Here is a 56,605-nt window from a genome sequence, read left to right as displayed (position 1 = left end):
GGCGATGGTGTCGTCCGGGCGCAGCACGCCGCGGATGCGCGCCAGCGCCTGTTGCAGCAGGGCGTCGCCGATCGCGCGGCCATAGCGGGCGTTGATCTCGCCGAAGCCGTCCAGATCCAGCAGCAGCAGGCCGTGGTGTTTGAGCCCCAGGCTGCCCGGCGCCGACCAGGTTTCCAGCAGCAGGCGCAGCGCGGAGGCGTTGAGGGTGCCGGTGAGCGGATCGCGATCGCCGGACTGGCGCGCGAGCAGGGACAGGCGGTGGCGGTTGGCCGCGTGCTGGCTCAGGGCCAGCGCCAGCACGCCCGATTCCAGCACCGCCGCCAGCGCCAGCCCGCGGTCGGCCCATTCGGCGCGGCCGACGCCGAAGGGATAGGCCGCGAGCACGCCGACGAACAGCAGCAGCGGCGTCCAGCCCAGCAGGTAGTAGCCCGCGTAGGGCGCGCCGCGCCGCCAGGCCATGATCGCGGCGGAGAACATCAGCGGTATGCCGACCAGCAACAGGGCGTTGCCGCCGATGTACCAGAAATCGTGCACGCGCTCGCGCAGCGCCAGCAGCACCGCCAGCCACAGGATGTTGGCCCACTGCACCGCGCGCACCAGCAGCGCCAGGCGCGGCAGCAGGCGCGGCAACTCCAGGAAGCGCAGGCTGAAACCGAGCTGGAAGATCGTCGCCAGCGTGGCCAGGGTCCAGGTCACGGTCAGGCGGCCGCTGGCCAGGCCGGCCAGGCCCCACATTTCGGCCGCATCGCCGGACACCAGCAGCAAGTAGATCGCCGCGCAGGCCAGGTAGGCGCCATAGGCCATGTAGACCAGGTCGCGGAAGGCGTACCAGATCGCGATCATCGCCACCGCCATCAGCATCATCGCGGTGAAGGCGGCGACCATGAAACGCGAGTCGCCGCGCTCCTGGCGGGCCAGCTCGGGCACGGTCGCCAGGCGCAGGCTCAAGGCCTCGGCGGTGTTGCCGCCCACGCGCAGATAGGCGACGTCGCCGCGGGTCCAGCCGTTGGGCAAGGGCAGCACCCAGCCGCGCCGCAGCAGCACCGGGCCGCCGTTCTCGGCGTCGTTGACGATGCGCGGCGGCGCCCCTGGCGGGTAATAGGTGACCGGCCCGCGCGCGCGCGCGCCGCGCAGCACCAGCAGCTGGCTTTCGCTGGCGGCGATGTCCTGGTCGGTGGTCAGGCGAATCCAGTAACCGGCCTCGCGGCGCGGCATGGTCAGGTAGACCAGTTCGCCGGGCTTCTCGGCGATGGCGCGCGCGGTCACCGGCGCCGAGGCCGGCGGCCCGTCGAGTTCGCCCTCGGTCAGCAGCAGTTCGGCCTTCAAGGCCTGCGCCGCCAGCGGCGCGCTGAAGGTGCAGGCGAGCGCGAACGTCAGCGCCAGCCACGCGCTGCCCCAGACCCGGCGCACCCCTCGATTCCCCCACGACATGGGAGGAGTCTAACGTCTGCGGGCGGCCGCGGCCGCTTGGTGCCGGCGCGAAAACCTCAGCCGCGATCCCCCGGCCGCCGCGGCGCCATCCGCCGCCGCCGGTCGGCGGCGAGCTGGGTCAGGGCGATCATCAACACGCCGGCTTCCAGCACCACCGCCAGCAGCAATCCGCGCTCGGTCAGATAGGAATCGCCGAAGCCGAAGGTCTTGGCGGCGAGAAGACCGGCGAACAGCAGCAGCGGCGTCCAACCGATCAGGTAGTAGCCCGCGTACTGGGCGCCGCGCCGCCAGGCCGCGATCGCGGCGTAGACGATGATGGGAATCGCCAGCAACAGCAGGCCGTTGCCCACCATGAACCAGTACTGGTAGACGTAGTCGAAGGCCAGCACCAGCACCACCAGCGCGATCGCGTTGGCCCACACGATCGCGCGCAGCGCGGTCGCCGCGCGCGGCAACAGGCGCGGCAGTTCGAGGAAACGCACGGTGAAGCACAGCTGGAACATCGTGGTCAGGGTGGCGACGAACCAGGGCGCGCCGTCGCGCTGCGCCGCCGACCCCAGCCACTCCACGGGCAGCTTGATCCAGGCCGTCATCATCAACAGGTAGACGGACAGGCAGATCATGTAGCCGCAGTAGTACAGGTACACCGGATCGCGCGAGACCGCCCAGTAGCCGGCCACCACCAGGGTCATCGCCAGCATCAGGGCATAGACGACGATGGCGAAGCGGCGGTCGCTCTCCAGCTCGCGCATCAGTTCGTCGCGATCCGCCAGGCCGACGTTCAGCGTCGTACCGTGGCGCTCGTTGAAGTGTCCGTAGGCCGGTACGCCGGCCTTCCAGTCCGCCTCCAGCGGCAGCGCCCAGCCGCGTCGCAGCAGCTGGGGCCCGTCGTCGCGCACATAGCCGATCAGCGATATCCGCGCCGAGCCGGGCGGGTAATAGCCGACGGCGCCGTAGGCGCGCGCGCTGCGCAGCACGATGACGCGCCGGCTGGCTTCGGCGACGTCGCGATCGACGCGGAAACGCAGCCAATGCCCGTGCGGGTCGCGCGGCAGATCCACGCGCACCGATGCCTCGGGATTGACGGCGGTCCAGCGCCGGATCACGTTCGCCGTGTCCGGCCGCGCCCAGCCGTCGGCGTCCAGACGTTCGACCGTCAACGTCTGCGCGGGGGCCGCGAGCGCGAACAGACCGGCCAGCACGATCAGAATCGCGATCCGTGCAGCGTTCACGTTCCTTCGCATAGCCGATCCCAGCACCCGTGTACGCAGAGTCTAACGACTCACGCTCGCGCTGCCCTCGCCGACAGCGCGCGCCGGTGGCGCGCGGCCGCGCGCTGGGTCAGCGCCATCATCAGCACGCCCGATTCCAGCACCACCGCCAGCACCAGACCGTGTTCGTCCCAGCCGAAGCTGCCGATGCCGAAGGTCTTGGCGGCGATCAGGCCGGCGAAGATCATCAGTGGCGTCCAGCCCAGCAGGTAGTAGCCGGCGTATTCGGCGCCGCGCCGCCAGGCCGCGATCGCGGCGTAGACGAGGATCGGGATGGCCAGCAACAGCAAGCCGTTGCCGCCCAGGTACCAGTAGTGCTTGGTGGCCCGATAGGCGAACGCCAGCACCGCCAGCCACGCCAGATTCGCCCACACGATCGCGTGCAGCGCGCGCGCGGCGCGCGGCAACAGCCGCGGCAAATCGAGGAAGCGCACGGTGAAGGCGAGCTGGAACACGGTGGTCATGGTCGCCATGAACCAGGGGATGGCTTCGCGGCGCGCGCCCTGGCTGGCCCAATGCTCGGGTATCTCCAGCCAGTTCGACATCATCAGCATGTACGCCGAAATGCAGACCAGATAGCCGATGTAGTACAGGTACACCGCCTCGCGCGACATCACCCACAGGCCGGCCACGACCAAGGTCATCAGCAGCAGGGCGGCGTAGGCGGCGATGGCGAAGCGGCGCGCGCCCTCGCGTTGGCGCGCGAACTCGGCGCGGGTCGACAGGTTCACGCTCAGCGCGACCGGAATTTCGCCTTGTATGCGGATGTAGGCCGTTTCGCCGCGTTTCCATCCAGCGGGCAGAGGCAGGGCCCAGCCGGGGCGCAGCAGCAGGGACTCGTTCCCTCGCACCAGGCTGGGTAGGGTCAGGCGGTCGGATCCGGGCAGGTAGTAGCCGATCAATCCATAGACGCGCGCGCCCTGTACGCCTATGACGCGCTGTTCGCTGCGGGCGATATCGGCGTCGATGCGCAGGCGCAGCCAATGGCCGCCGCGGTGCCGCGGCAACTCCAGGCGCGCCGGCGCTTCGGGGTTCGCACTGGTCCATCGCGCCTGCACCGGCGCCGCGTCGGGCATCGACTTCTGCGCGCCCTCGACCCGCAGCCATTCCACCGTGAGCGTCTGCGCGGCGGCGGGGGCGGCGAATACCCAGGCCAGCGCGAACCACAGCGCGAACCCCGCCCATTTCCCCGTCCTGCGCATGCTTCCGAATCCCTCGTGCGACCGCGACGGGGAGTCTAGCGCCTGTGCGGCGCGGGACGAAAAGAAACCGACGGGGCGACAGCGGCGCATGCGAGGGGGAGGGACCTGCGCCGCTCGCCGACCCGCCGGCGAGAAAGAGACGCGGCGCGCCGTGGACGGCGCCGCATCGTTCGAAACCGGCGCCGTGCGCGGATCGGAATCCGCGCCGCGGCGCATCCTGCTCACGCAGCTCCGGCCGCAGCCGTCACCCGCGCATGGCACACAAAATCGGCCCGCCACCAGGAGGCGGGCCGTGCGGCGGCCGGGCCGGCCGCCGCAAAACCTCGACTCAGCGCGCGGCCACGTCCTCGCGCACGGGGACGCGCGAGGACCAGCCGCCGGCCAGCGCCTTGTACAGCGCGACCGCACCGGTGACGCTGCGGGTGCGGCCGTCGGCGAAGGCGTCCTGGGCCTGCAGCTGGGTGCGCTCGGCGTCCAGCACTTCGAACAGATCGGCCGCGCCGGCCTCGTAGCGCACGCGCGCCAGCTGCGCGGCCTTGGCGCTGTCGATCGCGGCGCGTTCCAGATGGCCGTCCTCGACGCGCGCGCGGCCGTAACGCACCAGCGCGTTCTCGGTGTCCTCCAGCGCCAGCAGCACGGTCTGCTGATAGCGCGCGAGTTCGCCGGCGGCGTCGGCATCGCTGGCGGCGATGCGCGCACGCACGCGGCCGATGTCCAGGAACGACCAGTCGATGCCGAGCGCGACCAGGCGGGTTTCGCTGGCGCGTTCGAACAACGCGCTGCTGTCGATCGCCTGGCTGCCGATCAGCCCGCCCAGGGTGAAGCGCGGGAACAAGTCGGCGGTGGCCACGCCGATGCGCGCGGTGGACGCGTGCAGGCGGTGCTCGGCGGCGGCGACGTCGGGACGGCGGCGCAGCAGGTCGCCCGGGGTGCCCGCGTCCAGCAGCGCCGGCAGCGAGGGCAGCGCCTGCTGCGGCTCGAGCTGGGCGATCAGGGCGTCGGGCGTGCGGCCGGTCAGCACCGCCAGGCGATGCATGGCGACCGCGACCTGGGCTTCCAGCGCCGGCACCCGCGACAGGGTGGCTTCGAGCTGGGCGCGAGCGCGCGAGGTGTCGAACTCGGTGCCGCGGCCGGCGCTGAAGCGGGCGTCGACCAGGCGCAGGGTCTCGCGCTGGTTGTCGGCGTTGACCCGCGCCACGCGCAGGCGCTCCTGCAGGCCGCGCAGTTCGACGTAGCCGCTGGCGACCTCGCCCACGATGGTGACCTGCAGGGCCTGCAGGTCGGCCGCGGTGGCCCAGGTATCGGCGCGCTGGGCCTCGATGTTGCGGCGCACGCGGCCCCACAGGTCGAGTTCCCAACTGGCGTTGACGCCGGCGCTGTAGCTTTCGTTGTCGCGGCCGGAGGCGGCCGTGCCGGGCATCTGGTCGCTGCTGGAACGCGCGTCCTGGGCGTTGGCGCTGGCGGTCAGGGTCGGGAAGCGGTCGAACTTGGCGCCGCGCAACAGGGCATTGGCGCGGTCGTAGCGCGACAGGGCGATGCGCAGGTCGTGGTTGGCGGCCAGCGCATCGTCGACCAGCTGGGTCAGCATCGGATCGTTGAAGCCGCGCCAGAACTCGACGTCGGCCTCCGGGCTGGCGGTTTCGGCCGGGGCCTGCGCCATCACGATGGCGGCGGTTTCGCCGGCGCGGGCGAAGTTCTCCGGCGTGGCCAGGGTCGGGCGCACGTAGTCGGGGCCGACCGCGCACGCGCTCAGCAGCGCCGCGGCGACGCCGAGCGCCAGGGTACGGATCACCATGGCAGGGATTCCTCAAGGTGGAAGTAGCCGCCGTTGGGGCCGGCTTCGTCGATCAGGGCCAGACGCACGCTGGTGCGCGCGCCATCGGGAATGCTCATGTCGCCGTTGGCGTTCATGTCGGTCTTCACCGAGCCGGGGTGCAGGGTGTTGACCTTGTGCGGGGTGTCGCGCAGTTCGTAGGCCAGATGCGCGGTCCAGGCGTTCACCGCGGTCTTGGAGACGTTGTAGGCCGGCACCTTGTAGTGATAGATCGGCGAAGCCGGATCCTGGTGCAGCGCGATCGAGCCCAGGATGCTGGACACGTTGACGATGCGCGCGGCCGGGGCCTTGTGCAGCAGCGGCAGGAAAGCCTGGGTGGTCGCGACCAGACCGAACAGGTTGGTGTTGAAGGTCTCCAGCCAGATGTCCAGGCTCTGCTGGGAAGGCTTGAGCTGGCCGTCGTCGCGGAACACGCCGGCGTTGTTGACCAGGATGTCGAGACGGCCGTGCTTGGCCGCGACTTCCTCGGCGGCCGCGGCGATGCTGCTGTCGCTGGTCACGTCCAGCGAGATCGCCTCGACCGGCAGACCTTCGGCCTGCAGTTGCAGCGCGGCCTCGACCGCCTTGCCGCGATCGCGGCCGGCCAGCAGCACGTGCACGCCTTCGCCGGCGAGCTGGCGCACGGTCTCGAAGCCGATGCCGCGGGTGGCGCCGGTGACCAGCGCGATCTTGGAAGCGTGTGGATTAGCCATGGGGGAATTCCTTGATTCGTGGGGGGCGGACCGGATCCGGTCCGACGGCCCGGCGGTGGAGGAAGCCACCGCCAGACCTTGCATCGTGGGCGTGCGCCGATCAGGCATGCGCGGAGGCGGCGTGGTCGGCCGAATGGTCGATCAGCGGCTTGCTGCCGGCCAGCTTGCGCAGGGCGACGTAGAACACCGGGGTCAGGAACAGACCGAACAGGGTCACGCCCAGCATGCCGGCGAACACGGTGATGCCGGTGACCGAGCGGATTTCCGCACCGGCGCCATGCGACAGCACCAGCGGCACGGTGCCGGCGATGAACGCGATCGAGGTCATCACGATCGGGCGCAGACGCAGGCGGCAGGCTTCCAGCGCGGCTTCGACGATGCCCTTGCCCTGCAGTTCCAGTTCGCGGGCGAACTCGACGATCAGGATCGCGTTCTTGCACGCCAGGCCCATCAGCACGACCAGGCCGACCTGCACGAACACGTTGTTGTCGCCACCGGTCAACCACACGCCGAGCAGCGCGGACAGCATGCACATCGGCACGATCAGGATCACCGCCAGCGGCAGGGTCCAGCTTTCGTACAGCGCGGCCAGCACCAGGAACGCCAGCAGGATGGCCAGCGGGAACACGATCAGCGCGGCATTGCCCTGGCTGGCCTGCTGGTAGCTCAGGTCGGTCCATTCGATTTCCATGCCGTGCGGCAGCACCTTGGCGGCCACGTCCTTGACCACGTCCATGGCCTGGGCCGAGGACATCACGCGCGGATCGACGTCGCCGGCGATGTCGGCGGCCGGGTAGCCGTTGTAGCGCAGCACCGGGTCGGGACCGTAGGTCTGCTTGACGCTGACCATCGAGCCGATCGGCACCATCTCGCCGCGGTCGTTGCGGGTACGCAGGTTGGCGATGTCCTCGACGCTGTCGCGGAACGAACCGTCGGCCTGGGCGATCACCTGCCAGGTGCGGCCGAACTGGTTGAAGTCGTTGACGTAGGCCGAACCCAGGTAGGTCTGCAGGGTGTCGAACAGCTCGGTCAGCGGCACGCCCTGCGCCTTGGCCTTGACGCGGTCGACTTCGGCGTCGAGCTGCGGCACGTTGGCCTGGTAGGTGCTGTTGGCGTAGCCCATGCCCGGGGTCTGCATGACCGTGCCCTGGAACGCGCTGACCGCGTTCTGCAGCGCGCCGTAACCCAGGTTGCTGCGGTCCTCGATGAACATCTGGTAGCCCGCACCATTGCCCAGGCCGAGGATCGGCGGCGGCATCAGGGCGAAGGTGAAGCCCTCCTGGAAGCCGCCGATCTTCTGGTTGAGCTCGGCGGTGATCTCCACCGCGCTACGACTGCGCTCGCTGAAGGGCTTGAGCGGCAGGAACGCCACGCCGGTGTTGGGCGTGTTGGTGAACTGCACCGCGTTCAAGCCCGGGAAGGCCATGGTGTTCTGCACGCCGTCGATCTTGCCGGCGATGTCGGTGACCTTCTTCAGCAGGGCGTCGGTGCGCGCGATCGAGGAGCCTTCCGGCAACTTCACCGCCGCGATCAGGTACAGCTTGTCCTGCAGCGGGATGAAGCCGGCCGGCACGATCTTGAACATGAAGCCGGTCGCGAGCAGCAGCACCGCGTACACCACGAACACCGCGCCGCGCTTGCCCAGCGCACGCGAGACGGCGCCCTGGTACTTCTGCGAGCTCGACGCGAAGAAGCGGTTGAACGGGCGGAAGATCCAGCCGAACAGACGGTCGATCAAGCGCGTGGGCGCATCCTTCTCGGCGCCGTGCGGGCGCAGCAGGCGCGCGGCCAGGGCCGGCGACAGGGTCAGCGAGTTGATCGCCGAGATCACCGTGGAGATGGCGATGGTCACCGCGAACTGCTTGTAGAACTGACCGGTCACGCCCGACAGGAACGCCATCGGCACGAACACCGCGCACAGCACCAGCGCGATCGCGACGATCGGGCCGGACACTTCCTTCATCGCCTGGTGCGCCGCGGCCAGCGGGGTCAGGCCTTCCTCGATGTTGCGCTCGACGTTTTCCACCACCACGATCGCGTCGTCGACCACGATGCCGATGGCCAGCACCAGACCGAACAGGGTCAGGGTGTTGATCGAGAAGCCGAGCAGGTACAGGGCGGCGAAGGTGCCGACCACCGAGACCGGAACGGCCAGCAGCGGGATGATCGATGCGCGCCAGGTCTGCAGGAACAGGATCACCACCAGCACCACCAGCGCGATCGCTTCCAGCAGGGTCGTGACCACCGCCTTGATCGAGTCGCGCACGAAGATGGTGGTGTCGTAGACCGCCTCGTACTTGATGCCTTCAGGGAAGCTCTTGGACAGGCGATCCATGTTGGCGATCACCTGCTCCTGGATCTCCAGGGCGTTGGCGCCCGGCGACTGGAAGATACCGATGCCGACCGCGTTCTTGCCGTCCAGCTGCGAACGCAGGCTGTAGTCGCCGGCGCCCAGCTCCAGGCGGGCGACGTCGGACAGGCGCACGATCTCGCCGTCGCTGCCGCTCTTGACCACGATGTTGCCGAACTCTTCCTCGCTTTGTAGGCGGCCCTTGGCGTTGATCAGGGTCAGGAAGTCGCTGTTGGGCATGGGCTCGGCGCCGAGCTGGCCGGCCGAGACCTGCACGTTCTGCTCGCGCATGGCGCGCAGCACGTCGCTGGCGGTCAGGCCGCGCGAGGCGATCTTGTCCGGGTCCAGCCACACGCGCATGGCGTAGTCGCCGCCGCCGAAGATCTGCGCGTCGCCGACGCCGGACAGGCGCGCCAGCGAATCCTTGACGTGCAGACGGGCGTAGTTGCGCAGGTACAGGGTGTCGTACTTGCCGTTGGGCGAGGTCAGGTGCACCACCATCAGGAACACCGGCGCCTGCTTCTGGGTCGTCACGCCTTGCCGGCGCACGTCCTCGGGCAAACGCGCCAGCGCCTGGCTGACCCGGTTCTGCACGCGCACGGCGGCGTCGTCGGGATCGGTGCCGGGACGGAAGGTCACGGTGATCGCCAGCACGCCGTCGGAACCGGCGACCGACTTGATGTACATCATGTCCTCGACGCCGTTGATCGCCTCTTCCAGGGGCGTGGCGACGGTTTCGGCGATGACCTTCGGGTTGGCGCCCGGGTACACCGTGCGCACCATCACCGACGGCGGTACCACTTCGGGATATTCGCTGATCGGCAGGATCGGTATCGCGATCAGGCCGGCGGCGAAGATCACGATCGACAGCACGGCAGCGAAGATCGGCCGATCGATGAAAAACTTGGAAAAGTCCATAACGGATTCCTTGGTGCGGCGTGTAGCCGCATGAGTCCCCAGCCGACGCCGTGGCGGCGGCCTTGATTGCGGAAACCTGGCCGGAACGCGGCCGACGCCCGCGCGGGCGGGACGTCGGCGTCGTTCCTATGGTTCGGGTGGTCGGCTAGCGGTCCGCATTCGGGCGATGCGACTTCACTTGGAACCGGCGGCGCTGGCGACGGCCTGACCCGGCACCGGCGCGGGCGCGCCCATGACGATGGTCTTCGGGGCCACCGGCGCGCCGGGGAAGAAGATCTTCTGCACGCCGTGCACGATGACCTTGTCGGTCGGCGCCAGGCCCGACTGGACCACGCGCAGACCGTCGATCATGCGACCGAGCACCACGTCCTTGCGGACCGCTTCGCTCTTGGCGCCGAGCACGTAGACGTACTTGCGGTCCTGGTCGGTGAGCACGGCCTTGTCGTCGATCAGCATGGCCTTGAAGTCGCCGCTGCCTTCCAGTTGCACGCGCGCGAACATGCCGGGCGTGAACATCCGGTCCGGATTGGCCACCACCGCGCGGGCGCGGATGGTGCCGGTGGTCGGATCGACCTGGTTGTCGGTGAAGTCGACCGCGCCTTCGTGCGGATAGCCGGCTTCGCCGGACAGGCCGACGCGGACCGGGTTCTTGTTCTCGGCGCGCTCGCCCTTGCGGGCCAGGTCGCTGTAGCGCTGGTAGGTCTGCTCGTCGCTTTCGAAGTAGATGTACATCGGATCCTGCGAGACCAGGGTGGTCAGCAGGGTCTGATCGGCCTGGGCCAGGTTGCCGACGGTGATCAGCGCGCGGCCGGCGCGGCCGCTGATCGGCGCACGCACTTCGGTGAAGGTCAGGTCGAGCTGGGCCGAGGCCACCGCGGCTTCGGCGGCGCGCACGCCGGCGTTGCCCTGGGTGGTCGCGGCGCGGCGGGTCTCGAACTCTTCGCGCGAGATCGCCTTGGCCTCGACCAGGGTCTGGGCGCGCTGGTCCTGGGTCTGGGCCAGGCGCGCTTCGGCGCGCGCGCGTTCCAGCTGGGCCTGGGCGCGGTTGAGCTCGGCGCGATAGCGGCGCTGGTCGATCACGAACAGCAGGTCGCCTTTCTTGACCTCCTGCCCTTCCTTATAGGCGACGCGTTCGACGTAACCGCTGACGCGCGGACGCAGATCGACCGATTCCACCGCCGCCACGCGGCCGGTGAATTCGTCCCACTGGCGGACCTGCTTGCTCAGCACCTGGGCGACGCTGACTTCGGCCGGAGGCGGCATGCCGCCGCCTTCGCCTTCGGCGGCCTGACTGCCGCAGCCGGCCATCGCCAGCGCGATGACGACGCTCGCGGCCAGCGCGAGTACGGGGAGCCCGGGGCCGGCGCGGCCGGAGCGGGCGAGAACTTTGCGAGGGCTCATTGCGGGGAGGGTTCCTGGTTGGTTTTCGAAGTGGTGATCGCTTTCAGCAGCGCTCGTGCATCCTGCAGACAGCGTTGCGCCTTGGAGTCGGCGCAGCTATCCGGATCTTGCATGGCGGTCGCTGGCGTCGCGGGAGGAGCGGCGGCTGGCTGGAAGCGCGCGGTCTGGGCCGCGGGCGGTGCGGGTTCGCGGTCGACGTCGTCCGACAGGTCGACCGCATAGGGCGGCAGCGTGCCCGGCCCGGGCGCGCGTGCGTAGGTGACGATAGCGCGCGGCGGTTCGCTGCGCTGTTCGGCCTGTTCGATCAGGGCCAGCGCGCGCTGGCCGATCGACAGGGCGCTGGGCCATTCCGGACAAGCATGGCCGTCGTTGAGTTCGGTGCGCACCGGCATGTCGACCGCGAGCAGCTGCACGCGCACCGACATCTGGCGGGCTTCGTCGTGCAGCACGCGCGCCAGCATGCGCAGGGCGGCGGCGCCGATCGAACGATGGCCGTAGCCGGCCCAGGGGTGTTCGCTGCCGGGGCCGCCGATCAGCACGTAGCTGCCGCCGCGGTCGCCTTCGGCCAGCAGCGGCAGCAGGTGGCGGGCGGCGGCCAGGTGCGGCAGCAGGTCCTCGTCGAGCTTGCGGCGCAGGAACGCGGCCGGGTGATCGAGCAGGCGGCCGCGCTCGTTGCTGCCGCAGACCGCGGCGACCACGCCGGCCAGCGGGCGCCCGAGCTTGCGCAGGGCGCGCGCGAGCTTGGCGCCGTCGGCGTCGCTGGCGACCGAGCCGCTGAGCACGGTCAGGTCGGCCTCGGGGTAGGCCGCCTGCAACAGCTTGAGCTCGCGGCCGCCGCGGGCGACCGCGATCACCGGCCAGCCGGCCTTGACCGCGGCCCGGACCACGCCGCGGCCGACGCCGCCGGTGGCGCCCAGGATCACCAGAGGCGATTTCATTGTCCCGCCCTCGGGATTTTTTCTCCCATCAGCGGGATGGTTTCGCGGCGGGTGTGGTGGGACAGCAGGGCGCCGATCGCCGGCAGCACCAGCATCGCGGTCGGCAGGGCGACCGTGAAGGCCAGTACCCAGGCCAGCATCCAGGCCTCTTCCGCGCCTTCGGACAGGCCTTGGCGGAACACGATGGCGGCCAGCACGATCAAGGCTGACATCGCTATCATCATCAGCGGCAGGAAGGCGAGGCGGGCTTGGCGGGCGGTCAACATGGCGGCGGGAGGGGGCTGCGGGTGTGCTGCAAAGACTAGGCGCACGAAAGGCACTTGATTAGCCGTTGATTCAGGGAATAATTGTCCCGACATCGGGCTAATGCCCCGCTCGGCTCCCCAAGCCGGTCCGAGACGGCCCCTCCCGTCATCCCAATATCCGGAGTCCCCCATGGCCCGCGATCTCAACGACACCCTGATCTTCGTCAAGGTGGTCGAGCACGGCAGCTTCATTTCCGCGGCGCGCGCGCTGCGGCTACCCAAGACCACGGTCAGCCGCAAGGTGCAGGACCTGGAGACGCGCCTGGGCGCGCAGCTGCTGCATCGCACGACCCGCAAGCTCGGCCTGACCGAGGCCGGCAACATCTATTTCGAACACTGCCAGCGCATCGCCCGCGAGCTGGACGAGGCCGAAAGCGCGGTCGGCCAGCTCCAGGGCGGCCCGCGCGGCTGGTTGCGCTTCACCGCGCCCTACTCGGTCGGCATCACCTGGATCGCGCCGCTGCTGGGCGAGTTCCACGCCCGCCATCCCGAGGTGCGGCTGGAGATGCTGCTGACCAACGAGCCGCTGGACATCATCGACAAGGAAATCGACGTCGCCCTGCGCGTGGGCGAGCTGCCCGATTCCAACCTGATCGCGCGCCGCCTGGCGGTGTTCCGCACCCAGGTCTACGCCAGCCCGAACTACCTGGCCCGCCACGGCGAGCCGCTGCACCCGGACGATCTGCAGCACCACCGCACCCTGGCGATGCAGAAGTCGCGGCGCAACGGCGCCTATGTGTGGACGCTCAGCGACGGCGACCGCAGCATCGACTACCGCGTCGACCCGGTGCTGGTGGCCAACGACCCGGGCGCGCTCAAGGGCGCGCTGCTGTGCGGCGAGGGCCTGATGCTGGCCAGCGACGTCACCGTCAAGGCCTACGCCGAGCAGGGTTATGTGCAGCGCGTGCTGGCCGGCTGGACCGGCCCGGAAATGGACTTCAACGCGGTGTTCCCGCGCGGCCAGGTGCAGTCGCCCAAGGTGCGCGCCTTCGTCGATTTCCTGGTCGAACGCCTGAACTTCGACGCCGACTACATGCAGGTGCTGTGCCCGGACCGGCAGCGCTTCCGCAAGGCCTCCGAGGACGCCTCGGCGGCGATCGCGGCCGAACTGGCGAAGGTCGCCAAGCAGCGCCCGGGCAAGGTCTCGCCGGAAGTCGAGGTCGACGCGATCGTGGCCAATACGCGGCACGACAGCGAGGATGCGGAGCTGGCCTAAGCCGGCTTCGAATGCGACGACGGTCGTAGGGTGCGGTGAGCGTAGCGAACCGCACCATCGCCATACCCGGCCGGCCGCGCCGGTGCGGTTATCACCGCATCCTACGAGTCGCGCGTGGCTCTACGCACGAGATCGAATGCCGCGGCGCTCGCGATGGCGCGGTCGCGGCTGACGCCGCTCCTACCCCAAAGCCGCACCCGACGCCCTAACGCAACCGCGCCGCCAGGCCCGATACCCGCATCGCATGCCGCGACAAGGCCGCGCGCAGCACCGCCTCGCTCGCGCACAGATGCAGCTCGCGGCGCGCACGGGTCATGCCGGTGTAGAGCAGCTCGCGCGACAGGCTGCGCGCGTCCGCGCGCGGCAGTTGCAGCCATACCCGATCGAATTCCGAGCCCTGCGCCTTGTGCACGGTCATCGCGAACGCGCCCGCGTGGGCGGGCAAGGCGGCCGGGTAATAGCCGCGCACGCCTTCGCTGCCGCCGGCGAACCACACGACGCTGCCCTCGCCGTCCGCCGGCCGCAGGCACACGCCGATATCGCCGTTGAACAGGCCGTGGCGGTAGCTGTTCTCGGTGATCAGCAGCAGGCGGCCGTGGAAATAGGCCGGACGGTGGCTGCCGGCCAGCGCCTCCTCGATGCGCGCGTTCAAGGGCGCCGCGCCCTGCGGGCCGTCGCGCAGCGCGGTCAGCAGGCGCACGCGCCCGGCCAGGGCCAGCGCCTGGGCGGGATCCCCGACCGCGGCCAGGGCGCGCCATTCGCCGAGCAGGCGCTCGCGTCCGGCGCCGGACAGCGGATCGATCGCGTCCTCGTGGAAGTTCACGCCGCCCAAGCCGCCGTCGCGCAGCAGGGCCAGCGCGGCGTCGGCGTCGCCGGCGCGGGCGGCTTCGGCCAGCGGCGCCAGGTCCAGGCTGTCGGCCTGGCGATAACCGCGCAGCAGATGCACGCGATGGCCGGCCAGGGGCGCCTCGACCGCGTCGGCGGCCACATCGGCTATTGCGCCCGCGCCGAGCAGGGGCCGCAGCGCCAGCTCGATCGGCGCCGGCAGCGCCTCGTCCTCGCCGGCCGCATCGACGATCGCGGCCAGCACGTCGCCGGCCTCCACCGAAGGCAGCTGGTCACGGTCGCCGAGCAGGATCAGGCGCGCGCCGTCGGGCACGGCTTCGACCAGCTTGCACATCAACGGCAGATCGACCATCGAGGCCTCGTCGATCACGACCGCGTCGTAGGCCAGCGGATCGCGCGCGTCGTGACGGAAACGCGGGCTGTCGGGCAGGCTGCCGAGCAGGCGGTGCAAGGTGCGCGCCTCCATCGGCAGCGCCTCGCACCAGGCCGGATCGACGCCGGGCAGCGCGCGCAGCGTGGCCGCGGCCGCGCGCAGGCTTTCGGCCATGCGCTCGGCGGCGCGGCCGGTCGGCGCCGCCAGCGCGATCCGCGGCGGCGGCGCGCCCGCGCGTTGCGCCTGCGCGATCAGCAACAGCAACAGGCGCGCGACCGTGGTGGTTTTGCCGGTACCGGGGCCGCCGGTGACCAGCAGCAGCGAGCGCGCCAGCGCCAGCGCGGCCGCGCGCGCCTGGCGGTCGCCGTCGCGCGCGTGCGGGAACAGCGCCGCGAACAAGGGCGCGAGCGCGGCGGTGTCGGCCGGCGGCGGCGCCTGCGCGGCCAGCGCGCGCAGGCGCGCGGCCAGGCGGCGCTCGTACTCGCGGTAGCGGCGCAGATAGAGCAGCCCGCGCTCCAGCACCAGCGGCGCGCCCGGGTCGGAGACGCCGTCGTCGAGCGGCTGCGCGACCCATCGCGAGGACCGCAAGGCGGCCAGCCACTGCGCGGGCTCGGCCAGCACCGCATCGGCGATGTCCTCGCCCGGCTGGGCGGCGTCGAAGGCGGCATGGCCGTCGGCGATCGCGCGCGCGGCCAGCGCGGCGCCGGCCTGCACCAGCTCGGGCGTGGCCGGATCCAGGCGGCGCAGCGACTGCGCCAGCGCGTGGTCGACGCTGCGCACCAGGCCGCGCCGCAGCAGGGCGTCGGGCAGGCTCATGGCGCCCCTCCGGCGCCGCCGAACAGGGCGTCCAGGGCCTCGACCAGCGCGCGCGGCGGCACTTCGGCGTGGATGCCCGCGCTCTCGGCGTCGGAACGCATCGGATCCAGGCCGCGGCAGAACAGATAGCGCGTGCCGCCGAAATCGCGCGCGTAGTCGTAGTCGGCGCCGAGCCGGAAACGCAGCCAGCGGTGCAGGGCCAGGGTGTAGATCAGCGCTTGCAGGGTGTACTCGCTGTCGTCCATCGCGCGCTCGATCGCGGCGGCGTCGTAGGACGGCAGGCGGTTGGTCTTGTAGTCGAGCAGGTAGTAGCGCCCCTGGTGCAGGTAGACCAGGTCGATCTTGCCGGTCATCAGGCCGTCGAGGCGGCGCCGGTGGCCGAAGGCCTGGCGCGCGCGCAGCCAACCGTGCGCGTGCAGCAGCTCCAGCAGGGCCGACGTCGAGGCATCGTTGAGGGCGAAATGGAATTCCATCTCGGCGCGCAGCGCGGCCGGCGCCAGATCGGCCAGGCGGGTGCCTTCGGGCAGGGTCGCGGTGAGGGTGGCGCCGACCAGCCGCGCCAGGATCTCCAAACCGCCGCCTTCGATGTCGGCATCGGTATAGCCCTGTTCGTGCAGGGCGGCGCGCAGCAGCGCTTCCTGCCCGTCCGGCACCAGGCCCAGGCGGCGCCAGTCGCCCCAGGCGGCGAAGTCGCAGCGCTCCAGCGCGGTGTGCACGGCATTGCCGAAACGGCTGCCGGAGAAGCGCAGCTCCATCACGTCGATCGGCAGGTCCTGCGGCGCGGGCAGCGCCAGCGGTTCGGGTTCGTCCTGCGCGCCGTGTTCGTCGGCGATGCGCTGGCCGCCGTCTTCGCGGGTGAGCTGGGTGAAGCTGTGCACCCACCAGTCGCGCGCCAGGCCGCGGCGCAGGCTGCGCGCGGGCGGCACCGCGCCCGGGTCTTCGGGGCGCAGCGGCGCGGGACGCGCTTCCAGTGCGCCTTCGTCGAGTTCGATATCGCCGGCATCGCCGCTGTCCAGGGCCTCCGGCGCGTCCAGCATCGGCGCCAGCGGCGTGGCCGCGCCCAGGTACAGCGGGCCGGTCGCCAGCCACAGCGCGTGGCGGGCGCGGGTCAGGCCGACGTAGAGCAGGCGCGCGTCCTCGGCTTCGGCCTCGCGCAGGGCGCGCGCGCGCGCCTCGCTCCAGACCGGCGTGCGGGCGTCGTCGTGCTCGCCCTCCAGCTGCAGGACGCGGCCTTCGTCGTCGGGATACTCGCAATGGCGCCCGCCGCGCGGCTCGCGACCGATCGCCGCGAACGGCAGGAACACCAGGCCGAACTCCAGGCCCTTGCTCTTGTGCAGGGTCAGGATCTGCACGCGGCGCGCGTCCGATTCCAGGCGCAGCTGCTGTTGTTCGTCGTTGTCGTCGGCCTCGGCGATGCGCAGGCGCAGCCAATCGACCAGGCCGTGCAGGCCCAGCGCCTGGGCGTCGGCCTCCTGTAGGGCTTCGCCCAGTTGCAGCAGGTTGGTCAGGCGGCGCTCGCCGTCGCCCAGCGCCAGCAGGCGCGGCGCCTGCTGCGCGCACAGGTCGGCGACCAGGGCCAGCGGGCCGTGGCGCTGCCAGCGCTCGCGCCATTCCAGCGCGCGCAGCTGCCAGTCGCGCTGCCAGGCGTCGTCGGCGTCCATGCGCGCGATCGCCTGCGCGTCCAGGCCCAGGAACACGCTGGCCAGGGCGCCGCGCAGGCGGCCGTGATCGCCGGGCTGCAGCAGGGCCTCGAACAGGGCCAGCAGTTCCAGCGCCTGCTCGGTCGCGAACACGCTCTGGCGCCCGGCCGCGACCGCGGGGATGCCGGCGGCGACCAGGGCGCGCTGCACGCGCGCGGCTTCGTCGTGGCTGCGCACCAGCACCGCGATGTCGGCCGGTTGCAGCGCGCGGCCGTCGAGGCGGGCCCGGCCGGCGCGCGCGTCGGCGAGCCAGGTGTGGATCGCGGCCACGCAGGCACGGGTGGCCAGTTCGCGCGATTCCGGCGCGTTCCACACGGCGTTCTTGCGGCCGTCGTCGGGCGCGGGCAGGCGGCGCAGGGTCAGCGCCGGCGCGCGCCGGCCGTGGCGCTGCAGGGCGTCGTCGGACACGCTGCCGCCGGGCTCGACGGCGAGGAAACGGATGCGCGCGTCGACGAAGGCGGCGGCGCCGGCGCGCGCGTACAGGGCTTGGATCGCGCGCAGCAGCGAGGGCCGCGAGCGGAAGTTGCGCAGCAGCGGCGGCGCCAGCTCGGCCTGGGCGGCGGCGGCCAGATAGGTGTGGACGTCGCCGCCGCGGAAGCCGTAGATCGCCTGCTTGGGGTCGCCGATCACGAACAGGCTGCCGCCCTCTTGCCCGCCGGGCCCGAACACGCGTTCGAAGATCGCCCATTGGCGCGCGTCGGTGTCCTGGAACTCGTCGACCAGGGCGACCGCGTACTGTGCGCGCAGGCGCGCGACCAGGGCGTCGGCATGCGGGCCGCTCAAGGCCTGGGCGACGCCGTCGATCAGATCGTCGTAGGTCTGCACGCGGCGCACGCGCTTGAGCTCGGCCAGGCGCGCGGCGGCCTCGTCGCGTATGCGGTGGACCAGGGCCAGGCCCTGCGCGTCCAGCCATTGCGCGCGCGCGGCGACGGCCTCGAGGTAGTCGGCGATGGCGACGAACAGCGGCGAGGCCGGGGTCTGCGCCTGCTTGCCCTTGTTGGTGCGGTCGGCGAGCGCGGCCGGGGTCATGCGGTCGATGCGCGCCTCGATGCGCGCGCCGGCCTCGCCGTGCGCGCACCAGCGCGTCAGCGCCTCGCGCAGGGCGCCGGGCAGTTCGGCGCGCCAGGTCTGGCCGTTGAGCACCTTGGCCGCCATCGCCGCCTGCAGATCGGCGAAGGCCTGGGCGCCGTGCTGCCGGTAGCTGTCGCGCAGCGCGGCCGCGCGCGTCTGCAGCAGCGGCAGCGGATCGGGCGTGGGCGCGGGCAAGGCCGGCTTGAGGCGCGTGGCGCGCAGCAGCGGGCCCAGGTCGGCGGCCAGCGCCGGCGGCCCGGCCGGCCAGCGCGCCTGCAGCAGTTCGGCGGCGACCGCGTCGGTGCCCAGCGAGCGCCACAAGTCCACCGCGACCTCCTCGCGCAGTTCGCGGTCGCTGCCGATCATCTCCGGGGCGAGGAAGGCCTGCCCGGTTTCCAGCGCATGCTCGCTGAGCACGCGCGCGCAGAAGCCGTGGATGGTCACCACCGCGGCCAGGTCGATCTCGCCGGCGGCGCGGCGCAGGCGCGCGCGCAGGGCCGCGGGCGCCTCTTCGCGCGCGCGCGCGGCGATCAGCGCGCGCGTGACCGCGCGCTCGCCGTCGTCCTCGCTCGCGGGCAGGGCCGGGTCTTCGGCGGCGATGCGCGCGGCCAGCAGCAGGCGCTTGCGCAGGCGCTCGCGCAGCTCCTGGGTGGCCGCATCGGTGAAGGTCACCGCCAGGATCTGGCCGACGCGCAGGCCGCGTTCGATCACCAGGCGCGTGACCAGGGTGGCCAGGGTGTAGGTCTTGCCGGTGCCGGCGCTGGCCTCGATCAGCTGCAGGCCGTGCAGCGGCAGGCGCAGGTAGGCGTCGTCCGGTACGGGCACGGATACGGGTCCGGGTGCCGGCAGGTCGTCGAACAGATCGCCGGTGTGCCCGCTCATCGCGCGTCCTCGCTGCGGGCGTGCACGACGGCGTCGAACACCAGTCGCGCGATCGCGCGGAACTCCTCGGCCAGCTCGGCCTCGCCGGCGCCGGCGAACGGATCGCGGCCGCGCAGGGCCAGGCGCGCGCCGCTGGCCTCGGCCTCGCTCCAGCTGTGGCTGCCGCCGTGCCATTGCAACGCGGCCTGCGGCCAGGCATCGCGGCCTTCGGCCTGCGCCGCGTACCACAGCCAGCCCGCGCGCGGCAGGAACGGCAGGGGTTCGCGCAGGCCGTGCAGGCGCAAGCGCAGCAGGGCGTCCAGGGCGGTGCGCGCCTGCGCCGGATCGGCGGCCGCGCGCAGCATCGGGCCGACCCCGCCGGCGGCCTCGGCGAACTGCGCCAGCGGGCGCGGATCGCCCAGCGCCGACAGCACCAGCCAGTCCAGGCCGTGGGCGATCTGGGCCGGGCCGTGCAGCTTGCCGAAGCGCAGCCGGGCCAGGCCGGCGGCGTAGAGATCGTCGACGCGGCCGTGCAGGCGGCCGGCCTCGAGCTCGAGTTCGAAACGCTGCGATTGCGGCGCCTGCTGCTGGCGCCAATGCGCGAACGCGTCCGCGTACGGCCGCACTTCCGCGAGCAGGCTGTCGAGCTGGCGCCGCCCCAACGGCCCGGACGGCAGCAGCGCGCGCGCGCGCAGCTGCGCCTGCAGCGTCTCGCCGCGGCCGGCCAGCAGGGCCTCGTACACCGCCTGCTGCAACTGCTGGCGCTGCAGGCCGCGGCCGGGCAGCAGCAGCGGTTCGACATCGTCCATCGCCGCGCCGGCGTCGGGCAGGCGCAGGTTCAGACGCTGGCGCAGGAAGGCGCCCGGCGGATCGCGCAGGAACGCGCGCAGATCGGCCAGCGCGATGCGCGGCGCGGCCGCGTCCACGGCCGCCAGCGGGCCGTCGATCCAGGGCGCCGGTTCGGCGCGCGCCTCGCCGCCCGCCTGCGCGGCCGCCTGCCATTCGCCGCGGTAGCTGTAGCGGCGCGGCTCCGGTGCGGGGTCGGCGCCGTCGCCGGCGCCGAATGCGGCCGGCGAGAACGGCTGCAGCGGTTCGCGCACGGTCAGCGCCGCGCGCGCGGCATCGGGCGCCTGGTGGTAGCGCGCGGCCACGTCCAGCAGCTCCGACACCAGCGGCGAGGGTTCGCGCAGGCTGCCGTCGCGCGGGTCGGCGCCGAGGTAGCTCAGGTACAGCACCTCGGAGGCGGCCACGAACAACTGCAGGAACAGGAAACGATCGTCCTCGCGCAGGGAGCGGTCGCCGTGGCGGCGCGCGGCGCTGCCCAGCTCGGCGGCCAGACGGTTGAGGCCGCCGACCGGATCGCGGCGCGGGTAGTCGCCGTCGTTCATGCCCAGCAGGCAGATCGCCCGGAACGGGATCAGCCGCATCGGCACCATGCGGCCGAAGCTGACCCCGCCGGTGAGCAGCGGCGCGCGCGTGTCGGCCTCGCCGAGGGCGGCGCGGAAATGCGCGCGCACCACCTCGGCCGGCACCGGCGCCTCGAAGCCGGCGCGTTCGGCCTCGCGCGCGAAGCCTTCCACCAGCAGGCGCAGGCGCTCCAGGGTGCGCTGATCGCCGGCGTCGTGCGGGCGCCGCGGCAGCAGCGCCTGCAGCAGGCCGAGCAAGCGATCGCGCCACTGCGCGGGCGGCATCGCCGCGCCCAGCGCGCGTTCGTTGCGCGCCAGCACACGCAGCAGGCGGATCAACGCGTCCAGGGCGTCCAGCGCGCTGCCTTCCAGCTCGGTGTAAGGCGCGACGCCGGCGATGTCCTCGTCGCCGCCGCTGGCGTGCCCGATCAGCAGGCGGTCCAGCGCGAAACGCCAGGTGTAGGCGTCGTCGGCCGGGGCGTCGTGGCGCGCGCGGTGGGCCTCGTCGATGCCCCAGCGCGCGCCGGCCTCGTGCAGCCAGGTGTGCAGACGCTCCAGCGCCGGCGCGTCCAGGCCGGCGGCATCGGCGATCGCCGGCGCGGCCAGCAGGTCGAGGATCTCGCTGAGGCCGAAACGCGACACCGGCAACGCGAGCAGGCGCAGGAACACGTCGGCCAGCGGCTCGGCGGCGAGCGGGCTGACGTCGGCCAGGGCATAGGGAATGAAACCCGGGCGCCCGGCCAGGCCGCCGAACACCGCGGCGATGTGCGGCGCGTAGGGATCGATGTCGGGCGCCAGCACCGCGATCTCGCGCGGCTGCAGCGGCGGATCGAAGCGCGGGTCTTCGAGCAGGCCGCGCAGTTGGTCGTGCAGCACCTGCACTTCGCGCAGGCGGGTGTGGCAGGCGTGCACCTGCAGGCTGGGATCGGTGCGGTCCAGCGCCGGTCGCCAGGCCGGCACCGCCGGCGCGCGCCGGTGCAGCAGGTCGCGCTGCAGGCGCCGCAGCAGGCTGTCGCGCGCGGGCTCGTCGGCCGGGTCGAGTTCGGGATCGGCGTAGGCGGCGATCTCGCCGGAGGGGTGCACCACTTCGTAACCGCCCAGCACCGCCATGAAGTCGCGACCGGCCGCGCCCCAGGCCTGCAGCAGCGGATTCTCGTCCTGGTCCGGCGCCAGCGCGTCGGTCTCGAGCAGGCGCAGGCGCTCGCCGTAGCTGCTCAGATCGCCCCAGTACTTGCGGCTGGGCGTGGGCAGATAGAAGTGCAGCACGCCGGCGCGGGCCTGGGTCGCGATCACCCGCAGCACGTCGGGCGAGACGTTGAGGGTGGCGAAGGCGAACAGGCGCGGCGGCAGCCCGGCCGGCACCGGCGTGTCGCCGCCGCCGTGGCGGTCCAGGTAGTCGGCGATGCGGCGCGCGCGGTAGCGGCTGGCGCCGGCGACCCGGCGCCACAGCGCGGCCTGGGCGTCGTCGCGGTCCTGGCCCTGGTCCCAGGCGCGCAGCCAGTCGCGGCGCCAGGCCTGGTACTTCTCGAACAGGCCCGCCAATTCGCCGGCCAACGACCAGGGCTTGAGCGGATCGGCGCCGGACAGGTAGCCGCGCAGCTCGGCCAGGGCCGGCTCGCGCAGCGCGGCCGGCTGCGAGAGCTCCTTATAGAGCCGCCAGCGCAGCGCCTCGGCGCCGATGTCGTCCTCGACCCCGGGCACGTTGGCGTCCAGCGCGCGCTGCACGAACTCGCCCGGGGTCAGGAACTCCAGGTTGGCCGCGATGCCGTAGGCCTGGGCCAGGGTCGCCTGCAGCCAGCGCCGCATCGCCACCTGCGGGATCAGCACCACCTCCGGCGCCAGCGCCGACTGTCCGGGCGCGGGCGTGCGCAGTTCCTGCGCCAGCAATCCGGCCAGCACGTCCAGCGCATTGGAGTGGTAGAGGCGGAAGTCGGGACGGCCGGGCATCGCGACATCTTGCCGCAGCGCGGTCGCGCGCGTGGCGATCCCGCGCGGCGGCGCGGCGTGCCCGGGTGGGCCGTCGGCGGCGCACTACGAGCACATCGCTGCCTTAAAGGCTTCTTAATCCAGGCCCTTCAGCATGCGCCGACAAGACGGCGACCTGCGCGCGCGTAGCGTCGCCGCCGAACCTGCGACAATGACCGCGCTGCATCCCCGTTCAGCCTCAGCCCGCCAAGCTGCCGAAACTTGCGACCCCGCGTGGGCCGCGCGCGGCCGCACCTCTCCGGATGACGCCCCCCAGCATGACGACCGAAACGCCCATCGTCCGCCTGACCGACCTGCGACTGGATCGCGGCGGCCGCGCCGTGCTGCGCGACATCAACCTGTCGGTGCCGCGCGGCAGCATCGTCGCCGTGCTGGGCCCCTCCGGCAGCGGCAAGTCGACCCTGCTGTCGGCGCTGACCGGCGAACTCGCGCCCGCCGCGGGCCGGGTCGAAGTGCTGGGCCAGGACGTGCCGCGGCGTTCGCGCGCGCTGCTGGAACTGCGCAAGGGTCTGGGCGTGCTGCTGCAGGGCAACGGCCTGCTTACCGACCTGACCGCGGCCGAGAACGTGGCGCTGCCGCTGCGCACCCACACCGATCTGCCCGACGCGCTGATCCGCCGTGTGGTGCTGATGAAGCTCAACGCGGTCGGCCTGCGCGCGGCCGCCGACGCTTACCCGCGCGAACTCTCCGGCGGCATGGCGCGCCGGGTCGCGCTGGCGCGCGCGCTGGCGCTGGACCCGCCGCTGATGATCTACGACGAACCGCTGACCGGCCTGGACCCGATCGCCTCGGGCGTGGTCATGAGCCTGGTCCGCCGTCTCAACGACACCCTCGGCCTGACCAGCATCATCGTGACCCACCACGTCCACGAAACCCTGCCGGTGGCCGACCACGCCATCGTGATCGCCAACGGCGGCATCGTCTTCTCCGGTACCCCGGCGCAGCTGGAAGCCAGCACCGACCCGCTGGTGCAGCAGTTCCTGCGCGGCCAACCCGACGGCCCGATCGCCTTCGACGCCGCGCCGCGCACGGCGGAGGCCGCCTGATGGCCTTCGTCGAAGCCACCCGCCAGCTCGGCCGCGCCGGCCTGTTCACCCTGTCGGTGTTCCGCGCGTCCAAGCCGACACCGGACTTCTTCCGCGAGCTGGTCCGCGAGATTTACAAGATAGGCGCACGTTCGCTGCCGATCATCGCCGTTGGCGGCGCGTTCGTGGGCCTGGTGCTGACTCTGCAGGGTTACCGCACGCTCGCCACCTTCGGCGCCAGCAACTCGCTGAGCACCCTGCTGGGGCTGTCGCTGTACCGCGAACTCGGCCCGGTCCTGACCGCGCTGCTGTTCATCGGCCGCGCCGGCAGCTCGATCGCGGCCGAACTGGGCCTGATGCGCGCCACCGACCAAATCACCGCCCTGGGCCTGATGGCGATCGATCCGGTCGGCAAGGCGGTCGCGCCGCGCTTCTGGGCCGCGGTGCTGAGCGTGCCGCTGCTGACCGGTTTCTTCTGCAGCTTCGCGATCGCCGCCAGCTACCTCGAGGCCGTGCACGTGATCGGCCTGGACCCGGGTTACTTCTGGCCGGCACTGAAGGACAACGTCGATTTCGTCGACGACTTCTGCGTGGCCTTGTTGAAGTCCGGGGTGTTCGGCGCCACCTCGGCGCTGGTCGCGGCCTACGTCGGCTACCACGCCGAACCGACCATCGAGGGCACCTCGGTCGCCACCACCAAGGCGGTGGTCAACGCGTCCCTGCTGGTGCTGATGTTCAACTTCGTCATGTCCGCATTGTTGTTCCAGTAGCGAATCCCTTCCAAGAACCCGCACGTCCTTGTGCGGACTTTCCAATGCAACACCCGCTCCTTTGGCGGTTAACGATCGGTACTTGGAGACCCACCTCATGTCCGTCCGCAGTCCCCGCATCGAATTCGCCGTCGGCGCGTTCCTATTGCTCGCCCTGGCCTCGCTGCTGGTGCTGGCGATCGCCTCCACCAACGGCAAGTGGGGCTTCGGCGGCGACAGCTACGCGCTCAAGGCCCGCTTCACCACCATCGGCGCGCTGCGCCCGAACGCCCCGGTCAAGATCGGCGGCGTCGCGGTCGGCCAGGTCGCCCATATCGAGCTGGACCCCAAGACCTTCGAGTCCAAGGTCACCCTGGCGATCAACAGCCGCTACAAGGGCCTGCCCGCCGACACCTCCGCCGGCATCTTCACCAGCGGCCTGCTGGGCGAGAGCTATATCGGCCTGACCCCGGGCGGCGATCCGGAGCCGCTCAAGCCCGGCGACGAGATCTTCCTGACCCAGCCCGCAGTCGACCTGATCCAGTTGGTCGGCAAATACATGTTCAGCGGCGGCGGCGCCCAGGGCGGCGACAAGAAGGACGCCGCGGCGCCCGCCACCGAAGACGTTCCGGCGTACCTGCAAGGCGACGCCGCCCCCACCCACGACGAGAGCAAGCCATGAAGCGCAACCTCATCTCCCTCGTAATCGCCTCGGCGCTGCTCGCTGCCGCGCCGGCGGTCGTGTTCGCGCAGTCCGCGCAACCGGCCTCGACCGCGCCGGCCGGATCGCCCAGCCAGATGGTGCTGAGCAACAGCACCCGCATCCTGAGCACGCTGGAAGCGCGCCGCGCCGAGTTCACCAAGAACCGCGCCGCGCTGAGCAAGTTCATCGCCACCGAGTTCAACCAGATGTTCGACCGCGACTACGCGGCGCGCCTGGTCCTGGGCGCGCACGGCCGCGGCGCCTCCGATGGCGACGTCAAGCTGTTCGCCGACGCGCTCAGCACCAGCCTGATGCAGCGCTACGGCTCCTCGCTGCTGGACTTCAACGCCAAGCTGCAGGTGCGGATCAAGTCCGAGACCCCGCTGCGCGGCGGCGCCATCGTCAAGGTGTCCAGCGAATACCTGCGCCAGGGCGGCGAGCCGGTGCCGGTGGACTACCTGATGCGCAAGGTCGGCAGCAACTGGAAGGTGTTCGACGTGATGGTGGAAGGCGTGAGCTTCGTGCAGACCTTCCGCAACCAGTTCGACACCCCGCTCAAGCAGAAGACCATCCCGCAGGTCGCCGCCGACATCCAGGCCGGCCGTCTGCAGGCCCAGGCCCAGGGCAACTGAGCATGAGCGCGGCCACGGTCCGACGCGAAGGCGAGGCGCTGGTGTTCGCCGGCGCGCTCGTACGCACGGCGGTGGCCGCGTTGTGGCGGCAGGCCCAGCCGCTGCTCAAGGATCAATCGCTGCGCCGCCTGGACCTGGGCGCGGTGAGCGAGGTCGACAGCGCCGGCCTGGCGCTGTTGGCCGAACTCGCCGCACGCGTGCCGGGCCTGAGCGTGATCGGCACGCCGCCGGGTTTGACCGAGCTGCGCGCCGCCTACCGACTCGACGAGGGACTGGGCTTTTCCAGCTGATCCCGAACACACCGTTGCGGTCGCCATCGCCCCTGGGACGTGGCCGGGCCGCCCTTAGCGAATAGACTGCGACCATGCGCTCCCCCTCCTCCGTAATCGCCCTCGCTCTCGCACTGTTGCCGCTGGCGGCCAACGCCCAGCAGATGTCCGCGCAGCAGCGCACCACCTACGAAGCCTGTCTGGCGGGCGGCGACGGCAGCGCCGACGCGGCCCTGGCCTGCCGCCGCGAGATCGAGGACGGCAAGAGCGGGGCCGACGCAAGCGCGCCGCCGTCGCTGGACGAACTCGCGGCCCGGACCGAAGCCGCCGCGGCCGCCCAGGACGCCGCCGCCGCCGCGGCCGACGCCAAGGCCTCCGCCATCGAAGCCGCGCAGGCGTCCAACGCGCTCGGCGCCGAGGCCAGCGCGGCCTCCGAACCGGTATCGGCCGAAGTCGAAGGCGTTGCCGCCAACGCGACCGAAGCCGGCGCGGCCGCCGCCGCGGCAGCGGCGCAGGAAGCGGCGATCGCAGCCGCGCAAGCACCCGCAGCGACCGATGCCGGCCAGGCCGACCCCAACCAGGCCGATCCGCGCACCGACGCCGAGCGCGACTTCGACTCGCTGTACGGCTCGCAGTCGCAGGAGTACGACCCGGTCGCCGACCCGACCCTGCCCGCGCCGGCCTCGCTGCCGCAGATCTACGATCCGTGGGAGCGCTACAACCGCAAGATGCACCGCTTCAACAACGCGGTCGACCGCTACATCGCCAAGCCGCTCGCGCGCACCTACGTGCGCGTGGTCCCGCGCCCGGTGCGCCTGGGCGTGAGCAACTTCTTCAACAACCTCGGCCAGCCGGTGTCGGCGGTCAACGCCCTGCTGCAGGGCAAGCCCAAGCAGGCCGCGCAATCGCTGGGCCGCTTCGCGCTCAACAGCACGGTCGGCATCGGCGGCATCTTTGATCCGGCCAGCGACGCCAAGCTGCCCAACCGCAGCGAGGACTTCGGCCAGACCCTGGGCATCTGGGGCTGGAAGCGCTCGCGCTACCTGGAGCTGCCGCTGTTCGGCCCGCGCACCGTGCGCGACGCCTTCGGCGCGGTCGGCGACGCCCCGCTCAGCCCGCTGCGCCAGGTCGAGCGCGACCGCATCCGCATCCCGATCCAGGGCCTGCAACTGGTCGACGTGCGCGCCCAGCTGATGCCCACCGACGCCCTGCGCGAAGGCGCCGAGGACGACTACACCCTGGTCCGCGATTCCTGGATGCAGCGCCGCGACTACCAGATCTTCGGCGATCGCATGGACGCCGAAGACCAGGGCCTGCCGGACTACCTGCGCGACGACAGCAACCCCAGCGTGCCGGCGGATGCGATGCCGCTGATGCCTACGGACGCGAACTACAACCGCTGATCGAAAGATCAAAGTCTCTGCGCATTGAGCCCCTCTCCCGCTTGCGGGAGAGGGGTTGGGGTGAGGGCCGGCGCGAGCGCGTAGCCACAACCTCACCCCGCGCCCTCATCCGCCCTCCGGGCACCTTCTCACCTTTGGACACCCTGCGGGCGCCGCTAGCGGGAGAAGGGAAGATCAAGAATGCTTCGAAACGCGTCTCGCCCGTAGGATGTGGCGAGCCATAGGCGAACCGCATCGTCACGCCAATCGGAAGCCCGCAACAATCGAACGCATGACGACGACGGGCTCGAGCCCATCCTGCATCGTCATAGTCGAAAGCAGCAGCCGGCGCGGCTGCGTCGGCGCCCAGGATTCAATCGCGGCTCACGCCGCTCCCACAGACAGCGGCGCGTCTGTCGAATGTCGCGACGCTCAAGCCTCGTCCTCGTCGCCGACGAAATCGCTGCCCAACAAGCGCCGCGCCTCGTCCGCCGGCAGCGTCTCCACGCCCTTCAACTGGCGCTCGATCGCGCGCGTGCGCACGCCGGCGGCGTCGATGCTGTTGCGTACCGTGTCCAACTGCGTGCGGGTCTTCTCCAGCACGCCGGCGAACTTGCCGAACTCGTTCTTGACCGCGCCCAGCAGTTGCCAGACTTCGCTGGAGCGCTGCTCGATCGCCAGCGTGCGGAAGCCCATCTGCAGGCTGTTGAGCAGCGCCAGCAAGGTGGTCGGCCCGACCAGGGTGACGCGGAAATCGCGCTGCAGCGTCTCGAACAGGCCCGGCCGGCGCAGCACCTCCGCGTACAGGCCCTCGGTGGGCAGGAACAGCAGCGCGAAGTCGGTGGTGTGCGGCGGCGCCAGGTATTTGTCGCGGATGCGCTTGGCTTCGACCTTGACCTGACGCTCCAGGCCGGCCGCGGCGACCGCCAGCGCCTCGGGATCGGCGCGGTCCTGCGCATCGAGCATGCGCTCGTAGTCCTCGCGCGGGAACTTGGCGTCGATCGGCAGCCGCACCGGCTGGTCGGCGCTGGTGCCGGGCAGGCGCACCGCGTATTCGACGCGCTCGCCGCTGCCGGGCACCGTGGCGATATTGCTGTCGTACTGCTCGATCGTGAGCACCTGCTCCAGCAAGGCGCCCAGCTGCACTTCGCCGAAGGTGCCGCGGGTCTTGACGTTGGTCAGCACGCGCTTGAGATCGCCGACGCCGTTGGCCAGCTGCTGCATCTCGCCCAGGCCGCGCTGGACCTGCTCCAAACGCTCGGACACCAACCGGAAGGATTCGCCCAGGCGCGTTTCCAGCGTGGTCTGCAGTTTCTCGTCCACGGTCGCGCGCATCTGTTCGAGCTTGGCGGTGTTGTCGGCCTGCAGCTCGCGCAAGCGCTCTTCCAGGGTGGCGCGCAGTTCGCCGATGCGCAGCTCGTTGCGCTGGGTGAGTTCGTTGAGGCGCTGGCCCAGGCCTTCGGCGAAACGCTGCTGCAGCTCCGCCGCTTCGCCGCGGCCTTTGCGCGCGTCCTCGGTCAGGGCCTCGCGCAACACGTCCAGGCGCTGATCGGTGCGCTGGGTGAGTTCGGTCAGGCGCCCGCCGAAACCCTCGATACGCTGCTCCTGCGCCGCCGACAGGCTGTCCAGCTGCTGGCGCAGCTCGCCGCGCCCCTCGCGCTGCTCCTCGCGCAGCGACTGCTCCAGGCGCCCGTCGGGCTTGCGCAGCAACAGCACGATCAGCAACACGATCGCCACCAGCACGGCGATCAACAGCAGGGTCAGCAGCAGCGGGGTTTCGGCCATGGCGACAGTGTAGCCCGGGGCCTCTCAAGGACTGAGAAAGCGCTGGCTCCCGACGGCATGCTCGGCCGGCCGCACCGTCGATTCAGGAGCTCCGATGACTACCCCGCGTCAGCGATTGGCCAAGATCGCACGCATAAGACTGGCGATTCAGGCCATTGCGATCCTGCCCGCCGTCGTGGCCATGACGGTGGTCTGGATCCCGTGGGCTCAGCACTCGTCGTTCCAGCAATGGTGCGTTTCCCATTGGTGGGCGCTGTTGCTGTCGGGCGCGGTCGTGTACATCGCGGTCGCGTGGGCGCTGAGTTTTCTGCTGCGCTGCCCGCATTGCCGCTATCGGCTGTCGCGCGCGCACACGCCCACCTGGGCCATCGCCCGACACAACGCGCACGTGCGCTACTGCGCGCATTGCGGTCTGGCACTGGACGCCGCGCGCAGCGGCTGACGAAACCGGGGACGGACCGCAGCCCGAGCTTGCGGGCCGTCACGGCGCGGCGCTTAGCCAGCCCGGGTTGTCCTTCCACCGCGCCTCCAGAAACTCCACGAACGCCCGCACCTTGGCCGGCACATAGCGCCGCTCGGGCATCACCGCGTGCACGTCCAGGCCGGTGAGTTCCCAGTGCGGCAGCACGCGTTCCATGCGGCCGTCGCGGATCTCGTCGGCGATAGCGAACTCGGGGATGCGCGCGATGCCGGTGCCGGCGAGCACGGCGGCCTTTAGGGCGAGGCTGGAGTTCGCGTCCAGGCGCGCGCCCAGGGCCACGCGCACGACCTCGCCGGCGTGGCGCAGCTCCCAGGTGCGGCCGGTCGCGGCCAGGCTGAAATGCAGGCAGTCGTGCGCGGGCAGTTCGTCCGGGCGCTGCGGGCGGCCGCGCCGGTCCAGGTACTCGGGCGAGGCGCACAGCCAGACGCGGCTGTAGGAGATCGTGCGCGCCACCAGGCTCGACGCTTCCAAGCGGCCCAGGCGGATCGCCAGATCCTGGCTCTCCATCACCAGGTCGGTCGGGCGGTCGTCCAGCTGCAGGTCCAGGTCGATCTGCGGGTAGCGGGCCAGGAACGCGCCCACGTGCGGGGCGACGTGCAGCACCCCGAAACTCATCGGCACCGACACCCGCAGCCGGCCCTGCACCAGCTCGCCGGTGCCGGCGACCGCGTCCTCGGCCGCGCGCGCCTCGGCGAAAGCCGACTGGGCATGGCGCAGATAGGCCTGGCCGGCCTCGGTCAGGCTGAGCCGGCGCGTGGTCCGGTGCAGCAGGCGCGTGCCCAGCCGCCCTTCCAGCGCCGAGACCTGCTTGCTGACCGCGGCCTTGGACAGGCCCAGGGCCTCGGCCGCGCGCACGAAACTGCCCAGTTCGGCCACGCGCAGGAAGGCGAGCAGGCCGGCGAGGTCGGGGACGGGCAGACGCCCCTGCGGAATTGTTGACATAGGGAAACAGTCTAACCACCTCCGAGCCGATTATCCGCTGCCTCGAAATCCTTAACTTGGCCTCGTCCCGCCCCCACCGCCCCGGTACGACGCCATGAACCCCACCACGAAGCGCCTACTCCTCACCCTGCTGGCTGGCAGCCTGGTCGGCGCCATCTTCGTGATCGGCAAGCTGCTGCTGGGCCGCGGCCTCAGCCCGCTGATTGTTTCCCTGATCCAGACCGGCGGCGCCGCCGCGGTCCTTCTGGCGGTGCAGCGCGCGCGCGGCGAGCGCCTGGCGCTGGACCCGGCCTCGCGCCGTTTCTATCTGATCGCCGCCCTGATCGCGGTCGCCGGCTCGGCCTTGCTCGGCAACTGGGTGCTGGCGCGGATCCCGGCCGGCATCTTCACCGTGGTGGTGACCCTGTCGCCGATGTTCACCTCCCTGTTCAACGGCCTGGTCGAGCGCCGCTGGCCGTCGCCGACCGCGATGCTGGGCACCGGCCTGGGCCTGCTCGGCGTGTTGCTGGTGCTGGTGCCGCGCGCCAAGTCGGTCGAGGCCGAGCAGGCGCTGGCGCTGGCCGTGGCCCTGGGCGTGCCGGTGCTGCTGGCGATCGGCAACGTCTACCGCAGCCGTTACTGGCCCAGCGGCCTGAGCGCGCCGATGTCCAGCGCCGGCACGATGCTGGTGCAGGCGCTGGCGGTGCTGCCGCTGATCGCCGCGAGCGGTCAGCGCGCGAGCCTGGACCAGCTGGCCGCGTCCTGGCCGCTGCTGCTGGCGATGGTGCTGGTCACCCTGTCGGCCAACGTCGCCGCCGCCGCCCTGCAGCGCATCGCCGACTCCGTCGCCTACAGCCAGATCGGCTATGTGGTCGCGCTGACCGGCGTGGTCTGGGGCGCGCTGCTGTTCGGCGAGCGCCTGGGCTGGGGCTTCGTGCCGGCGATGGCGCTGGTGTTCGCCGGCGTCGTCCTGGCCAACCGCCGCGTCGCCGCCCCTACTCCGGCGATCGCCGCGAGTGCCGCGCTGCCCGTCCTGGGCGGCGCGCGCTGATCCACCCACCCCCCTCTCCCCTCGGAACTCCGACATGCGCCTCTCGTTCGCCCGCCGCTTCCTGGCCCCGCTGTTCGCCCTGCTCGCCGCCGCCCCCGCCCACGCCGACCTGCGCGAACCGCTCACGCGCGACAACAGCGCGGTGCTGATGGTCGACTACCAACCGCAGTTCGTGTTCTCGGTGCAGTCGATCCCGGTGCTGGAACTGATCAACAACGCCGTCGGCCTGAGCAAGGCGGCCAAGGTGTTCGAGGTGCCGACCTTCTACGCCACCATCAGCGCGCAGAGCTTCGGCGGCCCGTTCTTCCGCCAGCTCAGCCAGGCGCGTCCGGAGCTGACACCGTTCGATCGCACCTCGATCGACGCCTGGCAGGAGCCGCGCCTGCGCGCCGCGATCGCGGCCAGCGGCCGCAAGAAATTGCTGGTCAGCGGCTTGTGGACCGACAGCTGCGTGACCCTGCCGGTGCTGTCCGCGCTCAGGGACGGCTACGAGGTCTACGTGGTGGTGGACGCCAGCGGCGACGTCAATCGCGAATCGCACGAGATGGCGGTGCAGCGCATGATCCAGGCCGGCGCGGTGCCGGTGACCTGGATGGCGGTGATGCTGGAATGGCAGGGCGACTGGGCGCGCGGCGACACCGGCGCGCAGGTGCAGAAGATCGCGCAGGAACACGGCGGCGGCTGGGGCCAGGGCATCGACTACCATCAGCGCATGGTCGCGCCGCGCAAGTAAGCGCAGTTCGCGGGCGCCACGGCTGGATCGCCACGCGGCGCTCCGGCCGTCGGCGTTACAGTGACGGCTTCCTCAGCTATCGCGGCGATGCCCACGTTCGCCGCCCGGAGTCGTCATGGCCGCCTGGTTCACCGTTGCCGCCCCTTTGATTCCCGAAATCCTGCGCCTGGCGCGGCCCTATTTCACCCGCGCGCCGCAGCCGGCCAGCGCCGCCTCCGACATGGTCGCGGTGCAGATCGCCGAACTGCAGGACGTGGCGGCGCAGAACGCCGAGTCGATCAAGGTGCTGGCCGCGGAGATGCAGAAGACGTTGGCGACGCTGCAGGAGGCGTCGATGACGCTGGAGCAGCGGTTGCGCCGCGCGCGCCGCTTGAGCCTGGTGTCGTTGGCGCTGGCGGGGGTGTCATTGGCGGTCGCGGTGGCGAGTTACGCGCTGGTGCGCTGAAGGGCCGAGCGCGGCTGCGCGCGTGTGCGCATGCGCTTCCTGTGGGAGCGGCGTAAGCCGCGATCGCGAAACCGCACCTATCGGCGCGCGCCGCGCGTCGCGTCGTTCGCCAGTCTCCGCGCGGGTCGCACTTTCGCCGGCGCTCGATCGCGGCTTACGCCGCTCCCACAGAGAGCGGGGAGCGCTCGGAGTAGCGGTGACTTGCGTCGTCGTGCGGGCTTTCGCGATCGCGGCTTACGCCGCTCCCACAGAGAGCAGGGAAGCGCTCGGAGTAGCGGTGACTTGCGTCGTCGTGCGGGCTTTCGCGGTCGCGGCTTGCGCCGCTCCTACAGGGGTGGGCGTTCGCGGACAGCGGGGCGGCGCCGCCCCGTAGGCAGCAGGAGCGGCGCGGTCGATCAGTCCAGCACGCGGCAGAACACCGCCTTGAGGTAGCGCGACTCGGGCACCTGCGCCAGCCAGGGGTGGTCGGCGCCGGCGCCGGAGACCTTCAGCACCTGCACGGTGCGGCCGGCGTAGAACGCGGCGCGGCGGATCATGTCCAGGAACTGCTCCTCGCTGACCAGGCCGGTGCAGGAGAAGGTCGCGAACAGGCCGCCGGGCTTGACCACGCCCAGGGCCAGCTTGTTCATGTCCAGGTACTTCTTCAGCGCCGGGATCACCTGCTCGCGGTCGCGGGTCATCTTGGCCGGGTCCAGGATCACCACGTCGAAACGCTCGCCGGCGTTCCCCATGTCGCGCAGGTAGGGAAAGATGTCGGCCTGGACGAACTTGACGTGGGCGTTGTTGAGCTTGGCGTTGGCCTTGGCGATGTTGATCACGTCGGCGTCGATGTCCACGCCGATCACTTCCTCGGCGCCGCGCGCCTTGGCGTAGACGCCGAAGCCGCCGGTGTTGCAGCACAGGTCGAGCACGCGCTTGCCGGCGACCTGGCGCGACAGCCATTCGCGGTTCTCGCGCTGGTCGGCGAAGAAGCCGGTCTTGTGCGCGCCGGCCGGATCGGCGCGGAAACGGATGCCGTACTCGGTGATGGTCGCCGGCGGCACCGCCTCGGTGCCGCGGAAATCGAAGCTCTCCTGCTTCTGCACGTGCTCGTCGGCGAAGGCGTAGAAGCGGCAGCCGGGGAATTGCGCGCGCAGCGCCTCGTAGATCCATTCGCGGTAACGGAACGCGCCGGCGCTGAAGTACTCGACCACCAGCAGGTCGCCGTAGCGATCCACCACCAGGCCGCTGAGGCCGTCGCCCTCGCTGTGGACCACGCGCCAGGCGTCGCTGACCTCGTCCAGCTTGAGCACGTCGCGGCGCAGCGACACCGCCGCGGCGATCTTGCGCGCGAACCAGTCGGCGTCGACGGCCACGTCCGGGTCGTTCTCGAGCATGCGCAGGGCGATGCGCGAATGGCCGTTGTAGAAGCCGCGGCCGATCCACTCGCCGTCGACGCCGATCACCTCGACGATGGATCCGGGCTTGGGGCGCTGGGCGGGCTTGTCGACCAGGCGCTGGAAGATCCAGGGATGGGTGGATTTCCAGGCGTTCTTGAGGCGTACCGTAGGCAGATCATTGTTCATCCACGCATTTTACGCGGGTTGGACGCGGCGCCGGGGATTTGCCTGCGCCGCGGGCCCGCGCCCATGTCCCATCGGCGGGACAAACTGGCCCGCCCCGCCCGGCTTGTATTCGCGCCCGGCGGTGCCAATCTCGCAAACATGCACCTGCCCACTCCCATCGCCCCGCCCGACACCCCGGCCCAGCGCGCGGCCGATCGCGGCCGCTTCGTGCGCGCCCTCAACGCCAGCCTGGCCTTCGTGTTGGTGTTGGCGGCCGTCTACAGCGCGCAAGGCCAGTTCGACGTCGGCGCCTGGTCGGTGCAGCCCTGGTCGCCGGAAGGCCTGCTCGGCCTGTTGACCGCGCCGTTGCTGCACGGCTCGATCGAGCACCTGGCCACCAACGCGATCTCGCTGTTGATGCTGGGCCTGCTCGCCGGCGGGGTCTATCCGCGCGCGACCCTGCGCGCGCTGCCGCTGATCTGGCTGGGCTCGGGCCTGGGCGCCTGGCTGCTGGGCAACGCCGGCAGCCACCACCTCGGCGCCAGCGGCCTGACCCACGGCCTGATGTTCCTGGTGTTCGTGCTGGGCCTGCTGCGCCGCGACCGGCCCTCGATCGCCGCGGCCATGATCGCCTTCATGTTCTACGGCGGCATGCTGCTGACCGTCCTGCCGCGCGAGCCGGGCATTTCCTGGCAGGCCCACCTGGGCGGCGCGCTCGCGGGCGTGATCGCGGCCTTCCTGTTCCGCCACAGCGACCCGCTGCCGCCGCGCAAGCGCTACAGCTGGGAAGACGAGGAAGACAGCATGGTGCCGGCCGCCGACGAGCTGGAACCGCCTAGCCCGCGCGAGGTGCCGGTGCTGTGGAATCGCCCCGATCCCGAGCAGGGCGTGGTCCTGCGCTTTCCGCCGCGGCGCGAACCGTGAACGCCGCGGCTTAACCCCGTCACGGCGGCAGGCTAGAGTGGCGCATGCACCGCGGCCCTGTCGGCCGCAAGGAAACCGCCCGATGCGCCTCGCTCCCCGTGCCCTGGCCCTGAGCGCCCTGCTGCTCGCCAGCCCGCTGGCCGCCGCCAAGGGCGCCTGCCTGATCAAGGGCGAGCTCTACGGCATGGCGTTCACCGACTGCAGCGAAGTGGACGCGGCCAACCCGTCGGCGGACTACAAGGCGCAGTGCGAGTCCAGCGTCGCCTCGATCCAGTCCAGCGGCGGCAGCGCGACCGCCACCGTCGGCGCCGCCTGCCCGGCCGGCGCCCAGGGCGCGTGCGAGAACCCGATGGGCCAGAAGGTGCGCACCTACTACTACGCCCGCAACCCGCAGATGCTCGCCATCACCCAGCGCAGCTGCGAAAGCGCGGGCGGCACCTGGCGCAAGCCTTGAGCGCCACACGAGCGGATCGGCCATGACCTGCGCCCTGCTGGTGATCGACGTGCAAAGCGGCCTGTTCGACGGCGACCCGCGCCCGGACGACGCCGAGGCCGTGATCGCGCGCCTCAACTCGCTGATCGCGCGCGCCCGCGACGCGGGCACGCCGGTGATCTTCGTGCGCCACGAGCGCATCGGCACCTTGCTGGAACCGGGCACGCCGGGCTGGGCGTTCCAGGCCAGGCTCGACGTCCACGACGACGACCTGATCGTCGGCAAGACCTCGCCCGACGCCTTCCTGCGCACCTCGCTGGAAGGCCTGCTGCAATCGCTGGGCGTCGATCGCCTGGTGATCGGCGGCTACGCCAGCGATTTCTGCGTCGACACCACCACCCGCCGCGCGGCCGCGCTGGGCTATCCGGTGACCCTGGCCGCCGACGCCCACACCACCCACGACAAGCCGCACCTGACCGCCGCGCGCATCCGCGAGCACCACAACGCGACCCTGTCCGACATCGTCAGCTTCGGTGTCGAGATCCGCGCGATCGACAGCGCCGAGATCCAGTTCGAACGCAGGCACGCCGGCGCCCCCAACGTCGCCCTGCGCTGAACGCGAGGGCTTATTCGCTGGCGCGCACCACGGGCGGTCCGCTCGATCCGCGCAGGGCATAGGCGCTTTCGTGGCGGTCGAGTTCGCCCAGGCTGGACAGCTCGCCCAGGCGCAGTCGCCCGTCGTGCACGCTGACGCCGCGGAACGGGTTGTCGGTATACAGATTGGAGCCCTGCAGATAGTCGACGCCGGGCTCGGCGTTGGGATTGTCGATGCGGTAACCCAGCTGCGCCATCAGGGCCTGGCCCAGGCCGTAGTGGCTGATCCAGCCGCCGTTGCCGGGCGGCAGGCGATCGCTCAGGCCGCGGCTGCGCACCAGCACCGGCACCTGCGCGACCTGCGGGGTGAGCACGTTGTGGCCCCAGACGCCGTTCTCGCCCAGCATCTGGCCGTGGTCGGAGGTGACCACGAACAAGCCCTTGCCCGGCAGGCGTTCGAAACGCCGGTACAGTTCCGCGGTCAGCGCGTCCTGGTACAGCAGCGAATTGTCGTAGGCGTTGAGCTGGCGGGTCGCGAAAGGCAGGGTCAGGGCGGTGGGCCAGCGCGCGTAGCGCTGGCCGTGCTGGGCGTAGTTCTTCTCGTAGGGCAGATGCGCCGAGCGCAGCATCACCACCACGAAGTTGCGGGTACCCGGCGTGATCCGCCGGACCATGTCCAGCACCGCGTCGTCGCGCGCCTCGATCACCCGCTTGGTGTCGGTGTCGCGCGTGCGCACCACGTCGATGCTGGCCACGTCGAGTTCGTTGAGCAGGTTGCCGCTCTGCGTGGACAGCCAGTAAGTGCGGTAGCCGGCGCGCCGGGCCAGACGCATCAGATTGGTCTGGTAGGAGCGCTGCTGGGCCAGGTTGCCGGGCTCGCGCACGCCGTTGATCAGCAGGGTCAGCGAGGCCGAGGTCGCGGTGGCGCCGGCGATGCCGTGGTGCCAGCGCGCCTGTCCCTCGCGTACCCATTGCGACATCGTCGGCGTGGTGTCGCGCGCGTAGCCGCTCAGCCCCCAATGATCGGCGCGGGTCGAATCGAAGATCACCAGCCACAGGTTTTGCGGCAGGGCCGCCTCGGCGATCGGCTCGCGCACGACCCGGTACGGTTGGTACTGCAGGTCGTAGGACTGCACCGGTTTGCCGATCAGGTTGACGGCGTAGAAACTGAAGGTGTTGATCGAGTTGTGCAGCGAGCTGCGCGCGGGTGCCGGCATGTATTGCGGCATCGCGCGCTGGCTGGCCTTGTAGGGTTTGGTCGCCAGCACCAGGGCCAGCACCAGCAAGGCGATCGGCGCGCGCGGCAGCGGCAGGCGCGGCAGGCCCAGGTTGTAGAGCGCGAACAGCAGCGCGTAGGGCAGGGCGCCGGTCAGCAGGGTCGGCCAATGCGCGCGGGCGCCGGCGAAGGTGGCCTCGGCGATGTCCGGGGTCTCGCGCGGAATCATCGCCAGGTCCACCGGCGTCAGCGGCCGGCCCATCGCGGCGATATGGCACAGCTGCAACAGCTGCATCAGGGCGAATACCGTCAGCAGCGCGTTGGCGGCCCAGCGGCTGCCGCCCAGCCACAGACACAGGTGCATGAAGAACAGCCCCAGCACCCAGGGCAGCTGCAGCCGCGCCAGGTTGTGCGGGCTGGTGAGCTGCTGCAGGAAATCGTCGCTGAGCATCAGCGCCGCGCTCAAGCCCGCGACCGCTGCCAACGTCGCCCAGCGCAGCAGCCAGGCCGGCCGATCCGGCCGCCGCGTAGACGGTATCGCCACTATCGGGCCCTGCATGTCGCCACCTCGGAAGCCAAGTGGCGATGGACCTTAGGTAGGTGATTTCCCCTACGCGTTAAGGATTTGCTGATCTACAGAGAAAATGCACGCATAAAACGCTCCGAACCAAGCATAAGCGTGCGCAATGGATGCCAAGTCTTAACGCATGTTCAGCCGGCGCGAAAGACGCCCCTCCTATCGCCCGGACGTAAGCCTTTGTGGTCGTTGGATTTGCTTCCACCGAACGCGGGCGGGCGGCGCTTCGGATACGACGGCGGCGCGCCGGTTTCACATTTTCGTCACGCGATGAGCCTGCCGGCCGTGTTACGGCCGCCGCATCTGCAATGCTAGCGTCGCGCCTGTTCATACGACCGGATCCCTTCGATGCGCTTCGCCGCTGCTTTTGTGTGCCTGCTTGCGCTGACCGCCTGCCAACGCGCGCCCGATGCGCCCGGCGAAGGCTACGACGAGTCGGCCGCGGCCGACGCGCGCCGGATCGAGGCCGACGTGCGCTACCTCGCCGACGACCTGCTGGAAGGCCGCGAGACCGGCAGCCGCGGTTACGACCTGGCCGCGCTCTACGTCGCCCAGCGCCTGCGCGCGATGGGCCTGCGCCCGGCCGGCGAGAACGGCGGCTATACCCAGCGCGTGCCGCTGCTGCGCGCGCAGCGCCTGGCCGAGGGCAACGAACTGGTGATCGAACGCAAGGGCGCGACCACCGCGCTGCGCTTCCGCGACCAGTTCCTGCCGCTGCTCAACTTCGACCGGCCGCAGGCGCGGGTGGAGGCGCCGGCGGTGTTCGTGGCCCAGGCCGTGCACGCGCCGGAGCTGGGCCATGACGATTTCGCCGGCCTGGACCTGCGCGGCAAGATCGCGGTGCTGTTCGGCGGCGCGCCGGCGCGCTTCGCGTCCGATCAGCGCGCCTTCTATTCCAGCACCGACGAAAAGCTGCGCGCGCTGGCCCAACGCGGCGCGGTCGGCGCGGTGTTCGTGGCCACCACCGGCGACGAACAGACCTATCCCTGGGCGCGCTCGGCCGAAGACTGGCAGCGCCCGGGCATGCGCCTGCGCGGCGCCGACGGCCGCGCCCTGGACAGCACGCCGCAGCTGCAGGTGGTGGCGCGGGTGAGCACGGCGGTGGCCGACGTGCTGCTGGCCGGCAACGGCCACACCGCGGCCGAGCTCTACCGGGCCACCGACGCCGGCCGCCTGCGCGGTTTCGAATTGCCCGGCCGCATCGTGCTGGCCGCGCGCAACAGCATCGCGCCGCTGGAGTCGCGCAACGTGGTCGCGCGCCTGCCCGGCAGCGAGCGCGCGTTGGCCGACGAGCACGTGGTGTTCAGCGCCCATCTCGACCACGTCGGCCTGGGCCCGCCGGTGGACGGCGACGCGATCTACAACGGCGCGGTCGACAACGCCCTGGGTGTGGCGGTGATGCTGGAAGCGGCACGCAAACTGGCCGCCGCGCCGAGCGCGCCGCGGCGCTCGATGCTGTTCGTCGCGGTCACCGGCGAGGAGAAGGGCCTGCTGGGCGCGCAGTGGTTTGCCCAGCATCCGACCGTGCCCGGCGCGGCCCTGGTGGCCAATCTCAATCTGGACATGCCGATGCTGCTGGCGCCGACCCGCGACGTGGTGCCGATCGGGATCGAGCACTCCAGCCTGGCGCCGCTGCTGCGCCAGGCCGCGCGCGACGTCGGGGTGAAACTGTCGGCCGATCCCGCGCCGGAACAGAGCCTGTTCGTGCGCAGCGACCAGTACGCCTTCATCCGCGCCGGCGTGCCCGCGGTCTACCTCAACGGCGGCATCGAGGGCGCCGGCCTGGGCGACGACCCGCGCGCGGCCCAGCGCGAGTACCTGCGCCTGCGCTACCACCAGCCCAGCGACGATGTCCGCCAGGCCATCCAGTACGCCGACGCCGCGCGCCTGGCCCGACTCAACGCGCGTCTGGGCCGCCTGATCGGCGACGCATCGCAGCGCCCCGCCTGGAACAGCGGCGATTTCTTCGGCCGGCGCTTCGGCGCCGCCGCATCGCAGGGGACGACGAATGCACGCTGAGCGCCCGCACCGACTCGCCGCGCTGCTGCACTGGCCGTTCCTGCTGGCGCTGGGCCTGCTGATCCTCAACGATGCCGTGCTCAAGGCGGCCTGGCACAACGCCTTCACCGGCAAGCTCTCCGATTTCGCCGGCGTGTTCGCCTTCGCCTACTTCTGGGCGGCGGTGGCCGGGCGCGCGCGCGTGGCGATCCATGTCGCGGTGGCGGTGGCGTTCGCGTGGTGGAAGTCGCCGTGGTCGGCAGGCGCGATCGCGGCCTGGAATGCGCTGCCGCTGTTCGATGTCGCGCGGGTGGTGGATTACGGCGATTTGTTCGCTCTGGCCGTGTTGCCGCTGTCTTGCAGCGTGCTGGCGCAAACGTCGACGCCGCGGATCGCTGCGGGCCGCCAAGCCGCCTGGCCCTCCATGTTGGTCGCGGCAATCGCGATGGTAGCTTTCACCGCGACCAGCCGGCCCATGACGACGGTGACGATCGAAGGCGGCGCGGTATATCTGGTGCCGCTGGCGCCGGAAGAGATGTTGCTGCACTCCGACGACCGGGAACACTTCCGGTGGAGCGAGCCAGGACGCTATCCGTTCGTGTTCTCTTGGCAGGATTGCTCGGTGGTGGCCGAGTTCGATCTGCAAAGCGCGGGGCGCATGAGTCAGATGAACCTGCGCCGCTTTATCACCAACGACTGCGACGTGCGCGAGGCCAAGCTCGCCGACTTGTTCCTAGCGATGCAGCCGCAACTGCGCGCGCGTCTGGGCGCACGGTTGCTACAACCATATGCCATTCCGGAAAACGCCCTGATCGAAGCGGGCGGGCAGGGTCGACCGCAGTGCCGTCCTGAAGATGCGGAACCCGCAGCGGATGCCCGAGCGACGAATTCGTAGGATGTGGTGAGCGCAGCGAACCGCATCGTCGCCTTCGATACGCCCGCGCCATGCCTGCGATGCGGTTCGCTGCGCTCACCGCATCCTACGTAGCGGCGAAGGCCGCGCGGCGCGGGCCTATACTCGGCGCATGAAGACTCTGGGCCTGCTGGGCGGCATGAGCTGGGAATCGACGGTTCCCTACTACCGCCAGATCAACGAGACCGTGAAGGAACGCCTGGGCGGCCTGCACTCGGCGCGGCTGCTGCTGTACAGCGCCGATTTCGCCCAGATCGAACGCCTGCAGCACGCCGGCGACTGGGACGCGGCCGGGCGCGTGCTCGGCGAGGCCGCGCGCGGCCTGCGCCTGGCCGGCGCCGAGCTGCTGGTGATCTGCACCAACACCATGCACAAGGTGGCCGAGCAGGTGGAGGCGCTGTCGGGCCTGCCGCTGCTGCACATCGCCGACCCCACCGGCGCGGCGATCCGCGCCGCGGGCCTGCAGCGCATCGCCCTGCTGGGCACGCGCTTCACCATGGAACAGGATTTCTACCGCCGGCGCCTGAGCGAACGCCACGGCCTGGAGGTGCTGGTGCCGGACGCGGACGATCGCGAGCGCGTGCACCGGGTGATCTACGACGAGCTGTGCCTGGGTGCGATCCGCGACCAATCGCGCCAGGCCTATCGCGCGATCATCGCCGGCCTGGTCGCGCGCGGCGCGCAGGGCGTGATCCTGGGCTGCACCGAGATCGGCTTGTTGATCGGGCCCGGCGATGTCGAGGTGCCGGTGTTCGACACCGCGGCGCTGCATGCGCGCGCGGCGGCGTTGGCGGCGATCGAGTAAGGCGCCGGCGTTCGGCTTGGCGCGACGATGCGGTTCGCTGCGCTCACCACATCCTACGAGGGCGTGCCGCTACGACGGTGAGTCGTAGGATGCGGTGAGCGCAGCGAACCGCATCGCGCCGTCGCCACCATCAACGCGCCGGCAACGGCAGCCCGCGAAACGCCTTCACCGTGCGCAGCACGAAACTGGAATTCACGTCGGCCACGCCGGCCTGATTGAGCAGGCGGTCGAGCAGGAAATGCGAGAAGTGCTCCAGGTCGCGCACCGCGACCAGCAGCAGATAGTCCATGTCGCCGGTCAGCGCATGGCAGGTGACCACCTCGTCCCACTCGTTGACGAAACGCCGGAACAGCTCCAGCGCGTCGGTGTCGTGGTGGTTGAGCTGCACCCGCACGAAGGCCTGCAGGCCCAGGCCGATGCGCTCGGGATCGACCTCGGCGCGGTAGCCGGCGATCACGCCCTCGCGCTCCAGTCGCTGGACCCGGCGCAGGCAGGCCGAGGCCGACAGGTGCACGCGTTCGGCCAGCTCGGCATTGGTCTGGCGGCCCTGGCGCTGGAGTTCGGCCAGCAGCAACAGGTCGGTGCGATCCAGCTCAACGGTGGTCATATTCGTGCAATGATTTCGTTAATGGCGCAATAATCATGCGCCGAAACCGAGTATCAGCGCAACAACGCAAGCTTATTGCGCGGAACCGGCGATACAGTCGTGGATCAACCAGGAATGCCGCCATGAACGCCACCACGCCGCAGCGCGTCGAACACCAGCTCACCGACAAGGGCTACGTGCCGGTCTATACGACCGCCGTGGTGGAGCAGCCGTGGTCGAGCTATACGGCCAGCGACCATGCGGTGTGGGCGCAGCTGTTCGAACGCCAGCAGCAGGTGCTGGTCGGGCGCGCCAGCGACGAGTTCCTGACCGCGCAGCGCGCCATGCACATGACGCCCGACCGCATCCCCAAGTTCGAGGACCTCAACGCGGTGCTGCGCGCGGCCACCGGCTGGGAGCTGGTCGGCGTGGAGGGCCTGCTGCCGGAACTGACCTTCTTCGATCACCTGGCCAACCGCCGCTTCCCGGTGACCTGGTGGATCCGCAAGCCCGAGCAGATCGACTACCTCAGCGAGCCCGACCTGTTCCACGACCTGTTCGGTCACGTGCCGCTGCTGATGAACCCGGTGTTCGCCGACTACATGCAGGCCTACGGCCGCGGCGGGGTGAAGGCGCACGCGATCGGCCCCGACGCGCTGGTCAACCTGACCCGGCTGTACTGGTACACGGTGGAATTCGGCCTGATCAAGCAGGCCGACGGCCTGCGCATCTACGGCAGCGGCATCGTCTCGTCCAAGGGCGAGTCGATCTACTGCCTGGACTCGGACGCGCCCAACCGCATCGGCTTCGACCTGGAACGGATCATGCGCACGCGCTACCGCATCGACACCTACCAGAAGACTTACTTCGTGATCGACAGCTTCGAACAGCTGATGGACGCGACCGCGCCGGACTTCACCCCCCTGTACGCCAAGCTCGCCGAACAGGGCTCGGTGCCGGCCGGCGAGGTGCTGGCCGGCGACACCGTCTACCACCGCGGCACCGGCGAAGGCTGGCTCAACGACGGCGACGTCTGAGCGGCGCCCGCTGCATGGCGGGCGCCAGGCTTCAGGCCCGCGCGACCAGGGCCGCAGGCGCCGCCTCGGCTTGCGTGCTTGCCGCCGCCAATTGCCGCGCCAGCGCGCGCGCGGCCACGCGCAATTCCGGTACCGCGGTGATTTCCCACAGCCGCCCGCGCAGCAACGGCCCCAGGCAGTACAGCCCGCGCACCGGCGCGCCGTTCGCGTCCAGGGCTTCGTAACGCTCCGAGGCATTGAGGCCCAACCCCAGCGGGTCGGCGCTGATCAGTCCCGATTCGCGCAGGTGCGCGACCAGCGGGTGAGTGCTGCGTTCGATGTCGGTGTCGAAACCGGTGGCGCGGATCAGCATGTCGTAGGACTCGCTGCGCACCTGGCTCTGGCCGCGTTCGCGGATCAGCGCCTCGACCGCGTCGGCGCCGCGGCGCGCGCGCAGCAGGCGGCCGGCGCGCACGCTCAGCTGGCCGCTGATCTGCAGGGCATCCAGCTCGGCCGCGACCGGCGGCGCCAGGCGGTGGCGCACGCTCTCCCAGTACGAACGCAGGTGGCGCAAAAAACGCGCGCGCTGCGGCTCCGGCAGGCCGCGCCAGAAGCCCTGCAGATAGGGGCGCAAGGCGTCGATCAGGCTGCGCCAGTCGGACACGATCGGCAGCAGCAGGCGCAGCGAGCGCAGCAGCTGGCCCAGGTCGTGCGCGTTCAAGGCCTGCAGCACGGTCGGCGGCAGGGCGATCGGCGGACTGGCCTCGTCCAGATGGCGGCGCGGCAGCAGCCCGTGGCGCGACAGCGCGGTGATCGGCCCGGTGTGGCCGCGCCGGCGCAGGGTCGCGACCACGTCGGCCATGGTCAGGCCGGTGCCGATCACCAGCAAACGCGCGTCCGGCGCGATGCGGTCGATCGCGCCGTCTTGCCAAGGCCAGCCCAGATAGCTGGGATGTACCGCCAGGCGCGGGCCCACGCCCGCCAGCGGCTGCGGCGGCAACGCGCCCAGGGTCAGCACCACGCGTTCGCTGAAGAAGTCGCTGCCGTCGGCCAGGTGGACGCGGAAACCGCCGGGGCTGCGCTCGACCGCGATCGCCTCCTGCTCGATCAGATGCAGGGTGGCGGCGCTGGTGTCGGCCGCCGCGCGCAGGCGCGCGTGCAGGTATTCGCCGTACAACAGCCGCGGCAGGAAGCTCTGGCGCGCGCGTTCGGTGAGGTTGAGCCAGTCGGCGAACTCGGCCGGGTAGTCCGCAACCGCGCCGAGGTCGCGCGCGCGCACGTTGAGCAGGTGCTCCGGGCGCGCCTCGCCGTAGGCCACGCCGCGGCCGTAGCTGTCCGCCACGCCGACCAGGGCGATGTCGACGTCAGCGCCGGCCTGCGCCGCCAGTTCGCTCGCCAGGGCGCTGCCGCTGAAGCCGGCGCCGATGATCGTGATCCGCATACGCATGCCTCCGCTGAGGGAGGCTCCGTTCTAATGGATCGCGTCGGCGCGTTGGTAAAGCGAGGGTTATTTGCGCACGGGCCTTACCCAACGAAACGGCACGGGCACATAGCCGAACGGAATCTCGCCGGCGTGGCCGCGATCACGCCGCGCGCGAACTTCCGGCGCCGAGCGCGGTAGCGGCGGGCGCGGGCCGCGCCGCGGCGTACTTGCGATCCAGCACGAGCTTGGCGACCACCGCCACGATCAGGGGGCCGAACCAGGCGAAGTAATGCAGGGCCACGCCGTCGATCGCCGGCAGCAGGCGCGGCAGGCCGATCGCCAGGAAGGCGACATGGGTGGCGATGGCGTTGCCCAGCATCGCGCTGTAGTGCTCGATCAGCCACCAGCGCGGGCGCGCGGCCAGGCGCTGGCGATGCAGGCGCTTGTTCAAGGTGTCGTAGCCGACGTACAGGCCGATCGCGGAGAAGCCGATGAACAAGGGCGAGCCTTCGTGCAGGCCCAGCGCGAGCACGCCCGCGCCGGCCAACAGCGCGAGCAGGCCGGAGGCGACGTAGACCGGCCCGGTGTAGCGCGCGACGTCGTGCTTGTCGCGGATCGCGCGCCAGGCCGCCCACACGCCGTTGGCGGTGATCGCGACCAGGTAGCCCAGGAACACCGCGATGTGGAGCTGGCCCTGCGCATACCGCACCAGCGCCATCGGCACCGCGGTGAGCAGGATGCCCAGCATCGCCAGCAGATAGACCTGGCCGGCGCGGCGGTGCAGGGGGCTGCCCTTGCGCAGCGCGGCGGCGGCCCAGAACGTGGCCAGCGCGACCACGCCGATGGTTCCGTGCGCGGCAACCAGGATCGAGTAAGCGGTCATGACGGCGGCTCCTTGGCGGTTGCGCACAGCCTCGGTCCGCGCGCGCCGCCAACGCAGTGTCGGCGGTCACCGCCGCGACCTGCCGAAAGTCACCTTTCGCCGAACGGGCATTGCCAGCGGCCACGCGCGCACGCAGCATGCGGGCATGAAGTCCCTATTCGAGCGAGCGATCCTGGACAACGCCTTCCTGCGCGTGGTGTTCCAACCCCTGAACCTGCCGGCCCTGCTGACCTGGCTGGCGGTCGGCTTGTCGCTGCGCTTCGACGATCGCGTCGACAACCTCGCGCAATGGCTGGCGATGGCCGGTTTCGGCCTGGCCTTCCTGATCGGCGATTTCGTGCCGCGCAGCCAGCGCACGCTGACCGCGGCGCTGCTGGCGGCCGAAGCGGTCTGCGCGCTGGCGGTGACCTGGCTGGCGCCGCGCGGCGGCACGACGCCGGCGCTGCTGGTGATCCTGTCGGCGCAGCTGGCGATGATCTACCCGGCGCGGATCACGCTGGCGGCGATGCTGCTGATCGATCTGGCCCTGTTCCTGGTGCTGCGCGCCTCGGGCCACAACGCGGCCCTGATCGTGGTGCTGATCTTCGCCGGCTTCCAGGCGTTCTCGTCGCTGATCGCGCACTACGCGCGCCGCGCCGAGGACGCGCGCGACCAGCTCTCGCGCGTCAACGCCGACCTGCTGGCCACCCGCGCCCTGCTGGCCGACAGCGCGCGCGACGCCGAGCGCCTGCGGGTGGCGCGCGAACTGCACGATGTCGCCGGGCATAAACTCACCGCCATGACCTTGAACCTGCGCGCGCTGGCCGCCGATCCGGACTACGCCAAGCGCCCCGAGATCGCGATCGCGCAACGCCTGTCCAGCGAATTGCTGGGCGATATCCGCAACGTGGTCCAGGCCCTGCGCGACACGCGCGGACTGGACCTGGGCGTGGCCCTGCGCGCGCTGGCCGCGCCGATGCCGCGCCCGCGGCTGGAGCTGAGCATCGCCGACGACGTTCACCTTACCGATCCGGCGATCGCCGAGACCATCCTGCGCCTGGTCCAGGAAGCGCTGACCAACAGCGCCCGCCATGCCGATGCCGAGCGGGTGCGGGTCGAGATCGGCCGCGACGGCGCGAAGCTGCGCATCAGCGTCGAGGACGACGGCCAGGTGCGCGGCGCGCTGTGCGAGGGCAACGGCCTGGCCGGCATGCGCGAACGCGTGTCCGCGGCCGGCGGCAGCCTTAGCCTGCAAACCACCGTACGCGGCGCGCTGCGGATCGAAGCGGAGCTGCCCGCATGAGCGCGCCGCGGATCGCCCTGGCCGACGACCAGGCGCTGGTGCGCGCCGGCCTGCGCGCCCTGCTGGAGCTGCAGGGGGTGAGCATCGCCTTCGAGGCCGACGACGGCGAGCGCCTGCTGCAGGGCCTGCTGGAGACGCCGGTGGACGTGATCCTCAGCGACATCCGCATGCCCGGCGTCGACGGCATCGAGGCGCTGGTGCGACTGCGCGAGCGCGGCGACCGCACCCCGGTGCTGCTGCTGACCACCTTCGACGACGGCGACCTGCTGCTGCGCGCGACCGAGGCCGGCGCGCAGGGTTTCCTGCTCAAGGACGCCGCCCCGGAAGACCTGTACGACGCGATCGTGCGCGTCGCCGCCGGCGACACCCTGCTGCAACCGGTCAGCACCGAACCGGTGCGCGCGCGCTACCGCTACCACGCCGACGACGCCCCGCGCGCGCTGTTCACCGAACGCGAGGTCTCGGTGCTGCGGCTGATGGCCGGCGGCTATTCGAACAAGGAGATCGCCCGCGCGATGTTCCTGGCCGAGGGCACGGTCAAGAACTACGTGTCGGTGATCCTGGAGAAGCTGGACACCCGGGATCGCACTCGCGCGGTGTTGAAGGCGATCACGTTGCGGGTGATTTGAGGCGACGGCCTCGCGGGCGATTTGAAGCGATGCTGGGGGCATCTGCGTCCTGGGCCGGATTTTCCAGGGACGGCTCCACTCACAAAGCCGTTCTTTTCCCCAACTGTTCTTTTCCTGAAGCGGTTCGTGGTGAGTCCGTCGAACCATGAGCGGCGGCCTTGCGCGGCGCCAAGAGCAAATCCCCCTCGATCCCCTTTTTCAAAGGGGGAGGCGAAAGCGGGGCGACGGAACGCCGGAAGCCGTTCGTGGTGGGGCTGTCGAGCCATGAGCGGCGGGCTCGCGCCGCTGCAAGAGCAAATCCCCCTCGATCCCCTTTTTCAAAGGGGGAGGCGAAAGCGGGGGCGACGGAACGCCGGAAGCCGTTCGTGGTGGGACTGTCGAACCAGGGACGGCGAGCCCGCGCCTCAGCGCCGCTCAAGCCATCGTGCAGGGGAAAACCCAAGACCGCGGTCGCAGACCGGGGGAAGCGCACACCCTCTCCCGCGAACGGAAGAGGGTGCGGCGTGCGGAGGCGGCGCCAGGCCGCGCTCCGCGAGACGGGCGATCAGGCCGCGGCGTCCTTGAGCTTCTTGAGCGGACGCACCTTGACCTTAACCGAAGCCGGCTTGGCAGCGAACCACTGCTCTTCCTTGGTGAAGGGGTTGATGCCCTTGCGCTTCGGCTTGGCCGGCACGTTGACGGCGGTGATCTTCAGCAGGCCCGGCAGGGTGAACGCACCCGCGCCCTTCTTGCTGATCGAAGCGTGCACGGCGCCTTCAAGCGCCGACAGCACCGAGCGGATGTCCTTGGCCACCACGCCGGTGGTTTCGGCCAGGTGGGCGACCAGGCCCGACTTGCTCAGCGCTTCCTTGATCGGCTTCGGCGCGGCCGGCTTGGCGGCAGCCTTCGGAGCCGCCTTCTTCTTCGCAACAACTTTCTTCTTCGTCGCCATTTATTTGTCCCGGTGATGCTCGATGAATGGATGGTTTGCCAGGAAACCCCTTCGGCAAGGCGGAATGTAGGACAACATGGCGGCCGCGCCAAGCGCCGAATGGCGGAAAAAGCGCTTTTTTTTCATCGTCGCGCCCGAGCGGTCGCCGATGCGGGCGCGAAACGGAGCCAAATCGGGCCAGGACGGGCGCGCGCGACGGCGAGCCGGGCACCGCCGATACGGCCCGAATGCGCCCGCGCCGGACCGGCGGCGGGCGCCGAGCGCCGCATCGCGACGCGCTTCAGCGGGCGTCGGCGGGATTGGCGCCGACCGAACGCAGGTAGGCGTCCAGGCCGCGCTCGCGGCTGTCGCCGAAGGTTTCGCCGGTGGACGCGTACTCGACGATGCGGTCGGGACGGAAGTTGCGGAAGTCGCCGCGCAGGCGGCACCACGCCCCCAGGGTCCAGCTGCCGCCCCAGAACGACAGGCACAGCGGCTCGACCTCGCGCTGGCTGGCGCGGGCCTCGCCGTCGCGGTACAGCAGGCGCAGCACGCGCAGGTCGGAGATCGCGCCATGCAGGGCGTCGATCAGGCCGCTGGCCTCGATCCGGCCGCTGAGCTGAGGCGCGAAGATGCGGGTGCGACGGCTGCGATCCTTGAGCTCCGGCGGCAGCACCGCCTCGATCTTGAGCAACGCCGCGGTCGCGCTTTCGCCCAGACGCTCGCCGGCGAAGGCGCGCACGAAGCGCGTACCGACCACCAGGGCTTCGAGCTCGTCGGGACTGAACATCAGCGGCGGGATGTCCGAGCCTTTGCGCAGGACGTAGCCGACACCGGCCTCGCCCTCGATCGGCACGCCGGAGCGCTGCAGGTCGGCGACATCGCGGTAGACCGTGCGCAACGATACCGCCAGCGTCTTGGCCAGATGCTGGGCGGTGATCGCTTGGCGGCGTCCGCGCAGGGCATGGATCAGCAGGAACAGTCGGTCGGCGCGGCGCATGCCGCATGATCCCGCGACGCGGGTCCGGGCTCAACACGGGCGGGGGAGCGGAGCATGGCGATGGGGTGGGCAGTGGACCGTGATTCGCGGGGCGGACGGCGGGATGGCGCTGAGGTCGCTGGATCCGCGCCTCCATGGGGATGACGAGCAAAGAGTCTTTGCGCCGGCGACGCCGCACTTCCCCTCACCCCGCCCCGCTCCCGCAAGCGGGAGCGGGGGTCAAGCGGGAGAGGGACGCAGGTCGGGGCAGCAACGCTAGCGATGTAAGACGGCGGAGGTGAATCAGCGACAGTGGAGCGGAACGGGGAGCGTGCCGTGCCGCGTCGCGACTCGGCACGCGCGCTCGAAACGCAGCATCGAGCGCTGCGACACGAAGTCTCGACGCCTGCACTTCGAACCCGGCCAACCGGCGCGCGCCTTACGAGACGAACGCCAGTTCCGCGTCCGAATCGCGGCCGGGACGCGGGTCGCCGACCGCCGCGGCCATCGCCATGGCGCGGGCCACCGCCGCGGCCGCGGCCTGTTGCGGTGCGTCGACGTCGGCCAGTTCCGAGCGCGCGGCCGGGCCCAATCGCAGCAGCACCGGCGCGGCGCTCAGGTCGCCCAGCATCGCGTCCACCAGCACGTCGCGCCAACGCGGATCCAGGTTCAGCGTGCGGGTCGCATGCGCCCAGTGGTCCTCGTCGGCGTAGCGCGCGAACCACACGAACACCCGTTCGCCCTCGCGCACGGGCAGGCGCGGGAAGCTGTTCTCGCTGGGGTCGGTGACGTAGGTCGCGACCAGCTCGGCACCGGAACCGCGCAGCAGCGGCGCGAACGCGGTCTCGAACAGTTCGTCGAAACCGTCCTCGGCCGGCGCGTTCAACGAGCAGATGCCGGCCACGTAGACCGCTTCGGGCAACTGGCTGGCGCCGACCGGCGCGCGCGCTGCCGGCGCCGGCCGGAAGCCCGAGCCCGGACGCGCGGGCTTGAGCAGCAGCACGTTGTCGTTGTCCAGCAAGGTCGCGTTGGCGGCCTCGCGATGGCGCAGCCAGACCGGGCCGAAGTAGAACGAGTTCAGCGCCGCGGCGCGCTCGCGCATGCCCGGGAAGCCGCGCAGCCAGACGTAGCGGTCGGGGTCGTCGAGATCGCGGAACTGGCCGATGAGGTGGATGCCGACCGCTTCCTGGGTTTCGATGAACTCGCGCTCGAACAGGCCGATCAGATCGTCGCGGCGGCCCGGGTTCATCGTGTACTGGCGCAGCTCGATCACCGCGTCGTCGTGGACCAGGCGGCCGTGCTCGTCGATGCGGCGCATCCACATGTGCCAGTTGGTTTCCCAGGTCTTGCCGCCGTCGGCGGAGAAGGCCTGGTGCCAATGCGCGGCGTTGGCGCTGATCTGGTCCCAGGTGAACTTGGCCAGGACCAGCCGGCCTTCGTGCTCGGCGGCGCCGACGAAGGTGCCGACGCCGTCCTTGAACGCGCCCACCACCGGCGGCTCCAGCACGCCGTCGTGGTTGCCGGCCCAGTACAGGCTCCACTGCCGGGTTTCCGGATTGAACAGGCGCAGGGTCATGCCGAGGAACTTCTCGCCGGAGCCTGGGCGGCCCCAGTCGGTGACGAAATCGTCGACGTTGCCCAGGCCGCCCAGGATGGGCTCGCAGCCCTGGGTGGCCTCGAACACTTCCCAGTCGGTGGAGCCGACCAGGCGTTCGCGCAGGCGTTCGTTGCGGATCGACCAGCGGCCGTGGAAGAAGTCGAAATCGTGGCGGCCGTCGTTGGCGGGCGTGCTGTCGTTCATGACTGTCTCGCTGCGCGCGGCGCGCGCTTGGGGTTCACGGAGTCGTGCGGATTCGATGCTGGGGCGCTCAGGCCAGGCGGGTCATGTGCATCACCCAGTTGGTCTCCCAGGTCTGGCCGCCGTCGGGCGACAGCGCCTGTTCCCAGCGCAGGCTGCGTTCGGTGATCTCCGACCAGACCGCGCGCGAGGGCAGCATCCGGCCCTGGTGCGCCTCCTGGCCTTCGAACACGCCGACGCCGTCGCGGAAGGCGCCGATCAGCGGCGGTTCGAGCACGCCGTCGCGGTCGCTGGCCCAGTACACGTACCACTGCCGGGTCTGCGGCCGGTACAGGCGCAGGGCCATGCCGACGATGCCGCCGCCCCAGTCGGTGGTGTAGCGGTCCATGCTGCCGATGCCGCCGAGCACCGGCTTGCATTCGTCGATGGCGTCGAACTCGATCCAGTCGTCGCTGCCGGCCAGGCGTTCCTTGAGGCGGCGGTTCTTGACCTGCCAGCGGCCATGGTAGAAGTCGAAATCGTGGCGGCCGTCGTGTTCGGGCATGGCGGAGCGTCCTGTCGCTGGAGGGGAGGCGGCGTGCGCCAACGCGGTCGCGGGCAGGGTGGCGGCGATCGCCGCCGCCTGGGCGGCCAGGCCCCATTGCAGGATTCGTCGTCGTTGCCGGTCCATGCTGGCGCCCCGTCCGTGCCGATCGCACCGGTACAGACTGCGCCCGGGCTGCTGCCAGCCTGCTGTCAGTAGCCTGGCTTGCGATTTCAGCTCGCCGGGTCGGGCGCGCACGGGAAGAACACCGCGATGCAGAAGCCGCGTCCCTCGATACCGTCGCAGGGCTCGATGCGGGCGTCGTGGATCTGGGCGATGCGTGCGACCAGCGACAGGCCGATGCCGCTGCCGCGGTCGGCGCGTCCGGGCTCGGACTGGCCGGGCACGCGGAAGAAGCGGTCGAAGATGCGGCCGCGATCGGCCACGGGTACGCCGGGGCCGTTGTCGGAGACGCGCAGCTCGACCCCGTTCACGCCGTCGCGGACCGCGTGCAGGCAGGACACCGCGACCTGGCCGTCCATGCCCGCATAGCGCACCGCGTTGTCGATCAGGTTGCGCAGCAGGATGCCGAGCTGGTCGACGTCGCCGAGGATGGTGCAGGGCTCGGACTGCAGGCTGACGCGCTGGCGGCGGTCGCGGGCCAGGGTTTCGAAATCGCGCACCACCAGCACCACCAGCTCCGACAGCGACACCGGCAGCAGCGGCGGCGGGTCGACGCCGGCGTCCAGGCGGGCCAGATCCAGCAGCTGTTCGGACAGGCGCGCGCTGCGTTGCACGCCCGCGCTGAGGCGCTGCAGCGCGGCGTTCTTCTCTTCGATGGTGTCGGCGCGCAGGGCCAGGTCGGCGTGCGCGGTCAGCACCGCCAGCGGCGTGCGCAGCTCGTGAGCGGCGTCGGCGATGAACCGGCGCTCGTGCTGGACCGCGGCGTCGACGCGCTCGAGCTGGGCGTTGAAGGCGTCCACCAGCGGCCGGAACTCGCTGGGCAGGCCGGGCGCGGCCAGCGGGGTGAGATCCAGCGGCTTGCGCTGCAGCAGGGTGTTGCGCAGCGCGGTCAGCGGCCGCAGCGAGCGCCCGATCACGCCCCACACGGCGATGCCGAACAGCACGAAGATCAGCGCCGCCGCGAGCACGCTCCAGGCGATCCAGCCGCGCATCTCGTTGACGATCTGGTACTTGGAGCGGCCGACCTGGACGGTGATGCCGCGCTGCGAATCGGTGAGGCTGTACACGCGCCAGCGCTCGCCGTCGATCACGCGCGTGGCGAAACCCTCGGCGAAGCCCGGCTTCAGCGGCTCCAACGGCGCGGCCGGCGAATACACCACGTTGCGGCCGTCGACCCAGACCTGGAAGCTCATCTTCCAATCGCGCGCGCCGTTGGGCTTGGAGGTACGCGCGCGCGCCGGGAGGTTCTCCAGGCCATCGGGCATCGAGCCCAGCACCTGCGCGGCGATGTCGCGCAGCGAGGCGTCCCACAGGCCGGTACGCTCCATGCGCTGCTGCCAGACCTGGCAGCCCATCCAGACCAGCCAGGCCACCATCACCGCCTTCAGCAGCACCCAGGTCAGGCGCCAGCGCAGCGACCGCGTCCTCATGCCTGGGCGCCGCCGATGCGATAGCCGTAGCCGTGCACGGTCGCGATCACCTGCTCACCGAGCTTGCGCCGCAACTGGTGCACGTAGACCGCGATGGTGTTGCTCTCGATCGTGCCGGAGCTGCCGTACACGGCCTCCTCCAGCTGCTCGCGCGTGACCACGCGGCCCTGGCGCTCCATCAGCAGCATCAGGGTGCGGAACTCGTGCGCGCTCAGGGCCACCGGCTCGCCGTCGCGGGTGACCTCGCGCCGCGCCGGGTCCAGCACCAGGTTGGCGTAGCTGAGCACCGGCGACACCCGGCCCTGGCTGCGCCGCATCACCGCGCGCAAACGCGCGTACAGCTCGTCGGGCTGGAAGGGTTTGACGATGTAATCGTCGGCGCCCGCGTCCAGGCCGACGATGCGGTCGCTGAGCTTGTCGCGCGCGGTCAGGATCAGCACCGGGGTGGCGTCGTAGCGGCCGCGCAGCACCGACAGCACGCTCAGGCCGGAGCTGCCCGGCAGGCCCAGGTCCAGCAGCACCGCGGCGTAGGCGTGATCGATCAACGCGGTCTTGGCCAGGGCGGCGTCGCCGACCCAGTCGACCGCGAAGCCGTTCTGGCGCAGGCCGTCGCGCACGGCCTCGCCCAGCATGACGTCGTCTTCGACCAGCAGGATGTTCATGACGGCAACCGTGGGCAGGAAAGGGGGCGCGGGACAGCGGGCGATTCGGCGGAACCTATCGTGCAATGTGGCGATTAAGAAGTTCTTAAAGCCGTGCGCGGCGCGTTCAGCCCGGCTTTAGCGCACTTAAAAACTTCTTAAAAGCGCGCGCGCAGCATCCTCCTCGCCGGCCCACCCCACGGGTCGTACCGAACGGAGATCGCCATGCACGCATCGTCACATCCCGTTTTGACCCTGATCGTAACCCCGGCGCTGCTCGTAGGTTGCGCCTCCATCCCGCGCAGCCAGACCCCGCTGACCGCGATCGCCGAGCTGGACTGCGAGGCCCTGGCCCAGGAACAGGCCCTGAGCGAGCGCAGCCGCGACGCCGCCCTGCGCGCGCGCAGCGACGCCTGGAAGGCGGTGCTGCCGATCGCGGTGGGCGTGCGCTACGCCTCGGCCCGTTCGGCGCAATCGGACGCCGAGCTGCGCCTGCAGCGGATCCGCGCCAGCCGCGAGACCCGCCGCTGCGCGGGCGCGGACAGCCAGGCCATCGATCTGGGGGCCGAAGTATGAGCCTGGTCTCTCCCCTGATGAGCGTGATGCGCGACCTCGCGCAGCGACCGACGACGGCCGCGCCGGCGGGCCCGCAGGTTCGTGGCGTGCGCCCCGAAGACCTGCCCGCGCTGTTGCGCCTGTGCAGCGAGCATGCGGAGCTGACGGTATTCGAACGCCGGCCCTACGGCCACGCACGCGACAGCCTGCTGGAGCTGCGCGAGGCCCTGTTCGAACCGCCGCTGCGGGCCTGGGCCTGGATCGCCTGCGTAGACGGCGAGGCGGTCGCCTATGCCAGCGCCACGGTCGGCTTCTCCCTGCTGGAGCGCGCCTACCACCTGTGCCTGGAAGGCCTGTACGTGCGCGCCGCCTGGCGCGAACGCGGGATCGAAGCCCTGCTGTTCGAACAGGCCCTGGGCGCCGCCGCGCGCTTCGGCTGTCTCAATCTGCAGTGGCAGGCGCCGGCCTGGAGCGAGGCCGCGCGCGCGCTGGACCTGCCCCGGCGCGCGACGCGCATGGAAGCCTTGCGCTATGTGCTGCCGGTGAACCCGGCCGGCGACGCGGGGTGAAGCCATGTCCGATTCCGAACCCGGCGCGCGCGCGCAGCTGCCCGTCCCCCTCGCCCCGGCGCGCCCGCGCCGGCGGCGCCGCGCGCGTCGCGCGCTCCTGTCCCTTTTGGTAGTCACCGCCCTCATGACCACGCTCTCCCTCAGCGCTTGCCGCAGCACCGCCTACCCCGATTCGCCGCAGTTCCGCGACGGCGGTTTCCGCAACCCCGTCACGCCCAAGACCGTAGGCTGGCGGGAAATGCCGGCCATGCTCTGGCGCTTCGCCTTCGACAAGCCCGCCGACACCGTGCCGGCGACCGCGCCGCCGGTGGCGGCGCTCACGCGCGAGCAATTGCTGGCCGCGCCCGACGGCAGCCTGGTGCGATTCGGCCACTCCACCGTGCTGCTCAAGCTCGACGGCGCGTTCTGGCTCACCGACCCGGTGTTCTCCGAACGCGCCTCGCCGGTGCAGTGGGCCGGTCCCAAGCGCTTCCACGCGCCGCCGATGACGATCGCGCAGCTGCCGCCGATCAAGGGCGTGATCCTGTCGCACGACCACTACGACCACCTCGACAAGGCCGCGGTGCTGGAACTGGCGGCCAAGACCGAACACTTCCTGGCGCCGCTGGGCGTGGGCGACCTGCTGATCGAGTGGGGCGTGGACGCGGCCAAGGTGCAGCAGCTGGATTGGTGGCAGTCGACCCGCATCGACGGCGTGCGCTTCGTCGCCACGCCTTCGCAGCATTTCTCCGGGCGCGCGATGTTCGCCGACAACCCGACTCTGTGGACCTCGTGGGTGATCCGCAGCTCGCGCCTGAACCTGTACTTCAGCGGCGACACCGGCTACTTCGACGGCTTCAAGGCGATCGGCGAGAAGTACGGCCCCTTCGACCTGACCCTGCTGGAATGCGGTGCCTACAACCCGCAGTGGGCGGGCGTGCACATGCTGCCCGAGCAGACCCTGCAGGCGCATCTGGACCTGCGCGGCCAACGCCTGCTGCCAATCCACAACGGCACCTTCGACCTGGCCATGCACGCCTGGACCGATCCGATGGAGCGCATCACCGCCCTGGCGCGCGAAGCCGGCGTGGAAACCCTGACCCCGGTGATGGGCACGCCGGTGAACCTGCACGCACCGCCGGCGACCTCGGCGTGGTGGCGTACGGGGCGTTGATCCAAAGCGAAGCCGTAGGATGCGGTAAGCCGCAGGCGCACCGCATCATTCGCCGTAGCCCGATGTCGCGATGATGCGGTTTCACCGCATCCTACGGCCGCGTCGAAACTCGCAGGACGCGGTAAGCCGGTGAACCTGCACGCGCCGCCGGCGACTTCGGCGTGGTGGCGCACGGGGCGTTGATCCAAAGCGAAGCCGTAGGATGCGGTAAGCCGCAGGCGCACCGCATCATTCGCCGTAGCCCGATG

General features: G+C 71.0%; 48 protein-coding genes (1 of these 48 running past the window's edge). 23 read left to right on the top strand and 25 right to left on the bottom strand.

Going from position 1 to position 56,605, the window contains the following annotated elements; translation table 11 throughout:
• The 9 genes from V1318_RS12105 to V1318_RS12065 form a co-directional block, all read right to left on the bottom strand.
• On the bottom strand, positions 1-1,431 hold the 5' portion of the coding sequence (locus tag V1318_RS12105) for a diguanylate cyclase (protein WP_332939931.1). The gene continues 285 nt to the left of window position 1, outside the view; 1,431 of the gene's 1,716 nt are visible here — the first part of the coding sequence; the start codon lies at positions 1,429-1,431; its stop codon lies beyond the left edge, outside the window.
• Positions 1,432-1,487: 56 nt separating this feature from the next.
• Complete coding sequence (locus V1318_RS12100) at positions 1,488-2,663, bottom strand: 7TM-DISM domain-containing protein (protein WP_332939930.1); 1,176 nt, start codon at positions 2,661-2,663, stop codon at positions 1,488-1,490.
• A gap of 50 nt (positions 2,664-2,713) precedes the next feature.
• Entirely contained in the window at positions 2,714-3,904 is a 1,191-nt protein-coding gene (locus V1318_RS12095; RefSeq protein WP_332939929.1) for a 7TM-DISM domain-containing protein, read from the bottom strand.
• Between the two features lie 328 nt (positions 3,905-4,232).
• Positions 4,233-5,699, bottom strand: coding sequence for an efflux transporter outer membrane subunit (locus V1318_RS12090; protein ID WP_332939928.1), 1,467 nt, complete (start codon positions 5,697-5,699; stop codon positions 4,233-4,235).
• On the bottom strand, positions 5,693-6,430 hold the full coding sequence (locus V1318_RS12085) for an SDR family oxidoreductase (protein ID WP_332939927.1): 738 nt from the start codon (positions 6,428-6,430) through the stop codon (positions 5,693-5,695). Before V1318_RS12085 ends, V1318_RS12090 begins: the two co-directional genes overlap by 7 nt.
• Before the next feature lie 100 nt (positions 6,431-6,530).
• Entirely contained in the window at positions 6,531-9,698 is a 3,168-nt protein-coding gene (locus V1318_RS12080) for a multidrug efflux RND transporter permease subunit (RefSeq protein WP_332939926.1), read from the bottom strand.
• 174 nt (positions 9,699-9,872) lie between these two features.
• The gene (locus V1318_RS12075) at positions 9,873-11,099 is read right to left on the bottom strand and encodes an efflux RND transporter periplasmic adaptor subunit (protein ID WP_332939925.1); all 1,227 of its coding nucleotides are present in this window, start codon (positions 11,097-11,099) and stop codon (positions 9,873-9,875) included.
• Entirely contained in the window at positions 11,096-12,037 is a 942-nt protein-coding gene (locus V1318_RS12070; RefSeq protein WP_332939924.1) for an SDR family oxidoreductase, read from the bottom strand. The genes V1318_RS12075 and V1318_RS12070 overlap by 4 nt, the downstream gene beginning before the upstream one ends.
• On the bottom strand, positions 12,034-12,303 hold the full coding sequence (locus V1318_RS12065; protein WP_332939923.1) for a DUF2798 domain-containing protein: 270 nt from the start codon (positions 12,301-12,303) through the stop codon (positions 12,034-12,036). The genes V1318_RS12070 and V1318_RS12065 overlap by 4 nt, the downstream gene beginning before the upstream one ends.
• 169 nt (positions 12,304-12,472) lie before the next feature.
• On the opposite strand from V1318_RS12065, the gene V1318_RS12060 reads away from it, so the two are divergent.
• On the top strand, positions 12,473-13,558 hold the full coding sequence (locus V1318_RS12060) for a LysR family transcriptional regulator (protein ID WP_332939922.1): 1,086 nt from the start codon (positions 12,473-12,475) through the stop codon (positions 13,556-13,558).
• 205 nt (positions 13,559-13,763) lie between these two features.
• Here the strand turns inward: V1318_RS12060 and recD are convergent, their stop codons facing one another.
• From recD to recC, 3 genes are read right to left on the bottom strand one after another with little or no spacing between them, the layout of a single operon-like run.
• Positions 13,764-15,593, bottom strand: coding sequence for an exodeoxyribonuclease V subunit alpha (gene recD / locus V1318_RS12055; RefSeq protein ID WP_332939921.1), 1,830 nt, complete (start codon positions 15,591-15,593; stop codon positions 13,764-13,766).
• On the bottom strand, positions 15,590-19,246 hold the full coding sequence (locus V1318_RS12050) for an exodeoxyribonuclease V subunit beta (RefSeq protein ID WP_332939920.1): 3,657 nt from the start codon (positions 19,244-19,246) through the stop codon (positions 15,590-15,592). The genes recD and V1318_RS12050 overlap by 4 nt, the downstream gene beginning before the upstream one ends.
• Positions 19,243-22,578, bottom strand: a complete 3,336-nt coding sequence (gene recC, locus V1318_RS12045; RefSeq protein ID WP_332939919.1) for an exodeoxyribonuclease V subunit gamma — start codon at positions 22,576-22,578, stop codon at positions 19,243-19,245. The genes V1318_RS12050 and recC overlap by 4 nt, the downstream gene beginning before the upstream one ends.
• 296 nt (positions 22,579-22,874) lie before the next feature.
• Between recC and V1318_RS12040 the strand changes: the two genes are divergently transcribed.
• From V1318_RS12040 to V1318_RS12015, 6 genes are all read left to right on the top strand, one after another.
• The gene (locus tag V1318_RS12040; RefSeq protein WP_332939918.1) at positions 22,875-23,663 is read left to right on the top strand and encodes an ATP-binding cassette domain-containing protein; all 789 of its coding nucleotides are present in this window, start codon (positions 22,875-22,877) and stop codon (positions 23,661-23,663) included.
• Complete coding sequence (locus tag V1318_RS12035) at positions 23,663-24,412, top strand: MlaE family lipid ABC transporter permease subunit (RefSeq protein WP_332939917.1); 750 nt, start codon at positions 23,663-23,665, stop codon at positions 24,410-24,412. Before V1318_RS12040 ends, V1318_RS12035 begins: the two co-directional genes overlap by 1 nt.
• 97 nt (positions 24,413-24,509) lie before the next feature.
• Entirely contained in the window at positions 24,510-25,073 is a 564-nt protein-coding gene (gene mlaD / locus V1318_RS12030) for an outer membrane lipid asymmetry maintenance protein MlaD (RefSeq protein ID WP_332939916.1), read from the top strand.
• Positions 25,070-25,726 carry an ABC transporter substrate-binding protein gene (locus V1318_RS12025; protein WP_332939915.1) on the top strand — a complete coding sequence of 219 codons (657 nt, stop codon included), beginning with the start codon at positions 25,070-25,072 and terminating at the stop codon, positions 25,724-25,726. Before mlaD ends, V1318_RS12025 begins: the two co-directional genes overlap by 4 nt.
• A 2-nt stretch (positions 25,727-25,728) precedes the next feature.
• Positions 25,729-26,016 carry an STAS domain-containing protein gene (locus V1318_RS12020; RefSeq protein WP_332939913.1) on the top strand — a complete coding sequence of 96 codons (288 nt, stop codon included), beginning with the start codon at positions 25,729-25,731 and terminating at the stop codon, positions 26,014-26,016.
• A 74-nt stretch (positions 26,017-26,090) separates the two neighbouring features.
• A complete protein-coding gene (locus V1318_RS12015) occupies positions 26,091-27,398 on the top strand; it encodes a VacJ family lipoprotein (protein WP_332939912.1) in 1,308 nt (435 codons plus the stop codon).
• A gap of 411 nt (positions 27,399-27,809) precedes the next feature.
• Here the strand turns inward: V1318_RS12015 and rmuC are convergent, their stop codons facing one another.
• Positions 27,810-29,105, bottom strand: coding sequence for a DNA recombination protein RmuC (rmuC, locus tag V1318_RS12010; RefSeq protein WP_332940057.1), 1,296 nt, complete (start codon positions 29,103-29,105; stop codon positions 27,810-27,812).
• Between the two features lie 172 nt (positions 29,106-29,277).
• On the opposite strand from rmuC, the gene V1318_RS12005 reads away from it, so the two are divergent.
• A complete protein-coding gene (locus V1318_RS12005; RefSeq protein WP_332939911.1) occupies positions 29,278-29,604 on the top strand; it encodes a hypothetical protein in 327 nt (108 codons plus the stop codon).
• Positions 29,605-29,643: 39 nt separating this feature from the next.
• Here V1318_RS12005 and V1318_RS12000 read toward each other — a convergent pair whose 3' ends face one another.
• On the bottom strand, positions 29,644-30,585 hold the full coding sequence (locus V1318_RS12000; RefSeq protein ID WP_332939910.1) for a LysR substrate-binding domain-containing protein: 942 nt from the start codon (positions 30,583-30,585) through the stop codon (positions 29,644-29,646).
• A gap of 94 nt (positions 30,586-30,679) precedes the next feature.
• On the opposite strand from V1318_RS12000, the gene V1318_RS11995 reads away from it, so the two are divergent.
• The 3 genes from V1318_RS11995 (at position 30,680) to V1318_RS11985 (ending at position 32,793) form a co-directional block, all read left to right on the top strand.
• Positions 30,680-31,615 (top strand): DMT family transporter, encoded by a 936-nt coding sequence (locus tag V1318_RS11995; protein ID WP_332939909.1) that lies wholly within the window; start codon positions 30,680-30,682, stop codon positions 31,613-31,615.
• A gap of 34 nt (positions 31,616-31,649) precedes the next feature.
• Positions 31,650-32,348: a hydrolase gene (locus tag V1318_RS11990; RefSeq protein WP_332939908.1), complete on the top strand. Its 699-nt coding sequence runs from the start codon at positions 31,650-31,652 to the stop codon at positions 32,346-32,348.
• A gap of 115 nt (positions 32,349-32,463) precedes the next feature.
• Positions 32,464-32,793 carry a hypothetical protein gene (locus V1318_RS11985; protein ID WP_332939907.1) on the top strand — a complete coding sequence of 110 codons (330 nt, stop codon included), beginning with the start codon at positions 32,464-32,466 and terminating at the stop codon, positions 32,791-32,793.
• Positions 32,794-33,188: 395 nt separating this feature from the next.
• Here V1318_RS11985 and V1318_RS11980 read toward each other — a convergent pair whose 3' ends face one another.
• A complete protein-coding gene (locus V1318_RS11980) occupies positions 33,189-34,358 on the bottom strand; it encodes a class I SAM-dependent rRNA methyltransferase (protein WP_332939906.1) in 1,170 nt (389 codons plus the stop codon).
• Between the two features lie 138 nt (positions 34,359-34,496).
• On the opposite strand from V1318_RS11980, the gene V1318_RS11975 reads away from it, so the two are divergent.
• The 3 genes from V1318_RS11975 (at position 34,497) to V1318_RS11965 (ending at position 36,310) form a co-directional block, all read left to right on the top strand.
• The gene (locus tag V1318_RS11975; protein ID WP_332939905.1) at positions 34,497-35,261 is read left to right on the top strand and encodes a rhomboid family intramembrane serine protease; all 765 of its coding nucleotides are present in this window, start codon (positions 34,497-34,499) and stop codon (positions 35,259-35,261) included.
• Between the two features lie 82 nt (positions 35,262-35,343).
• Positions 35,344-35,715, top strand: coding sequence for a hypothetical protein (locus V1318_RS11970; protein ID WP_332939904.1), 372 nt, complete (start codon positions 35,344-35,346; stop codon positions 35,713-35,715).
• 22 nt (positions 35,716-35,737) lie between these two features.
• Positions 35,738-36,310, top strand: coding sequence for a cysteine hydrolase family protein (locus tag V1318_RS11965; RefSeq protein WP_332939903.1), 573 nt, complete (start codon positions 35,738-35,740; stop codon positions 36,308-36,310).
• A 10-nt stretch (positions 36,311-36,320) separates the two neighbouring features.
• On the opposite strand, the gene V1318_RS11960 is transcribed toward V1318_RS11965, so the two are convergent.
• Entirely contained in the window at positions 36,321-38,063 is a 1,743-nt protein-coding gene (locus tag V1318_RS11960; protein ID WP_332939902.1) for a phosphoethanolamine transferase, read from the bottom strand.
• Between the two features lie 366 nt (positions 38,064-38,429).
• Between V1318_RS11960 and V1318_RS11955 the strand changes: the two genes are divergently transcribed.
• The 3 genes from V1318_RS11955 to V1318_RS11945 all read left to right on the top strand — a co-directional run bounded on the left by V1318_RS11955 (position 38,430) and on the right by V1318_RS11945 (position 41,797).
• Positions 38,430-40,100, top strand: a complete 1,671-nt coding sequence (locus V1318_RS11955; protein ID WP_332939901.1) for a M28 family metallopeptidase — start codon at positions 38,430-38,432, stop codon at positions 40,098-40,100.
• Positions 40,090-40,974, top strand: a complete 885-nt coding sequence (locus tag V1318_RS11950; protein WP_332939900.1) for a hypothetical protein — start codon at positions 40,090-40,092, stop codon at positions 40,972-40,974. The genes V1318_RS11955 and V1318_RS11950 overlap by 11 nt, the downstream gene beginning before the upstream one ends.
• A gap of 130 nt (positions 40,975-41,104) precedes the next feature.
• The gene (locus V1318_RS11945; RefSeq protein ID WP_332939899.1) at positions 41,105-41,797 is read left to right on the top strand and encodes an aspartate/glutamate racemase family protein; all 693 of its coding nucleotides are present in this window, start codon (positions 41,105-41,107) and stop codon (positions 41,795-41,797) included.
• Between the two features lie 130 nt (positions 41,798-41,927).
• Here the strand turns inward: V1318_RS11945 and V1318_RS11940 are convergent, their stop codons facing one another.
• Positions 41,928-42,404 carry an Lrp/AsnC family transcriptional regulator gene (locus tag V1318_RS11940; protein WP_332939898.1) on the bottom strand — a complete coding sequence of 159 codons (477 nt, stop codon included), beginning with the start codon at positions 42,402-42,404 and terminating at the stop codon, positions 41,928-41,930.
• Positions 42,405-42,526: 122 nt separating this feature from the next.
• Between V1318_RS11940 and phhA the strand changes: the two genes are divergently transcribed.
• Positions 42,527-43,420: a phenylalanine 4-monooxygenase gene (phhA, locus tag V1318_RS11935; RefSeq protein WP_332939897.1), complete on the top strand. Its 894-nt coding sequence runs from the start codon at positions 42,527-42,529 to the stop codon at positions 43,418-43,420.
• A 31-nt stretch (positions 43,421-43,451) separates the two neighbouring features.
• Here the strand turns inward: phhA and V1318_RS11930 are convergent, their stop codons facing one another.
• Entirely contained in the window at positions 43,452-44,840 is a 1,389-nt protein-coding gene (locus V1318_RS11930; protein ID WP_332939896.1) for an FAD/NAD(P)-binding protein, read from the bottom strand.
• A 142-nt stretch (positions 44,841-44,982) separates the two neighbouring features.
• Positions 44,983-45,705, bottom strand: coding sequence for a hypothetical protein (locus V1318_RS11925; protein ID WP_332939895.1), 723 nt, complete (start codon positions 45,703-45,705; stop codon positions 44,983-44,985).
• A 145-nt stretch (positions 45,706-45,850) separates the two neighbouring features.
• Here V1318_RS11925 and V1318_RS11920 point away from each other — a divergent pair, with 145 nt between their 5' ends.
• Complete coding sequence (locus V1318_RS11920) at positions 45,851-46,987, top strand: histidine kinase (protein WP_332939894.1); 1,137 nt, start codon at positions 45,851-45,853, stop codon at positions 46,985-46,987.
• Entirely contained in the window at positions 46,984-47,616 is a 633-nt protein-coding gene (locus V1318_RS11915; RefSeq protein ID WP_332939893.1) for a response regulator transcription factor, read from the top strand. The genes V1318_RS11920 and V1318_RS11915 overlap by 4 nt, the downstream gene beginning before the upstream one ends.
• A gap of 544 nt (positions 47,617-48,160) precedes the next feature.
• Here V1318_RS11915 and V1318_RS11910 read toward each other — a convergent pair.
• The 6 genes from V1318_RS11910 to V1318_RS11885 all read right to left on the bottom strand — a co-directional run bounded on the left by V1318_RS11910 (position 48,161) and on the right by V1318_RS11885 (position 54,101).
• Entirely contained in the window at positions 48,161-48,547 is a 387-nt protein-coding gene (locus V1318_RS11910) for an HU family DNA-binding protein (protein ID WP_055905503.1), read from the bottom strand.
• A 280-nt stretch (positions 48,548-48,827) separates the two neighbouring features.
• Positions 48,828-49,526 carry a YafY family protein gene (locus V1318_RS11905; protein ID WP_332939892.1) on the bottom strand — a complete coding sequence of 233 codons (699 nt, stop codon included), beginning with the start codon at positions 49,524-49,526 and terminating at the stop codon, positions 48,828-48,830.
• Positions 49,527-49,944: 418 nt separating this feature from the next.
• Positions 49,945-51,306, bottom strand: a complete 1,362-nt coding sequence (locus tag V1318_RS11900) for an NIPSNAP family protein (RefSeq protein ID WP_332939891.1) — start codon at positions 51,304-51,306, stop codon at positions 49,945-49,947.
• A 67-nt stretch (positions 51,307-51,373) separates the two neighbouring features.
• Complete coding sequence (locus V1318_RS11895) at positions 51,374-51,973, bottom strand: hypothetical protein (RefSeq protein ID WP_332939890.1); 600 nt, start codon at positions 51,971-51,973, stop codon at positions 51,374-51,376.
• A gap of 86 nt (positions 51,974-52,059) precedes the next feature.
• Positions 52,060-53,439 carry an ATP-binding protein gene (locus V1318_RS11890; RefSeq protein ID WP_332939889.1) on the bottom strand — a complete coding sequence of 460 codons (1,380 nt, stop codon included), beginning with the start codon at positions 53,437-53,439 and terminating at the stop codon, positions 52,060-52,062.
• Positions 53,436-54,101 carry a response regulator transcription factor gene (locus V1318_RS11885; RefSeq protein ID WP_332939888.1) on the bottom strand — a complete coding sequence of 222 codons (666 nt, stop codon included), beginning with the start codon at positions 54,099-54,101 and terminating at the stop codon, positions 53,436-53,438. Before V1318_RS11885 ends, V1318_RS11890 begins: the two co-directional genes overlap by 4 nt.
• 204 nt (positions 54,102-54,305) lie before the next feature.
• On the opposite strand from V1318_RS11885, the gene V1318_RS11880 reads away from it, so the two are divergent.
• From V1318_RS11880 to V1318_RS11870, 3 genes are all read left to right on the top strand, one after another.
• Entirely contained in the window at positions 54,306-54,656 is a 351-nt protein-coding gene (locus V1318_RS11880) for a hypothetical protein (RefSeq protein WP_332939887.1), read from the top strand.
• Complete coding sequence (locus V1318_RS11875; protein WP_332939886.1) at positions 54,653-55,204, top strand: GNAT family N-acetyltransferase; 552 nt, start codon at positions 54,653-54,655, stop codon at positions 55,202-55,204. Before V1318_RS11880 ends, V1318_RS11875 begins: the two co-directional genes overlap by 4 nt.
• Before the next feature lie 124 nt (positions 55,205-55,328).
• Complete coding sequence (locus V1318_RS11870) at positions 55,329-56,357, top strand: MBL fold metallo-hydrolase (protein WP_332939884.1); 1,029 nt, start codon at positions 55,329-55,331, stop codon at positions 56,355-56,357.
• Positions 56,358-56,605 lie beyond the last annotated feature (248 nt).

Source organism: Lysobacter sp. CCNWLW3, assembly GCF_036697405.1.
GTDB lineage: Bacteria > Pseudomonadota > Gammaproteobacteria > Xanthomonadales > Xanthomonadaceae > Lysobacter.
Note: the sequence above shows the minus strand (reverse complement) of the source record. Positions and strands in the feature narration are given on the sequence as shown.

Bases quoted from the DNA above. Each gene is read 5' to 3' on its own strand.
- V1318_RS12095 (WP_332939929.1), bottom strand. From the start codon at position 3,904: ATGCGCAGGACGGGGAAATGGGCGGGGTTCGCGCTGTGGTTCGCGCTG.
- V1318_RS12090 (WP_332939928.1), bottom strand. From the start codon at position 5,699: ATGGTGATCCGTACCCTGGCGCTCGGCGTCGCCGCGGCGCTGCTGAGC.
- V1318_RS12085 (WP_332939927.1), bottom strand. From the start codon at position 6,430: ATGGCTAATCCACACGCTTCCAAGATCGCGCTGGTCACCGGCGCCACC.
- V1318_RS12080 (WP_332939926.1), bottom strand. From the start codon at position 9,698: ATGGACTTTTCCAAGTTTTTCATCGATCGGCCGATCTTCGCTGCCGTG.
- V1318_RS12075 (WP_332939925.1), bottom strand. From the start codon at position 11,099: ATGAGCCCTCGCAAAGTTCTCGCCCGCTCCGGCCGCGCCGGCCCCGGG.
- V1318_RS12070 (WP_332939924.1), bottom strand. From the start codon at position 12,037: ATGAAATCGCCTCTGGTGATCCTGGGCGCCACCGGCGGCGTCGGCCGC.
- V1318_RS12065 (WP_332939923.1), bottom strand. From the start codon at position 12,303: ATGTTGACCGCCCGCCAAGCCCGCCTCGCCTTCCTGCCGCTGATGATG.
- V1318_RS12060 (WP_332939922.1), top strand. From the start codon at position 12,473: ATGGCCCGCGATCTCAACGACACCCTGATCTTCGTCAAGGTGGTCGAG.
- recD (WP_332939921.1), bottom strand. From the start codon at position 15,593: ATGAGCCTGCCCGACGCCCTGCTGCGGCGCGGCCTGGTGCGCAGCGTC.
- V1318_RS12050 (WP_332939920.1), bottom strand. From the start codon at position 19,246: ATGAGCGGGCACACCGGCGATCTGTTCGACGACCTGCCGGCACCCGGA.
- recC (WP_332939919.1), bottom strand. From the start codon at position 22,578: ATGCCCGGCCGTCCCGACTTCCGCCTCTACCACTCCAATGCGCTGGAC.
- V1318_RS12040 (WP_332939918.1), top strand. From the start codon at position 22,875: ATGACGACCGAAACGCCCATCGTCCGCCTGACCGACCTGCGACTGGAT.
- V1318_RS12035 (WP_332939917.1), top strand. From the start codon at position 23,663: ATGGCCTTCGTCGAAGCCACCCGCCAGCTCGGCCGCGCCGGCCTGTTC.
- mlaD (WP_332939916.1), top strand. From the start codon at position 24,510: ATGTCCGTCCGCAGTCCCCGCATCGAATTCGCCGTCGGCGCGTTCCTA.
- V1318_RS12025 (WP_332939915.1), top strand. From the start codon at position 25,070: ATGAAGCGCAACCTCATCTCCCTCGTAATCGCCTCGGCGCTGCTCGCT.
- V1318_RS12020 (WP_332939913.1), top strand. From the start codon at position 25,729: ATGAGCGCGGCCACGGTCCGACGCGAAGGCGAGGCGCTGGTGTTCGCC.
- V1318_RS12015 (WP_332939912.1), top strand. From the start codon at position 26,091: ATGCGCTCCCCCTCCTCCGTAATCGCCCTCGCTCTCGCACTGTTGCCG.
- V1318_RS12000 (WP_332939910.1), bottom strand. From the start codon at position 30,585: ATGTCAACAATTCCGCAGGGGCGTCTGCCCGTCCCCGACCTCGCCGGC.
- V1318_RS11995 (WP_332939909.1), top strand. From the start codon at position 30,680: ATGAACCCCACCACGAAGCGCCTACTCCTCACCCTGCTGGCTGGCAGC.
- V1318_RS11990 (WP_332939908.1), top strand. From the start codon at position 31,650: ATGCGCCTCTCGTTCGCCCGCCGCTTCCTGGCCCCGCTGTTCGCCCTG.
- V1318_RS11985 (WP_332939907.1), top strand. From the start codon at position 32,464: ATGGCCGCCTGGTTCACCGTTGCCGCCCCTTTGATTCCCGAAATCCTG.
- V1318_RS11980 (WP_332939906.1), bottom strand. From the start codon at position 34,358: ATGAACAATGATCTGCCTACGGTACGCCTCAAGAACGCCTGGAAATCC.
- V1318_RS11975 (WP_332939905.1), top strand. From the start codon at position 34,497: ATGCACCTGCCCACTCCCATCGCCCCGCCCGACACCCCGGCCCAGCGC.
- V1318_RS11970 (WP_332939904.1), top strand. From the start codon at position 35,344: ATGCGCCTCGCTCCCCGTGCCCTGGCCCTGAGCGCCCTGCTGCTCGCC.
- V1318_RS11965 (WP_332939903.1), top strand. From the start codon at position 35,738: ATGACCTGCGCCCTGCTGGTGATCGACGTGCAAAGCGGCCTGTTCGAC.
- V1318_RS11960 (WP_332939902.1), bottom strand. From the start codon at position 38,063: ATGCAGGGCCCGATAGTGGCGATACCGTCTACGCGGCGGCCGGATCGG.
- V1318_RS11955 (WP_332939901.1), top strand. From the start codon at position 38,430: ATGCGCTTCGCCGCTGCTTTTGTGTGCCTGCTTGCGCTGACCGCCTGC.
- V1318_RS11950 (WP_332939900.1), top strand. From the start codon at position 40,090: ATGCACGCTGAGCGCCCGCACCGACTCGCCGCGCTGCTGCACTGGCCG.
- V1318_RS11945 (WP_332939899.1), top strand. From the start codon at position 41,105: ATGAAGACTCTGGGCCTGCTGGGCGGCATGAGCTGGGAATCGACGGTT.
- V1318_RS11940 (WP_332939898.1), bottom strand. From the start codon at position 42,404: ATGACCACCGTTGAGCTGGATCGCACCGACCTGTTGCTGCTGGCCGAA.
- phhA (WP_332939897.1), top strand. From the start codon at position 42,527: ATGAACGCCACCACGCCGCAGCGCGTCGAACACCAGCTCACCGACAAG.
- V1318_RS11930 (WP_332939896.1), bottom strand. From the start codon at position 44,840: ATGCGGATCACGATCATCGGCGCCGGCTTCAGCGGCAGCGCCCTGGCG.
- V1318_RS11925 (WP_332939895.1), bottom strand. From the start codon at position 45,705: ATGACCGCTTACTCGATCCTGGTTGCCGCGCACGGAACCATCGGCGTG.
- V1318_RS11920 (WP_332939894.1), top strand. From the start codon at position 45,851: ATGAAGTCCCTATTCGAGCGAGCGATCCTGGACAACGCCTTCCTGCGC.
- V1318_RS11915 (WP_332939893.1), top strand. From the start codon at position 46,984: ATGAGCGCGCCGCGGATCGCCCTGGCCGACGACCAGGCGCTGGTGCGC.
- V1318_RS11910 (WP_055905503.1), bottom strand. From the start codon at position 48,547: ATGGCGACGAAGAAGAAAGTTGTTGCGAAGAAGAAGGCGGCTCCGAAG.
- V1318_RS11905 (WP_332939892.1), bottom strand. From the start codon at position 49,526: ATGCGCCGCGCCGACCGACTGTTCCTGCTGATCCATGCCCTGCGCGGA.
- V1318_RS11900 (WP_332939891.1), bottom strand. From the start codon at position 51,306: ATGAACGACAGCACGCCCGCCAACGACGGCCGCCACGATTTCGACTTC.
- V1318_RS11895 (WP_332939890.1), bottom strand. From the start codon at position 51,973: ATGGACCGGCAACGACGACGAATCCTGCAATGGGGCCTGGCCGCCCAG.
- V1318_RS11890 (WP_332939889.1), bottom strand. From the start codon at position 53,439: ATGAGGACGCGGTCGCTGCGCTGGCGCCTGACCTGGGTGCTGCTGAAG.
- V1318_RS11885 (WP_332939888.1), bottom strand. From the start codon at position 54,101: ATGAACATCCTGCTGGTCGAAGACGACGTCATGCTGGGCGAGGCCGTG.
- V1318_RS11880 (WP_332939887.1), top strand. From the start codon at position 54,306: ATGCACGCATCGTCACATCCCGTTTTGACCCTGATCGTAACCCCGGCG.
- V1318_RS11875 (WP_332939886.1), top strand. From the start codon at position 54,653: ATGAGCCTGGTCTCTCCCCTGATGAGCGTGATGCGCGACCTCGCGCAG.
- V1318_RS11870 (WP_332939884.1), top strand. From the start codon at position 55,329: ATGACCACGCTCTCCCTCAGCGCTTGCCGCAGCACCGCCTACCCCGAT.